The 57,671-nt window shown below is 43.1% G+C and carries 59 protein-coding genes, 1 pseudogene and 1 riboswitch (1 of these 61 running past the window's edge); of the genes and pseudogenes, 14 read left to right on the top strand and 46 right to left on the bottom strand.

The annotated features are described in order from the left end of the window. A protein-coding gene (locus tag BA70_RS10865) for a DUF1565 domain-containing protein (protein WP_034322077.1) crosses the window boundary here: on the bottom strand, window positions 1-1,396 show its 5' portion. It extends 32 nt beyond the left edge of the window; 1,396 of the gene's 1,428 nt are visible here — the first part of the coding sequence; the start codon lies at window positions 1,394-1,396; the stop codon falls past the left edge of the window. Window positions 1,397-1,765: 369 nt separating this feature from the next. On the opposite strand from BA70_RS10865, the gene BA70_RS10860 reads away from it, so the two are divergent. Beyond that, window positions 1,766-2,857, top strand: coding sequence for a branched-chain amino acid aminotransferase (locus tag BA70_RS10860; protein ID WP_034321895.1), 1,092 nt, complete (start codon window positions 1,766-1,768; stop codon window positions 2,855-2,857). Window positions 2,858-3,393: 536 nt separating this feature from the next. On the opposite strand, the gene BA70_RS10850 is transcribed toward BA70_RS10860, so the two are convergent. The 13 genes from BA70_RS10850 to sigY form a co-directional block, all read right to left on the bottom strand. After that, a complete protein-coding gene (locus tag BA70_RS10850; RefSeq protein ID WP_034322074.1) occupies window positions 3,394-3,792 on the bottom strand; it encodes a hypothetical protein in 399 nt (132 codons plus the stop codon). Window positions 3,793-3,908: 116 nt separating this feature from the next. Next, window positions 3,909-5,237, bottom strand: a complete 1,329-nt coding sequence (locus BA70_RS10845) for a 6-phospho-beta-glucosidase (protein WP_034321889.1) — start codon at window positions 5,235-5,237, stop codon at window positions 3,909-3,911. Next, window positions 5,234-5,560: a PTS lactose/cellobiose transporter subunit IIA gene (locus tag BA70_RS10840; protein ID WP_034321886.1), complete on the bottom strand. Its 327-nt coding sequence runs from the start codon at window positions 5,558-5,560 to the stop codon at window positions 5,234-5,236. The genes BA70_RS10845 and BA70_RS10840 overlap by 4 nt, the downstream gene beginning before the upstream one ends. A gap of 26 nt (window positions 5,561-5,586) precedes the next feature. Then, window positions 5,587-6,936 (bottom strand): PTS cellobiose transporter subunit IIC, encoded by a 1,350-nt coding sequence (gene celB / locus BA70_RS10835; RefSeq protein WP_034321883.1) that lies wholly within the window; start codon window positions 6,934-6,936, stop codon window positions 5,587-5,589. 14 nt (window positions 6,937-6,950) lie between these two features. Beyond that, window positions 6,951-7,256 carry a PTS sugar transporter subunit IIB gene (locus BA70_RS10830; RefSeq protein ID WP_008355465.1) on the bottom strand — a complete coding sequence of 102 codons (306 nt, stop codon included), beginning with the start codon at window positions 7,254-7,256 and terminating at the stop codon, window positions 6,951-6,953. Window positions 7,257-7,378: 122 nt separating this feature from the next. After that, window positions 7,379-9,322 (bottom strand): BglG family transcription antiterminator, encoded by a 1,944-nt coding sequence (locus BA70_RS10825; RefSeq protein ID WP_034321881.1) that lies wholly within the window; start codon window positions 9,320-9,322, stop codon window positions 7,379-7,381. 239 nt (window positions 9,323-9,561) lie between these two features. Next, window positions 9,562-10,176, bottom strand: coding sequence for a class F sortase (locus tag BA70_RS10820; protein WP_034321878.1), 615 nt, complete (start codon window positions 10,174-10,176; stop codon window positions 9,562-9,564). Between the two features lie 60 nt (window positions 10,177-10,236). Beyond that, a complete protein-coding gene (locus tag BA70_RS10815) occupies window positions 10,237-11,628 on the bottom strand; it encodes a hypothetical protein (protein WP_034321877.1) in 1,392 nt (463 codons plus the stop codon). A gap of 126 nt (window positions 11,629-11,754) precedes the next feature. Continuing rightward, the gene (locus BA70_RS20580) at window positions 11,755-11,868 is read right to left on the bottom strand and encodes a hypothetical protein (RefSeq protein WP_223251662.1); all 114 of its coding nucleotides are present in this window, start codon (window positions 11,866-11,868) and stop codon (window positions 11,755-11,757) included. Window positions 11,869-11,950: 82 nt separating this feature from the next. Further along, on the bottom strand, window positions 11,951-13,321 hold the full coding sequence (gdhA, locus tag BA70_RS10810; protein WP_034321874.1) for an NADP-specific glutamate dehydrogenase: 1,371 nt from the start codon (window positions 13,319-13,321) through the stop codon (window positions 11,951-11,953). 311 nt (window positions 13,322-13,632) lie between these two features. Next, window positions 13,633-13,845, bottom strand: a complete 213-nt coding sequence (locus BA70_RS10805) for a hypothetical protein (protein WP_034321872.1) — start codon at window positions 13,843-13,845, stop codon at window positions 13,633-13,635. Then, a complete protein-coding gene (locus BA70_RS10800; RefSeq protein ID WP_034321869.1) occupies window positions 13,842-14,153 on the bottom strand; it encodes a YxlC family protein in 312 nt (103 codons plus the stop codon). The genes BA70_RS10805 and BA70_RS10800 overlap by 4 nt, the downstream gene beginning before the upstream one ends. Continuing rightward, on the bottom strand, window positions 14,150-14,683 hold the full coding sequence (gene sigY / locus BA70_RS10795) for an RNA polymerase sigma factor SigY (protein ID WP_034321866.1): 534 nt from the start codon (window positions 14,681-14,683) through the stop codon (window positions 14,150-14,152). Before sigY ends, BA70_RS10800 begins: the two co-directional genes overlap by 4 nt. A 487-nt stretch (window positions 14,684-15,170) precedes the next feature. Here sigY and BA70_RS10790 point away from each other — a divergent pair, with 487 nt between their 5' ends. Further along, window positions 15,171-16,202 carry a pectate lyase family protein gene (locus tag BA70_RS10790; protein WP_239646661.1) on the top strand — a complete coding sequence of 344 codons (1,032 nt, stop codon included), beginning with the start codon at window positions 15,171-15,173 and terminating at the stop codon, window positions 16,200-16,202. Between the two features lie 57 nt (window positions 16,203-16,259). On the opposite strand, the gene cydC is transcribed toward BA70_RS10790, so the two are convergent. From cydC to BA70_RS10715, 15 genes are all read right to left on the bottom strand, one after another. Then, window positions 16,260-17,993: a thiol reductant ABC exporter subunit CydC gene (gene cydC / locus BA70_RS10785; protein WP_034321863.1), complete on the bottom strand. Its 1,734-nt coding sequence runs from the start codon at window positions 17,991-17,993 to the stop codon at window positions 16,260-16,262. After that, window positions 17,983-19,719, bottom strand: a complete 1,737-nt coding sequence (cydD, locus tag BA70_RS10780) for a thiol reductant ABC exporter subunit CydD (RefSeq protein ID WP_034321860.1) — start codon at window positions 19,717-19,719, stop codon at window positions 17,983-17,985. Before cydD ends, cydC begins: the two co-directional genes overlap by 11 nt. Next, complete coding sequence (cydB, locus tag BA70_RS10775; protein WP_034321858.1) at window positions 19,719-20,735, bottom strand: cytochrome d ubiquinol oxidase subunit II; 1,017 nt, start codon at window positions 20,733-20,735, stop codon at window positions 19,719-19,721. Before cydB ends, cydD begins: the two co-directional genes overlap by 1 nt. Beyond that, window positions 20,722-22,137: a cytochrome ubiquinol oxidase subunit I gene (locus BA70_RS10770; RefSeq protein WP_034321856.1), complete on the bottom strand. Its 1,416-nt coding sequence runs from the start codon at window positions 22,135-22,137 to the stop codon at window positions 20,722-20,724. The genes cydB and BA70_RS10770 overlap by 14 nt, the downstream gene beginning before the upstream one ends. A 330-nt stretch (window positions 22,138-22,467) precedes the next feature. Further along, window positions 22,468-23,589, bottom strand: coding sequence for a heme oxygenase (gene isdG / locus BA70_RS20820; RefSeq protein ID WP_034321854.1), 1,122 nt, complete (start codon window positions 23,587-23,589; stop codon window positions 22,468-22,470). A gap of 1 nt (window position 23,590) precedes the next feature. Beyond that, on the bottom strand, window positions 23,591-24,604 hold the full coding sequence (locus BA70_RS10760; protein WP_034321851.1) for a FecCD family ABC transporter permease: 1,014 nt from the start codon (window positions 24,602-24,604) through the stop codon (window positions 23,591-23,593). Beyond that, the gene (locus tag BA70_RS10755; protein WP_034321847.1) at window positions 24,601-25,539 is read right to left on the bottom strand and encodes an ABC transporter substrate-binding protein; all 939 of its coding nucleotides are present in this window, start codon (window positions 25,537-25,539) and stop codon (window positions 24,601-24,603) included. Before BA70_RS10755 ends, BA70_RS10760 begins: the two co-directional genes overlap by 4 nt. Before the next feature lie 18 nt (window positions 25,540-25,557). Then, complete coding sequence (gene srtB / locus BA70_RS10750; RefSeq protein WP_034321844.1) at window positions 25,558-26,310, bottom strand: class B sortase; 753 nt, start codon at window positions 26,308-26,310, stop codon at window positions 25,558-25,560. Window positions 26,311-26,336: 26 nt separating this feature from the next. Then, window positions 26,337-27,107: an ABC transporter ATP-binding protein gene (locus BA70_RS10745; protein ID WP_034321842.1), complete on the bottom strand. Its 771-nt coding sequence runs from the start codon at window positions 27,105-27,107 to the stop codon at window positions 26,337-26,339. Next, window positions 27,094-28,080: a FecCD family ABC transporter permease gene (locus BA70_RS10740; protein WP_034321839.1), complete on the bottom strand. Its 987-nt coding sequence runs from the start codon at window positions 28,078-28,080 to the stop codon at window positions 27,094-27,096. Before BA70_RS10740 ends, BA70_RS10745 begins: the two co-directional genes overlap by 14 nt. A gap of 33 nt (window positions 28,081-28,113) precedes the next feature. After that, window positions 28,114-29,001 (bottom strand): heme ABC transporter substrate-binding protein IsdE, encoded by an 888-nt coding sequence (isdE, locus tag BA70_RS10735; RefSeq protein ID WP_034321836.1) that lies wholly within the window; start codon window positions 28,999-29,001, stop codon window positions 28,114-28,116. Between the two features lie 75 nt (window positions 29,002-29,076). Continuing rightward, complete coding sequence (locus BA70_RS10730; RefSeq protein ID WP_078061705.1) at window positions 29,077-31,245, bottom strand: NEAT domain-containing protein; 2,169 nt, start codon at window positions 31,243-31,245, stop codon at window positions 29,077-29,079. A gap of 19 nt (window positions 31,246-31,264) precedes the next feature. Then, window positions 31,265-31,921: a heme uptake protein IsdC gene (gene isdC / locus BA70_RS10725; protein ID WP_034321834.1), complete on the bottom strand. Its 657-nt coding sequence runs from the start codon at window positions 31,919-31,921 to the stop codon at window positions 31,265-31,267. Between the two features lie 19 nt (window positions 31,922-31,940). Then, window positions 31,941-32,399: an NEAT domain-containing protein gene (locus BA70_RS10720; RefSeq protein ID WP_034321832.1), complete on the bottom strand. Its 459-nt coding sequence runs from the start codon at window positions 32,397-32,399 to the stop codon at window positions 31,941-31,943. Between the two features lie 371 nt (window positions 32,400-32,770). Continuing rightward, complete coding sequence (locus BA70_RS10715) at window positions 32,771-33,103, bottom strand: winged helix-turn-helix transcriptional regulator (RefSeq protein ID WP_034321829.1); 333 nt, start codon at window positions 33,101-33,103, stop codon at window positions 32,771-32,773. Window positions 33,104-33,280: 177 nt separating this feature from the next. Between BA70_RS10715 and BA70_RS10710 the strand changes: the two genes are divergently transcribed. Genes BA70_RS10710 through ribD form a run of 3 tightly spaced genes read left to right on the top strand, consistent with a single transcriptional unit; the run spans window position 33,281 to window position 35,991 of the window. Next, window positions 33,281-34,174 carry a VOC family protein gene (locus BA70_RS10710; protein ID WP_034321827.1) on the top strand — a complete coding sequence of 298 codons (894 nt, stop codon included), beginning with the start codon at window positions 33,281-33,283 and terminating at the stop codon, window positions 34,172-34,174. Then, window positions 34,152-34,913 carry a GTP cyclohydrolase II gene (locus BA70_RS10705; protein WP_034321824.1) on the top strand — a complete coding sequence of 254 codons (762 nt, stop codon included), beginning with the start codon at window positions 34,152-34,154 and terminating at the stop codon, window positions 34,911-34,913. Before BA70_RS10710 ends, BA70_RS10705 begins: the two co-directional genes overlap by 23 nt. Then, complete coding sequence (gene ribD / locus BA70_RS10700) at window positions 34,900-35,991, top strand: bifunctional diaminohydroxyphosphoribosylaminopyrimidine deaminase/5-amino-6-(5-phosphoribosylamino)uracil reductase RibD (protein ID WP_034321822.1); 1,092 nt, start codon at window positions 34,900-34,902, stop codon at window positions 35,989-35,991. The genes BA70_RS10705 and ribD overlap by 14 nt, the downstream gene beginning before the upstream one ends. A 79-nt stretch (window positions 35,992-36,070) precedes the next feature. On the opposite strand, the gene BA70_RS10695 is transcribed toward ribD, so the two are convergent. From BA70_RS10695 to BA70_RS10675, 5 genes and pseudogenes are all read right to left on the bottom strand, one after another. Continuing rightward, window positions 36,071-36,439, bottom strand: coding sequence for a VOC family protein (locus tag BA70_RS10695; protein WP_034321820.1), 369 nt, complete (start codon window positions 36,437-36,439; stop codon window positions 36,071-36,073). A gap of 172 nt (window positions 36,440-36,611) precedes the next feature. Next, a complete protein-coding gene (locus tag BA70_RS10690) occupies window positions 36,612-37,469 on the bottom strand; it encodes a polysaccharide deacetylase family protein (RefSeq protein ID WP_034321818.1) in 858 nt (285 codons plus the stop codon). Window positions 37,470-37,534: 65 nt separating this feature from the next. Beyond that, window positions 37,535-37,864 carry a PTS sugar transporter subunit IIA gene (locus BA70_RS10685; protein ID WP_034321816.1) on the bottom strand — a complete coding sequence of 110 codons (330 nt, stop codon included), beginning with the start codon at window positions 37,862-37,864 and terminating at the stop codon, window positions 37,535-37,537. Between the two features lie 19 nt (window positions 37,865-37,883). Next, window positions 37,884-38,126, bottom strand: a pseudogene (locus BA70_RS10680) (PTS sugar transporter subunit IIB); the annotation flags it as partial. A 77-nt stretch (window positions 38,127-38,203) separates the two neighbouring features. After that, window positions 38,204-38,434 carry an HTH domain-containing protein gene (locus BA70_RS10675; protein ID WP_034321814.1) on the bottom strand — a complete coding sequence of 77 codons (231 nt, stop codon included), beginning with the start codon at window positions 38,432-38,434 and terminating at the stop codon, window positions 38,204-38,206. A 136-nt stretch (window positions 38,435-38,570) separates the two neighbouring features. Between BA70_RS10675 and BA70_RS10670 the strand changes: the two genes are divergently transcribed. Continuing rightward, window positions 38,571-38,774, top strand: a complete 204-nt coding sequence (locus tag BA70_RS10670; protein ID WP_223251664.1) for a hypothetical protein — start codon at window positions 38,571-38,573, stop codon at window positions 38,772-38,774. A 44-nt stretch (window positions 38,775-38,818) separates the two neighbouring features. Here the strand turns inward: BA70_RS10670 and BA70_RS10665 are convergent, their stop codons facing one another. From BA70_RS10665 to BA70_RS10640, 6 genes are all read right to left on the bottom strand, one after another. Next, the gene (locus tag BA70_RS10665) at window positions 38,819-39,244 is read right to left on the bottom strand and encodes a YwqH-like family protein (RefSeq protein WP_034321811.1); all 426 of its coding nucleotides are present in this window, start codon (window positions 39,242-39,244) and stop codon (window positions 38,819-38,821) included. A 287-nt stretch (window positions 39,245-39,531) separates the two neighbouring features. Continuing rightward, on the bottom strand, window positions 39,532-39,795 hold the full coding sequence (locus tag BA70_RS10660) for a YwqI/YxiC family protein (protein WP_034321809.1): 264 nt from the start codon (window positions 39,793-39,795) through the stop codon (window positions 39,532-39,534). A gap of 38 nt (window positions 39,796-39,833) precedes the next feature. Continuing rightward, a complete protein-coding gene (locus tag BA70_RS10655; protein ID WP_034321806.1) occupies window positions 39,834-40,259 on the bottom strand; it encodes a YwqH-like family protein in 426 nt (141 codons plus the stop codon). A 296-nt stretch (window positions 40,260-40,555) separates the two neighbouring features. Beyond that, window positions 40,556-41,962 carry a Na+/H+ antiporter NhaC gene (gene nhaC, locus BA70_RS10650; protein ID WP_034321804.1) on the bottom strand — a complete coding sequence of 469 codons (1,407 nt, stop codon included), beginning with the start codon at window positions 41,960-41,962 and terminating at the stop codon, window positions 40,556-40,558. A 142-nt stretch (window positions 41,963-42,104) separates the two neighbouring features. After that, window positions 42,105-43,529, bottom strand: coding sequence for an aspartate ammonia-lyase (gene aspA / locus BA70_RS10645; protein WP_034321802.1), 1,425 nt, complete (start codon window positions 43,527-43,529; stop codon window positions 42,105-42,107). Window positions 43,530-43,557: 28 nt separating this feature from the next. Further along, window positions 43,558-44,547: an asparaginase gene (locus BA70_RS10640; protein WP_034321799.1), complete on the bottom strand. Its 990-nt coding sequence runs from the start codon at window positions 44,545-44,547 to the stop codon at window positions 43,558-43,560. A gap of 206 nt (window positions 44,548-44,753) precedes the next feature. Between BA70_RS10640 and BA70_RS10635 the strand changes: the two genes are divergently transcribed. Continuing rightward, window positions 44,754-45,101: a helix-turn-helix domain-containing protein gene (locus BA70_RS10635; RefSeq protein WP_034321796.1), complete on the top strand. Its 348-nt coding sequence runs from the start codon at window positions 44,754-44,756 to the stop codon at window positions 45,099-45,101. A 61-nt stretch (window positions 45,102-45,162) separates the two neighbouring features. On the opposite strand, the gene BA70_RS10630 is transcribed toward BA70_RS10635, so the two are convergent. The 5 genes from BA70_RS10630 to BA70_RS10610 form a co-directional block, all read right to left on the bottom strand. Next, window positions 45,163-45,630 (bottom strand): helix-turn-helix domain-containing protein, encoded by a 468-nt coding sequence (locus BA70_RS10630; RefSeq protein WP_034321793.1) that lies wholly within the window; start codon window positions 45,628-45,630, stop codon window positions 45,163-45,165. 97 nt (window positions 45,631-45,727) lie between these two features. Next, window positions 45,728-46,255: a YfjD family protein gene (locus BA70_RS10625; RefSeq protein WP_034321790.1), complete on the bottom strand. Its 528-nt coding sequence runs from the start codon at window positions 46,253-46,255 to the stop codon at window positions 45,728-45,730. A 21-nt stretch (window positions 46,256-46,276) separates the two neighbouring features. Beyond that, the gene (locus BA70_RS10620; protein ID WP_034321787.1) at window positions 46,277-47,035 is read right to left on the bottom strand and encodes a hypothetical protein; all 759 of its coding nucleotides are present in this window, start codon (window positions 47,033-47,035) and stop codon (window positions 46,277-46,279) included. A 12-nt stretch (window positions 47,036-47,047) separates the two neighbouring features. Then, complete coding sequence (locus BA70_RS10615; protein ID WP_034321785.1) at window positions 47,048-48,244, bottom strand: DUF6861 domain-containing protein; 1,197 nt, start codon at window positions 48,242-48,244, stop codon at window positions 47,048-47,050. A 4-nt stretch (window positions 48,245-48,248) separates the two neighbouring features. Then, window positions 48,249-48,572, bottom strand: a complete 324-nt coding sequence (locus BA70_RS10610; protein WP_034321782.1) for a WXG100 family type VII secretion target — start codon at window positions 48,570-48,572, stop codon at window positions 48,249-48,251. Window positions 48,573-48,798: 226 nt separating this feature from the next. Between BA70_RS10610 and pepT the strand changes: the two genes are divergently transcribed. Both pepT and BA70_RS10600 read left to right on the top strand, forming a co-directional pair. Further along, window positions 48,799-50,031 carry a peptidase T gene (gene pepT / locus BA70_RS10605; RefSeq protein ID WP_034321780.1) on the top strand — a complete coding sequence of 411 codons (1,233 nt, stop codon included), beginning with the start codon at window positions 48,799-48,801 and terminating at the stop codon, window positions 50,029-50,031. A 288-nt stretch (window positions 50,032-50,319) separates the two neighbouring features. Next, window positions 50,320-50,499, top strand: a complete 180-nt coding sequence (locus tag BA70_RS10600) for a hypothetical protein (RefSeq protein ID WP_008345664.1) — start codon at window positions 50,320-50,322, stop codon at window positions 50,497-50,499. A 99-nt stretch (window positions 50,500-50,598) separates the two neighbouring features. Here BA70_RS10600 and BA70_RS10595 read toward each other — a convergent pair whose 3' ends face one another. Next, window positions 50,599-51,276 carry a DUF3298 and DUF4163 domain-containing protein gene (locus BA70_RS10595; RefSeq protein ID WP_034321778.1) on the bottom strand — a complete coding sequence of 226 codons (678 nt, stop codon included), beginning with the start codon at window positions 51,274-51,276 and terminating at the stop codon, window positions 50,599-50,601. A 161-nt stretch (window positions 51,277-51,437) separates the two neighbouring features. On the opposite strand from BA70_RS10595, the gene BA70_RS10590 reads away from it, so the two are divergent. From BA70_RS10590 to BA70_RS10570, 5 genes are all read left to right on the top strand, one after another. Beyond that, entirely contained in the window at window positions 51,438-52,295 is an 858-nt protein-coding gene (locus BA70_RS10590) for a MurR/RpiR family transcriptional regulator (RefSeq protein ID WP_189318066.1), read from the top strand. Between the two features lie 199 nt (window positions 52,296-52,494). Continuing rightward, window positions 52,495-53,388, top strand: a complete 894-nt coding sequence (garR, locus tag BA70_RS10585) for a 2-hydroxy-3-oxopropionate reductase (protein WP_034321773.1) — start codon at window positions 52,495-52,497, stop codon at window positions 53,386-53,388. A gap of 7 nt (window positions 53,389-53,395) precedes the next feature. Continuing rightward, window positions 53,396-54,817, top strand: coding sequence for a four-carbon acid sugar kinase family protein (locus BA70_RS10580; RefSeq protein WP_034321770.1), 1,422 nt, complete (start codon window positions 53,396-53,398; stop codon window positions 54,815-54,817). A 50-nt stretch (window positions 54,818-54,867) separates the two neighbouring features. Next, window positions 54,868-56,187 carry a gluconate:H+ symporter gene (locus BA70_RS10575; RefSeq protein ID WP_034321768.1) on the top strand — a complete coding sequence of 440 codons (1,320 nt, stop codon included), beginning with the start codon at window positions 54,868-54,870 and terminating at the stop codon, window positions 56,185-56,187. A gap of 82 nt (window positions 56,188-56,269) precedes the next feature. Beyond that, a riboswitch (SAM riboswitch) is annotated at window positions 56,270-56,382 on the top strand. 87 nt (window positions 56,383-56,469) lie between these two features. Then, complete coding sequence (locus BA70_RS10570) at window positions 56,470-57,591, top strand: 5-methyltetrahydropteroyltriglutamate--homocysteine S-methyltransferase (RefSeq protein WP_034321766.1); 1,122 nt, start codon at window positions 56,470-56,472, stop codon at window positions 57,589-57,591. Window positions 57,592-57,671: the final 80 nt, after the last annotated feature.

Raw genomic sequence — 57,671 nt, 5'->3', positions numbered from 1 at the left:
ATTTCTTTAGACGAAAATCATATTTTTTCTCATTCACATATTGTGGATTGAGGTGTGCTGATCCTTTATCTTGACCGCTTTTAGAGCGATACGTTTTGTAGCCTTCCATCCATTTTCCGCGCCATACCCACTGTGATGCTTTCGCGCCTTTGCGGTCATCATAGACGTTCTTCTGGAATGTATTCTTTTGGTTGATTTGATACAAGTTCACGACTAAGTAATGCGATGCACTAGCTGTCATGATATTATTCGTGATCCGATTGTTCACCGATTGATATTGCATGAGCAATTGACCGCCTTCTAGGCCGGCTGTGTCATTTTTGTACAAAATATTATGTGAGATGGTCGTGTTTGTTGTTCCGCCCCTCTTCTTGTCATAGCCGCCAATTGAAATGCCTGTATAACGGTTCAAATACACTTGATTGTGCTCGATGCGAATGCGATCCGCCATTTTCCCTTTATGCTCACTTGTGACTTCAATCCCAAGGTCATTGTGATGTGTGATGTTATGATCGATCACAATGTCTTTCCCGCCATCAACATAAATTCCGCCAGCGGAGATGTCCTTGCCGTAGGCTGGATTCCCATAACTCGTAATCTCATATACTTTGTTTCTAGATACGACACCATTTCTGACCTGATCATATTTTTTAGAAGGTGCTACGTTCTCAAAACCAATTAAATCAATGCCAATATTATCAGTGTGCCTAACCGTGTTATGTGTCACGCGGAATTTTTTGACGTTCCCGTTTAACACAAGGGCTTCACTATAGCCTAGCTTCAATTTCTCCACGGTATTTCCTTTGATTTCGATGTCTTCAATCGCTGCTGGTGCTTTCGTTCCATAGACCGCAATGCCATGCGCATTCCCATTTTTATGTGTTGTCTGAATGTCGTGCACACGGTTGTTGAGCAGTTTGACTCCTTTGCCGCTGCCTGTGACGAAAATACCGACTGGCGTGACATCTTCTTTCTTCGTTTTGATATGTCCGACTGTCAGACCTTTAAGGGTGATATAGCTTTTTTGATCAATTTTGACAAGACCGCCGTCTGCTTGATTTCCTTTAAGGGATGCTCCGCTAATGACAGGCTTTTCTTTTCCATAAGCTTGAAAGACAACTGATGCTTTCTTTGTTCCTGAATGGCGGACAATCAACTTCTCTTTGTATGTACCGCCTCTCATGTTAATCGTTGCCCCAGCTTTAGCCATACTTGCCGCTTTCTTCAGTGTGCGGAAAGGTTTTTGCTTCGTTCCCGGGTTTTTGTCGTTTCCGTTTGTTGCCACGTAATAAGTTGTGCCTTGATTGGCGCCAGCCTCCTCTGTCATCGCTTGACAGCCAAAGCTGATCACAGTCATGAATAGAATCAGTAAGATACCTGGTATCATTCGTTTCATCTCGTTGTTTGCTCCTTTCACTTCTCTTCTTCCTTTATCGGTTAAAAAAAAGAGGAATTAAAATATGACGCTGCCCCTTGCAATGTACTGGTCAAAAGGTGTATGGTTGAAAGAATATCTTACAGGAAAACCACTCGTTTCTAAATTGTCAGATTAATCAGTTAATAACGAATTTGGATTTTATTTCTTCTTGAAAAAGGGGTGACATGAGCCAAACTGACGGCAGAGGGGAGGAAAGCGCTTTAACAGATTTTTCTTGTCTGAATTCCAGAAAACCTATTGCTAATATTTTGTGAAGGTATAGAATAGAATCATAATTATTTCATATTATTAGAATTTTCAAATAATCAAACAGCAAGGAGATTTACGATGCCAAAACAACCCATCCGCGTTGAACTTAGTTCAACCAAAAAACCAAAACCTCAATCTGATCAACTTGAATTCGGAAAGATCTTCACAGACCACATGTTTGTGATGGATTATTCAATTGATAAAGGCTGGTACGATCCAAGAATTATTCCTTATCAGGCGATTCCAATGGACCCAGCTTCTATGGTCTACCATTATGGTCAATCGGTTTTCGAAGGCCTAAAGGCTTATGTTTCCGAGGATCAAAAAATTCTCTTATTCCGTCCGGAAAAGAACATGGAACGCTTAAACAGATCCAATGACCGCCTGTGTATCCCACAAATTGATACAGAAACGGTTTTAGAGGGCTTAAATGAACTCATTCGTATTGATAAGGATTGGGTACCTGATGCAGAGGGCACTTCCTTGTATATTCGTCCATTCATTATTTCCACTGAGCCTTATTTAGGCGTTGCACCGTCAAGCACGTATAAGCTGCTCATTATCTTATCTCCAGTGGGATCATACTATAAAGAAGGCATTCATCCGGTGAAAATTGCCGTTGAAAACGAGTTTGTCCGTGCCGTTAAGGGTGGAACAGGAAATGCCAAAACCGCTGGAAACTATGCCTCAAGCCTGAAGGCACAGCAAGTCGCTGAAACCAAAGGGTTTTCGCAGGTTCTTTGGCTTGATGGGGTCGAGAAAAAGTACATTGAAGAAGTCGGCAGTATGAATATCTTCTTTAAAATCAATGGAGAAATCGTGACGCCTGAATTGAACGGCAGCATTTTAGAAGGCATTACACGTAACTCTGTACTTGAGCTATTAAAGCATTGGGAGATTCCAGTGACAGAACGCAAAATTTCAATTGATGAGTTAATTGAAGCACATCAATCAGGCGAACTTGAAGAAATCTTTGGAACTGGGACGGCGGCCGTGATCTCTCCTGTCGGTGAATTAATTTATCACGATCAGCCATATGTCATTCAAAATGGTCAAACAGGCGAGGTATCAAAGAAATTGTACGAAGCCATCACTGGCATTCAAAAAGGAACACAGCCAGACATCTTCGGCTGGACAGTAGAAGTCGATTCGGTCGTCAAGCAAGCTTAAGCATGTGAAAGAACCTTTCATTTCATGTAGGGTTCTCAGATTGTTGACAAAGGGCTAAAATGATCTTTATTTTAGCCCTTTGTCTTCTTTTCAGCGTGATTGAAAACCTTTGAAGTCTAGGAAGGACGAGCACTGGAGCGGAGCGAATTTGACATTCGTGAGCACCGGCGCGCAGGACTGACACCGAATGCGAGGGTTTGTCTACACGCTGAGAACCTTTCATTTCATGAAGGGTTCTTTTTTTGTTTATTTCCCCCTCTAACATACCTTATAATGGAAATTAGACGCTTATTCCACACATAAGGAGTGATGGTATGTTTTTTACTTACCTACTAGCTATATGTGGGATCATCATTGGATCATGTATAGTAGCTACAGGTTTCGAGGATTCGCCGTTCCTCACTCGGTTTGCATTTAAGTTTCTGGGGATTTCTACCATTGTCCTTTCCATTACTTTTGTAAAGTATCGACGAAAAAGATTACTCCATCAAAAGACGAAATAGACTCATTTGCACACTTGATCTGACAGCATTCCATCAAATCGTGCACCAAAACAAGATCGACACACACACAATCACCCCTGCATACACCCACTGTTTCCCTTTAATGACACGCTTTCTTTCGATCAGCAAAAAGATTTCTGGCAAAAAGATGGCGATGATTTCAAGTGTAAAGACAAGATTGTAAGCAAACGGCATCGACTGGAAATCAAAGTCTCTTTCATCTCCCCCAACCGTTGCAAGATACATCAACAAGTTGGTCACTGGGATGGTGAAACAAACGAGCAGGCGAAGTACATACATCCACACATAGGATTTATGTCGAATGAGACCAATAAATGAAGCGATGATGCCATACAAAAACAGCACCACTGTGCCATAACTCATAACAGGATGAACGACAAAACCGTAAAGCATTAAACCAATTGCAACCATATGCCAACAGTCCTTTCTTTGAAGCAGTACGTGCTGTTTTTCTATCATACACTTCTTTCTCCAGTTTCCATATGGTCAAATCATAAAAAACGACCCCATAAAGGGGCCATTTCATTTTACGCATTCACTGATTTGAAGAATTGCGGTAAATATTCACGATGCGCTTCAAGCATTTCATCTAACATTTGCTTTGCAATTTCGTCAGATGGGACAAGCGGATTGATCGTCATGGCGACAAGAGCCGTCTCGTAATCTCCTGTGACTGCCGCTTCTGCTGCCACACGCTCGAATGATTTGATTTGCTGAACGAGCCCTCTCACTGCCACAGGCAGATCACCAGTCGCGATTGGTTTTGGTCCGTCCTTCGTAATGATACAGTTCACTTCCACTGCTGATTCAGCTGGAATACTGGCAATCGCTCCTCTGTTCACTGTATTCACGGGTTGAATGTCATGCTTATCATTATAGATCGAGCTGATTAAGTTACATGCCGCATCACTGTAATACGCCCCGCCTCTTTTTTCGAGCTGCGGTGGTTTAATCGATAAATCAGGGTCTTTATATAGCTCAAATAATTCTTGCTCGACTTGCTGCACAACCTCTGCTCTTGTTCCTTTTTCTTGGGCCGCCTTTTGCTCTTCTTCCAGCATATCTTTCGTTTTATAGTAATAACGGTGATACGGACATGGGATAACCCCTAAGCCTTTGACAAAAGATGGCTCCCAGTTTTTCGCTTCGATATTTTTCATGGACCACTGGCTATTCGGATTTCCTAGTTCATCGAGCACCTGATCCATAATGCTGACCCCGTCTAAATACACGTCTAATCCATAGACCATGTGATTGAGGCCGGCGAACTGCACCTCGATCCGTTCAACATCCACATCTAGCGCCTTGGCAATCCCCATTTTGATCCCAATCGGCACATTGCATAGACCGACCACTTTTTTCAGATTTGTGTACCGTAAAACAGCTTCTGTGACCATGCCCGCTGGATTTGTAAAGTTCACAAGCCATGCATCTGGACAAAGCTCTTCCATGTCCTTCACGATCTCTAGAATGACTGGGATGGTGCGAAGTCCTTTAAATAAACCGCCTGGTCCGTTTGTTTCCTGTCCAATAACGCCGTATTTGAGCGGTATTCTCTCATCCTTTGCCCGTGCTTCCAGCAGTCCTACACGAAATTGTGTCGTGACAAAGTCTGCGTCCTTTAGGGCTGCCCGGCGGTCAAGAGTCAGGTGTACCTCAATCGGTAGACCGGCTTTTTCGACCATACGTTTTGCCAAAGCACCCACGATGTTTAACTTCTCCTGTCCTGCTTCAATATCCACAAGCCATAATTCCTTTACAGGCAATTCATGATACCGTTTAATAAAACCTTCAACCAGCTCAGGCGTATAGCTCGATCCACCGCCTATTGTGACAATTTTGATTCCATCTTTCATGAATTGACACCTCCGAGTTGCTTCATTTTTTCATGGAGCTCTATGATTTCCGCTGCAAGCTCCTTGACGGTCATGGCGTTCATAAGATGATCCTGTGCATGAATCATTAAGAGACTGATGTCCGTCTTTTCTCCTTTGATTTCTCCTTGGATCAGCTCTGTCTGTGCGTGATGCGCCTCATTTAACGCGTCTTGTGCTTCCTGCAATTTTTGCTTCGCCTCATCAAAGTTGCCTTGTTTTGCACATGTAATGGCCTCCATTGCTGAGCTTCTGCCATTTCCACCGTGTAAGATGAGTTGAAACACAATTTGTTCCATTTCCATCGGCCGCATCCCCCTTGTTCCCTCTATTACATGTTGACGACATTTTCATCAGTTGATGCTTTTGTTTCTAGCTCACTTTCTTCTTTCCATTTCTGCTTATCCCACATTCTAAAGAACGGGTAGTATAGAGCAAATGACAGCGCGAGGTTGATCAGTTGCATAACAGCGCCAGAGATTTTCCCGCCTGTTGCGAGATAGCCTGAAATGATTGGCGGCATTGTCCATGGGACAGCGATTCCTGCCGGTTTAGCCACAAGTCCTGTGCTCATTCCGATATATGTGGTGATGATCATCATGATTGGCGTGAGGATAAACGGAATGAGAAGCATTGGGTTCATCACAATCGGCATTCCAAAAATGATCGGTTCGTTGATGTTAAAGATGGCTGGCCCAATGGCAAGTCGGCCAAGCTGTTTCATTTGTTTACTTCTAGCACGTAAGATCATCGTCAGCACCAAAGCAAGTGTCGCGCCGCTTCCGCCGACATTGATGAAAATTTCAAAGAACTGCGCTGTGAAAATATTCGGCAGCACTTCTCCTGCTTGAAACGCAAGACGGTTCTCATCCATCGCACCGAGCCAAATCGGACCCATGACGCCGCCGACAATTGTTGCTCCATGAATACCGCATGCCCAAAGGAGCATTTGCACACCCACGGCGACGATACTCCCGCCTAAACTTCCACCAAGAATGGAAAGCGGTGTGCCAATTAAGACGGTGATGATATTATGAATACTCTCAAAAGGTGTCATCTCAATCACAAGTCTCGTGACCCAGATCAGCGTGATCACCACAAAACCTGGAATAAGTGCGATAAACGATTTACTGACTGCTGGCGGTACACCATCAGGCATTTTAATGACGATATTCCGCTGTACAATGAAGCGGTAAATTTCTGTTGAAAGCATGGCAATAATCATGGCGACGAATAACCCTTTACTGCCCATCAGTGTGACCGGAATTCCGCCATTCACTAGGATGGCTTCTGTTGAGCCTTCAGGTGTGAAAGGCACTTGATATGGCGTGGCCAAAAGGAAAGCCGCGACAGCGATCGCACCAGATGATAGTGCATCAACGGCATACTTTTCAGCAAGCCTGTAGGCAATCCCAAAGGTTGCAACAAGTGCCATAATGTCAAAGGTTGCATTAACAGGATAGGATAGTTTCGTGGCCCATTCGTCTCCAAAGATACTTGCCATAAAATCGCTGTATCCTGGAATCGGAAGGTTGGCCAAAATGAGAAACAGTGAACCGACAATAATGAGAGGCATGGTTAAAACAATTCCGTCACGCAATGCTTGTAAATGTCTTTGAGCGGCAATCTTCCCTGCAAACGGCATAACCTTCTCTTCTAGAAATCGGTTGAATCCATTCATCCCTTCCGCCCCCTTTATCCGTTCACTAGCTGTTCAGCAGATTTTAGAACCTCTGCGCCATTACACACGCCATAATGCACGGTATTAATGACGTCTACTGGAATCCCTTTTTCTTCCCCGAGCTTTTTCATTTGTGGTAATAAATATCGAACCTGAGGTCCTAATAAAAGCACATCGGCTTGATCAATATGACTTTTTGCAGCATCTCCAGAGACCGCCCAAATGCGATAGTCTTTTCCTTGTTCTTGTGCGCTTTTCTCCATTTTTGTGACAAGTAAGCTTGTTGACATACCTGCTGCGCAAACCAATAAGATGTTCATGTGTAAACGCCCCCTTTTAAAAGTGTGAAGCTTTTCTTTACACATTCATCATATTATGAAACCGCTTTCATAAACACCTATACTTTTTCCTTTAGGAAGCGGAAAAAGTTCATATCACACTGTTAGCTCTTGTACGAAGGGGCCTTTTTATACATGATATCGAGCATGTCTTCAAATGTATCACAGGCGATGAGATGCTGAATGAATTTCACATTATGCACAAGCTCTCCCAGCAGCCGGTACATCCCTTTTAAATCTTTGGCGTTCTCTTTTTCGACACAAAGCAAGCAGACAAATTGAACCTTTTTTTCTCCCCAAATGATGGGTTTTTCTAATGTACATATCGCCCAAAACGTTTCTTCTGTCAGTGGGGTCATAGGGTGCGGAATTGCTGTATAATGCCCGAAGGAGGTAGGTGCTGCCTCTTCTCTTTCCATCACAGATGGTGTGAGCTCTGCTGGTGCTAATCCCATGTCGATGACTTTTTGCGTGAGAAAGGTCATGACGTCTTCCTTTGTTTGAAAGGCACGTTTTGTAAAGACCAAATCCCTTTTCATATATTGAGAGGCCAATGTCACTCTTGTTTCATTCGTCAGGGCTTCTTCAATTTTTAAAAAGTCGCCGCCTCCTAAAATGGTGTTCACTTGAATGACTGGAATCGGTAAATCCATATGAATAGGAATCGTCGTAATAATCAAATCCAGTGCATGTAAAGAGACATGCGGAAGTGAATAAAGCTCTGCTGTTCCTAAAATGGTCAGCTTTGACCCAAATTTTGACCGCAAACGATCCTGCAATAGCCTTGCACTCCCTGCACCAGATGCACAGACAATGAGACATCGCTTCGGCGGAATCTCCATTTTCCTACGCTCTAAAGCAGCACCAAAATGGAGCGCCATATATCCGATTTCATTCTCATGAATCGATAGACCCGCCTCTTCTTCAATGACTCTGCTGGCAATAATCCCTGCTTCAAAGGCAAGTGGATACCCCGCTTTTATTTCATCAAGCATCGGATTTCTTAAGTTCATTCCATATTTACACCGGTTCATGGCCGGCTTTAAATGCAGACTGAGTCCAATCATTAATTCCGCATCATCAGCTAAATCAAGTTGCAATTTTTGATCAATGGCTTTCAGCATGAGCTGCACAAGATGGCTCGTGTCATCATCCACAATTTGTGTTTGACCGCTCGATGAAAAGGACTGTACCATTTTGGCTGTTCCTAGCAAATGAATGGCGATATAGACGATCTCCTCTTGTGGAAATGAGACAGCGAGCAGTCCTTCGAGACGTTCCACCATTTTTTTGGCTACCTTGTATTCCTTTGCCCTCGGAATTTCGTTGATTTCCTCTGGAAGAACAGATACATAGTTTCCGTGTCTAATCCGTTTACAGGCAATGGCGACATGGACAATTAAATTATTCACACAAATGTCTGATAGATTCATTCTTTCTTCATTGATATAATCAATCATTGTTTTATGAATCAATTCCAGTTCATGTTTTGGCAAAATGGTGGCAGCTGTGTTTAGCATCGTTTGATAGGAACGGCGCTCGTTGAATAAATATTCTGACATACAATACCGGATTTTCATCTCTGATCCTTTAATCCGGCAACCTTTGCTCGGCTTCGCTTCCAGCTTCAGATCAAAGGGTTCAAGCTTGCGTTTGACCCATTTCACATCGTTACTCATTGTCGACTTACTAATAAACAGCTGCTCCTGTAAATTTTCTAGCTTCACATACGCTTCTGCCAGAAGAAGCTTTTTTAAAATAAACCGAACACGCTCCTCCGGCAGAACGGCAAGCGGCTCTTCCTGTTCGACCTCCTCCTTCATAAAACGGCGAAAAGCATTCTCATCCTTGATCACCAGCTTATAGCCAGCTCCTCTAACAGCTGCTACTGCCGCTTGATAAGGGGCAAGACGGTCATTTAGTTCCTTGATGTCTGTACGAATGGTACGGCTTGTCACTTGTAAGCTGACAGAAAGTGCAGCGCTTGTGAGAGGGGTCTCAGCTGCCATCAGCTGACTTAAGATGTGCGCCAGTCTTTTACTCAGCATCATATCGGCCTCCTTATGTAAGGGTGGAGAATCTGCCTTGTCTGGACAGGTTGTATGCGCTTGCAGTTCTCTTCATCACTCATATTCTACTGAAAAGAAATAAAAATTGCCAATTCATTTATATGACAAATGCCCCTATTTATACGACTAACCATATCTAATGACCTACGAATCTTCTTTTTAGATGTTTCTTTGAAAACGACGAAAAAAGGCGTTACACCTTCGTGTATCCGCCTTTTTTATGAGGAGATGAGCTGTGTAAATACAACCAATCTTTTTTCATGTGTACCTGCTGCATGATCAAATGTCCCAGTACATGTGATTAAATTGAGATTCCGTGTAAAAGCGTACCCGAAAAAAGCATTTGGCTTCTCTTCACGCGGATAGCTTTGCACTTTGGTGACTTCAAAGGTTCGCTTTTTTCCTGACGAAGACATCACGATCACCTTGTCTCCCTTTTTCAGATCCTTTAGTCGATAAAAAACAGATGGCCCCCATTTGTTATCAACATGACCATTCATGACAGCATTCCCTTTATCCCCTGGCTTCGGACCATCTTCAAACCAAGCCGTGTTGTCAGTATGTTTGGGGACACCCATACTGCCATCCTTTGATAAAGCCGTTTTCTCCACTTTTGCTTTGACATCAATAGCGGGAATAGCAATTTCAGCTGGGACAATACCAGGCGGCTCGCCTTTTAACGTATCGTTTGAGTGGCTCTGTTTTTCAGCTTGATTTGTGGTCATTTTCTCAGGAGGTGATGTTGTTTCTGAGGATGACGATTCATCCATAGCATGTGATGCACAGCCTGTGATGATGAGAAGCGCGAGAATACCCACTAGCCATTTTTTCACACAAGTCGGCCTCCTTTTAAAGAAAGGAACGGCACGGTCGTGCACGCTCCCCTCTTGTCTTTATGATTTTGAATTTGATGTCTTGCGGCGAATGAAGAAGAACGCACCCGCTGCACCTACAGCTAAAATAAGACTAGCGATCATCCCAGCAAAAGCTTCATATGACATGCCTAAAGGACCGGCAGTACCTCCCATTCCTGTTTTCGGCATTTCATTTGGCATTTTGGATTTGAACAGTTCAGGATGCTGGTCGACAATAGCTGTTGCCACATCTTGACCAATCATGAACATATGGCCATACGCCTCTCTCACTGTCGGATAAAGCTGATCATATTCCCCCTGATGATAAGACGTATACGTTTTGATCAGCTCATCAATATGTGTTTTCAGACCAGCTTCTAAATCAGCCGCCTTCAAACGTCCATCTGTCGCTTGATCTAAAAACTTCGCTTGCTTCATCCGGTAAGCATCTAAATCTTTGACGGCCTTCTCCTTCGCTTTCTCGTCCCCTGATGCATCCGCTTTGACATAATCAACTAAGTAACCGATATGGCTTGACCAAATTGTTTTAAATTGTTTTCCTGCATCCTTTCCATAAACAGATGCAATGGCATCAGATAAATCATTTGTATTTTCATTTAAAGCAGCAGCTGCTTGGTCAAAGTCCTTGCTGCCATCATTTCCTTTTTGCATGGCAACAACCGCCAACGCCAAATGCTCTGAGAACAAGTAATTTAAATCCTCACGAAGATCTGCAGCTGGTGTATCCACTGATTTTTGATCAAATTTCCCAGGAAATTGATCTGTGATCGCCCATGACACGCCTTTTCCCACTTCAAACATATGATGAATGGATTTTCTAACCGTTTCGTAAGTCGTATCAAAATCCTTTTCAGTGTAGCTGTCAAAAGCTCTCAGCAGTTCATTGACATGCATCTTTAAGCCTTCCTCAAGCTCACTAGCTTTCAATCTACCGTCTGTGGCTTGATCGAGCATATCGGCTTGTTTCAACCGATATTGATCAAGCTGCTTCATTGCTTTCTTTTTACCTGCCTCATCATTTTTCGCTGTGGCTTGTACATAATCAACAAAGTAGCCGATATGGCTTGACCAAATGTCTTTGAATTGTTTCCCTGCTTTTTTACCGTACACAGAGGCGATCGCATCTGATAAATCATTCGTGTTTTCATTTAACGCCGCCGCTGCTTGATCGAAGTCTTTACTACCGTCAATTCCCTTTTGCATCGTGATCACTGCTAAATAGGCATGCTCTGAGAACAGCTGATCTAGTGCTGCTCGAAGATCCGTTGCTTTATTTGACACCTCTTGTGATGAAGACGTCTTCTTTGCATCACCATGCATATGTCCTTCGTGTGCACTTGCAATATGAGCCGCTGGGAATAGTAATGCTGTGCTAAGCGGGATGGTTAAAATAGCTTTTTTCATGATCATCTGTTATTGCCTCCTCTTTCCGTTTGTTATGTACTTAACGGAGAGTGGCCTGAATTGGATCATTCGAATCTATAATTTTTTCTTTCACCGCAGGTTCTGTATATGATTCCATAAAAAAAAGCCGGATTATCCGGCTGATACGTTACGAGCTTTTGATGCTTTTCGCTCTTTATATATTTTCCTCACCACTGGATAAATCACTGGTGCCCATTTGACAATTTGTTTCAGCCATTTTTTCATTTCTCCCGCGCCTCCTTATTGTCATTCTTACAAGACGATTCCCTATCTTGTCATGAAATAAACAGGTGCGGGAGAGCAGGAGTTAAATCACGCCTTGTGCTATCATGGCATCTGCCACTTTGCGAAATCCTGCAATATTTGCTCCTACGATTAAGTTCCCAGAGTGTCCATATTCGTCTGCTGTTTCCGTACACTGACGATAAATAGACTGCATCATTTGTTTCAGCTGATCATCTACTTCTTCAAATGTCCACGACATTCTTGCACTGTTTTGCGCCATTTCCAGTGCTGAAACACCTACCCCGCCAGCATTTGCGGCTTTTGCTGGTGCAAACAGAATACCATGCTGTTCAAATACTTTGACGGCTTTAAGAGTGGATGGCATATTGGCCCCTTCTCCTACAGCGATGACCCCGTTTGCCACGAGCTGCTGTGCTTGCGCCTCAGATATTTCATTTTGTGTCGCACATGGCAGTGCAATGTCACAAGGAAATGACCAAATTTGTTCACAATCTTCAATCAATTCAGCGTGTGGGTGAATGTCTATGTATGCCCCAATCCGCTGATTGTCGACTTCCTTCAGCTGCTTCACTGTCTCAAGTGAAATGCCTTGCGGGTCATAAATGGCTCCGCTTGAATCACTACAAGCAACAACCTTACCGCCTAGCTCTACTACCTTTTCCATCGCATAAATAGACACATTACCCGAGCCAGAAACGACAACCGAACGCCCTTCAAATTGCAGACCATGGGCTTTCAGCATTTCTTCCATAAAGTACACCAGTCCGTAGCCCGTTGCTTCTTTTCTCGCTAAGCTGCCGCCAAACCCAGGACTTTTCCCTGTGAGCACACCAGCCTCATAAGCACCGCGCATTTTTTTGTACTGGCCGAACATATAGCCAATTTCCCGTGCCCCTACGCCAATATCACCTGCTGGCACATCTTGATCAGGTCCAATATATCGGCCGAGTTCACTCATAAAGCTTTGAACAAAACGCATGATTTCTCCATCAGATTTCCCTTTTGGATCAAAATCTGATCCACCTTTCCCTCCGCCAATCGGCATACCAGTCAGTGCGTTTTTAAAGATTTGTTCAAACCCTAAAAACTTGATGATGCTGGCATTGACGGATGGATGGAAACGAATTCCTCCTTTATAAGGACCGATGGCACTATTGAATTGAACTCTAAACCCTCTATTGACTTGGACTTTGCCCTCATCGTCTACCCATGGTACGCGAAACATAACAAGGCGCTCAGGCTCAATTAACCGTTCTAAAATGCCCTGTTTTTCATACTCTGGGTGCTTTGCAAAAACCGGGACGAGTGATTCAAGAATTTCTTTTACCGCTTGCTGGAATTCCTCTTCGCCTGGATTTCGCTTTTCCACCTCCTCTAACACACGGTGGATGTAGCTTTGTGCTGTTTGTGCTGCTCGATCTAAGGTCAACATATCTCATCTGCCTCCTTGTAGATATCTTCACACATTTATTTGTTAGATTTTCTAACGCATATTGAGATTAATTTAACACCAATTGTAAAAACTGATCAATATTGATAACAGATGAAAACGATGCCGAATTGAGATGGATCAAGCAGCAGCAACTATTGTCTTTAAAAATAACCGCTCAAGGAATGACTATTGTGCTAGAAATGATCAATTGGACTTTCTGTATCCCGCCATCTTTGACATATTGATGAACCATCTATTATTTCTAGATGATTTCAAAACGAAAAAAGGGTCAAAAGTTTGATGGTACGCGATCAATCCTTTCGGAGATTCTCGCCTCTTTTTCGATCAGGTAATACGACACAAAGCCAATATAAAATTGAAGACGATGGGAAGTTAATTAAACCAACAATGCCCCAGAACCACTTATAACGCCCTCTTTTTTTGGCATCCATAAACAAAAGAAATCCCTGTGCAAATAATAACGGCAATGCGCACAATAAGATGATCATTTCCGTCTGACTCATAAGGAAGACCCTCCTTTAATGTGTTGATATTCCTTAATGCCTACTACTACACAAAGCGGGACGCTCACCACTTGGAGCAGAATTAAAATAATAGGCAAATGGGTGATAGCAGCCGCAAAAAGTGCCAGAATGGTGAGACTGATGAGAACGTACGCCAGCATTTCTTGTTTAAAACGTCTTTTTTCTTTTTCCTTTGCCTGCTTTAGCATCATCATGACAGCCTGCTCACTTGGCTTTTCCACTTCAATTTGTTCATCTAGCTGCTGTAACTCTTCTTTTAAACGTTCGGTAAAACGATCTTCCTTCATAAGAACCACTCCTTTCGAATTTTCTTTAATCCATGATGAACTCTCGACTTCACAGTGCCTTCTCTCATACCGAGCATTGAAGCGATTTCTGGGTAAGTAAAGCCATAATAATAATGTAGAATAATCGGTGCCCTCTCCTGAGCCTTCAATTCATTTAAAGCATCCCACATCTCATGCCATGTATGTCCCTTTTGCTGAACGTCCCATTTGAAGCGGCGTATGGCTTCTTGATTTGCCTTCCCTTCTCTCATTTGTTCACGTTTTCTTTTCTTTTGGTGATCTAAAAATTGTCTCGATGCAATGGAGATGAGCCATGTTGAAAATAAGGAATCTCCTCTAAATGAAGAAAGTTTCATGTACGCTTTCAGCATCGTCTCTTGCATGATTTCTTCTGCCAGCTCTTGTTGAAGGGTGAGCTTCATCATATACCGGTAAAGAAAGGAATAGTGTTGCCGATAAAGGGCTGTAAATGCGGCATCATCTCCCTGTTTTGCCCGCTGAATCAATAATGTCTCTTCTGTCTGCTCCAAACACGTCCCTCCTTCCTCTTCTTCTCTTATTCATGAGACGACATGGATGACGACATCGTTCAAAATAGGCTCTATTTTTTAAAATGTCTCCTTTTCTCCCTGTTGATCCGGTCATTGGTTCGTTTTACATCCATTTTTTTCTTATGTAATGATTATGACATTCCTTCGTCTCTAACAAAATGATGTTTTCGTAATCATCTTGATTTTCTATGAAACGGATAGCCTCTCCCCCATAATCATGATGTCATCCCAATACCTATCGTCAATGGTCCTTGTCTCATTTAGATGAAAATGAAATAATCATCGCCTTAGTTTCCTAGAAAATCATGGAATACACTGCGCCAATTCTTAGCCGATGATACCTTTTCGCGTGCTATGCTCTTCCTACATTCCGAATGAGGCGATGCCGGCGAAAGAAGGAGGAGCGTTTGAATCGCAGCTTATTTTGGAAACGTTTACATTAAATCAATATAGAATGGAGAGGTTGATTTTGAAGAAAAAAGTTCCAATGTTAGCTGGTGTGTTAGCGGTTGGTCTCGTGACTTCATTATTTGCACCAAATGGGGAGGCAAAAGCGGCAGCCAAATATCCAGAAAGTCCTTCTATTATGGCCAATTTTAATCAGCAAGGATTCTCCACGTTGAATGGCGGCACAACAGGCGGTGAAGGCGGTAAAACAGTGACAGTAAAAACCGGAAATGAACTATTAGCCGCCCTTAAAAGTAAAGGTACAAATGAAAAATTAAAAATCATTGTAGACGGGACGATTACCCCTTCTAATACATCTGCAAATAAAATTGATGTCAAAGATACAAACAATGTCTCCATCGTCGGTAAAGGCACGAAAGGCGAATTTAACGGAATTGGCATTAAGATATGGCGAGCCAATAACGTGATCATCCGCAACCTGAAAATCCATCACAGTAAAATCGGTGATAAGGATGCCATCGGAATCGAAGGCGCTTCTAAAAACGTATGGGTGGATCATAATGAACTGTACAACACGTTGAACTCTGGTAAGGATGATTATGATGGATTATTTGATGTGAAAAATGACGCTGATTACATTACATTCTCCTGGAACTATGTCCATGACAGCTGGAAGACAATGCTGATGGGCAGCTCCGATAACGATAACTACAACCGAAAAATCACTTTCCACAACAACCGGTTTGAAAACCTGAATTCTCGTGTACCGTCTATGCGCTTCGGGGAAGGCCATGTGTATAACAACTATTACAAAGGCATCCTTACAACTGCGATCAACTCTCGTATGGGCGCGAAAATGAGAATTGAGCACAACGTATTTGAAAACACCAAAAATGCGATCGGTAGCTGGGACAGCCGTCAAGTAGGTACATGGCATGTCATCAACAACTCTTATATTAACAGCACAGGCAATCTGCCAACGTCTTCAACAGGTACGTACAACCCTCCTTATAACTACTCTTTGCTTAACGTGAACAATGTCAAATCAGAAGTTGTATCAAATGCTGGTGTTGGAAAAGTAAACCCTTAAACCACAAAACGTTCGGGCAGAGATCACCTGTCCGAACGTTCTTGTCATTTCTTTTATTTATATTGTAGAAAACGGACGATCCATCTCATACAGCCTTTGATAACGTGGGTTTTCTCTCAGTAAATCCTGATGCTTCCCCTGCATCTCAATGCGGCCATCTTCAATAAACATGATGCGGTCACACGCCTCACAGCCAGTCAGGTGATGGGTAATCCAAATGACGGTTTTCCCTTTTAACACATGAAAGATTGTTTCAAGCAATTCACGCTCTGTCCGAGGATCAAGTCCGACGGTTGGCTCATCTAATACTACAACCGGTGTGTTTTGCAGCAAGATCCGAGCTAACGCCATTCGCTGTCTTTCTCCGCCTGAAAACCGAACTCCTGTCTCCTGTACACCTGTGTGATAGCCTTCTGGTAAAGATTCAATATAATCGTGCAGCTGCACCTGTCTCGCCGCTTCTTTCACCTGCTCTTCTGTCGCGCTTGGGGACCCTAAGCGAATATTGTTTAAAACAGACGTATCGAATAAATAAGGCTGTTGATTGAGGACAGACACATAAGCTGACACGTTCTCTTGAATGCTTTGTACCGGTTTCCCCTGAATGCTGACAGCACCTTGATTTGGCACGACCGCCCCTTCTAACAATTTTAAAATGGTTGATTTGCCTGCACCGCTTTTTCCTAATAGAGCGAGTGATTCTCCTTGTTTAAGCGAAAACGAAAGGTGCTTTAGCACGTGCTGATGCGCATCATATCCAAAGGACACTTGTTCAAAACAGATCGCTTGATCATGAGAAATGGTTGACTGACCAACTAACTCCTTCTCTGATTCTCCTTCATACGACTGCTTTTCATAATGATGTAATCTGCTAACAGCATGCTGATAAACAGGAATATCACCTGCCGCATCTGAAAGCGGAAGAAAGGCTTCTGTTAACGGAAACAGCACAAGCACAAAGGCCGCAATGAGCGTGTGTGACATAGAGCCTGACTGAACGACCGATCCGCTCCAGTACACCACAAGCATAACTGCTCCTCCAATGATCAGCTGCGCAAAAAATTGGCGCAGACGGGTAAACCGGTGCTTAGCAGCTTCAAGCGCTAACAGCTGCGCTTCTTTCTGTTCATAGCGATTAACAAAATCTTTCTGTCTGCCGCTAAACAGCCAGTCACTAACGCCCATGACCGCATCTGTTAAATGGCTGTACAGTTCATTTCTGCCTTTTTTCATTTGTATTTGTCTCGCCCTGTTTACAAGCACTGTGACGTATGGGAAAACAAATACGAGAAGTGCCATATAGAGCAGCATCAATCCGGCAAAAGGCCATGAGAAAAGGCCAAGTGCCCCAATAGATGCTGCATATAAAAGCAGCGCACCGATGGATGGAAAGATTGTTTTTAAATACGCATCCTGTAATCTCTCTACATCTTCTGACAAGAGCCCAAGCATTTCTCCTGTACCAAGCTTCGTTTGTTTGGCACTTCGTTCAGCCATGTCATACAGACGCACCCGCATTTTTTCAATCATCGTCAAAATGAGCTGATGGCTCGCCAGCCTTTCTGCATAACGAGCAGCAGAACGTGAAATACCAAAGGTGCGTACAGCCACGATTGGAACGTAGACCATCAATATATTCTCAGGTCTTGTTGCGGCTTTTGAAATCAGAAATCCCGACGTATACATCAACAGAGAAGCAGAAAACACCGCAATGGCCCCTAAAAAAAGCACCAAGGCAAACAGCTTTTGATTCTCCTTGATATAAGGTATAAACCAGCCTTTACTGACCATGTGTGACCGCCCCCATTTGCTCTTGTACCAATTGATAGTACACACCTTTTCTTTGCATTAATGATTCATGTGTGCCCATTTCTGCAATGGTTCCATGATCCATGACAATGATTTCATCCATCTCCGGCATCCAATGAAGCCTATGTGTCGCTAAAAACACGAGCTTATCTTCAAACAGCGGAAGCATCGTTTTCTTTAATTCATACTCTGTTTCAATGTCGAGATGCGCCGTTGGTTCATCTAACAGCATGATGGATCGCTGGCCCAGCATAGCCCGAGCAAGCGCAATTCTTTGCGCCTGTCCCCCGCTTAGCCCTCTGCCCTGTTCTCCAATGACCTCATCCAGTCCATTTGGCAGCTCTTCTACCAGCTGAGATAAGCCAGCCTCCTGCACAGCTCTTTCCACTTCTTCGTCTGTTGCATGTGGTTCATAAAAACGAATGTTTTCTCTTAATGTCATGTGAAACAAATAGGGGTGCTGCGGCATATAGACAACTTCCTTTTGCCATTCTTTCATCTGTAAATGAACAAGCGGCTGGCCGTTTAGCATGATTTGACCTGAAGACGGTTCAACAAAACCTCCGAGGACATCAGTTAACGTCGATTTCCCCGAACCACTTGCACCAATGATTCCGATTTTTTTCTTCCCTTTGACAGTGAGGTCTACATTCTGAATGGAATAAGGAGCATGTTCATCATGCAGGACACAAATATCTTGCAGCGTAAGCACAGCTTGTTCATTCCACTGCTTCAGCTGCACGGATTGTGTCTCCTGCGAGCGGAAGCCCTTTTCTTCTAAAATGACCTGAATGGCCTCATTCGCTTCTTTTCCATTTAACGTCGCATGATAATCATTTCCCACTTCACGTACTGGCAGGAAATATTCCGGAGCCAACATAAGCGCCGTCAAAGCTGGCAATAACAGAAGCTCTCCTTCAATTAATCGTAAGCCAAGAAAGACAGCAACGGTTGCAATCGATAGCATGGAAAAGAAATCGAGGGCAAACGATGAAAGAAATGCGACCTTCAGCGTGCTCATGGTCGCCTTTCGATATCGCTTTGACACCTCGGCGATATTACGAGAGTGCTTTTTGCTAATACCTAAGTAACGAAGCGTTTCAAGACCACGGAGGGAATCAGTAAAATGATTGGATAATTTCTCATACGATCTCCATTGTTTGGCCGCTTTCCGCTGAGCAACAAGACCTAACAAAATCATAAAAACAATTAAAATTGGCAGCGTCACAATCAAAATAACGGCAGATGTTCCATCTAATGTCCAAACATAAATGAGGACCATCACCGGAATAACAGCCATGTTCACCATTTTCGGCAAAAACAGCTGTAAATACTGACGATATTGGGCAATTCCCTCCATCGCTAATGTCACAAGCTTTCCTGTTCCTTTTTTCTTTGTGAAGGCTGGACCTAAACGAAAGAGTTGGTCTAACAGCTGCTTCCGTACGTCTGCTCCAATTCGGGAGGAGTAGGTGAACATCACTTTCTCTCGAATGAAGGTGAGACCGTGCCGCACCGCAAAGGCAGCAAGAAACAGCAAGACATATGGTGTTGCCTGCGAGAGGCTTTTCCCGTCAAACAGCGTTGTAATGGCATGTGCCAGCCACTGTGCTTGGAAAATAATACTTGCTCCTTGGATGAGTGACACAATACCTAAGAGGGCCAGAAGCCCTCTCATTCCTTTTAATTGAAGCAAACGTTTATCCATTAGTAGGTCATTGGCTCCTTACCACTTACACGTTTACGGAAGACATAATAGCTCCAAATTTGATACCCAAGCACAAAAGGCAGCAAAGAAATGGCGACAATCGTCATGACCGTCAGTGAATAAGAGCCTGATGCAGCGTTGTGAATGGTGAGGTCAAACGCATGGTTGATCGAACTAATCATCACACGCGGGAACAATGCCGTGAACAGCATTGTCACAGTCAGCATGATGCCCGCACCTGTGAATAAGAATGTCCAGCCATCACGCTCTTTTCTCATAAAGACAAGAGCCGCTACATAACAAACCACAATCAGCACGGTTAACGGAATGGTGATGATCGGGCGCACGGTATAAATGTCTGTTTCCATGATGGACACGCCGACAAATAGGACAAGCACTGGCAATGCAATGAGCAGGACACGCTGACCAAGCTTTCTTGCACGCTTTCTTAAATCACCCTCTGTACGAAGTGTGACGAAAATCAATCCGTGCAGGAGGCAAAGAACCGTCACTGCCACCCCGCCGATCACTGAATAAAGATTCACAAAGTCCGTGAAACCAGCGTACATGTTCATACTTTGATCAATTGGCATTCCGCGTAAAATACTGGTGAATAACACACCGAGCAAAAATGGCGGAAGCAGACTGCCAAAGAAGATGACCCAGTCCCATGTTTTGATCCAAGAGGCTTTCTCAACCTTCCCTCGGAATTCAAAGGCGACCCCCCGCCCAATGAGCGCTAATAGGAGAACCGTAAACGGAATATAGTATCCGCTGAACATCGTGGCATACCAATGAGGAAATGCAGCGAAAATAGCGCCACCAGCTGTAATCAGCCAGACCTCATTCGCATCCCAAAAAGGACCAATCGTATTGATTAAAATGCGGCGCTCATGCGCATCCTTTCCAAGCAGCTGCATGGACATCCCTACACCAAAATCAAATCCTTCTAAGAAGAAAAAACCAACAAACAATACTGCGACAAGAATAAACCAAATCTCGTTAAGATATGCCATGATATGCGCCTCCATCAAATGGATCTGTAGACAGGTCCGTTTCATCCTTTTGATCTGTATTCTCTTCAGAATGTGCACCTTTTTTAATTTCTCGAATGAATAAGTAGGCAAGCAAGATGGCAAGAATCAGATAAATGGTCGTAAAGCTAATGACTGAGAATAATAGCATGCCATAAGATACGTTTGGTGAAATTGATTGAGCCGTCGTCATCATGCCAAAGACGGTCCACGGCTGACGCCCGATTTCGGTCATAATCCAGCCGGCTGAGTTTGCAATAAACGGGAACGCAATCATCCCTACCATGAAGCGTAAATACCATTTGTTCGTTTCAAGTTTCTTTTTAAAGCTCAAGTACAAGCCAATCATACTAGCAAAAATCATGAGCATGCCGGCACCGACCATGATTCTAAAGCTCCAGAATGTTGTTTTCACTGGTGGAATGTAGTCTCCCGGGCCAAACTTGGCTTCATATTCTTTTTGAAGTGTCAGCATACCTGGAACATCTCCACTAAACTTCGAATAAGCCAAGTAACTTAAAGCAAACGGAATATTGATTTCCGCAGAGTTTTCTTTTTTATCTGTGTCTATGTTAGCAAATAGCGTCCAAGCCGCTGGATCTCCACTATCCTTCCAAAGGGCTTCACTTGCTGCCATCTTCATCGGCTGTGATTTCATTAAATGCTTCGCTTGATCATGTCCAGTGAATGCTACACCTAAACCAGCAATTAAACCAAGGATCATGGTAATCTGGAATGATTTTTTGAAAAAGGCGATTTCTTGTTTTTTGATCATTTTATAGGCACTAACACCTGCAATAAAGAAAGCACCTGTTGCCAATGCACCAAACAGAACGTGCGGGAACTCTACCCAGAGCTGTGGATTCGTGACAAGAGCGCCAAAATCATTCATTTCTGCACGGCCATTTTTCATGACAAATCCAACTGGCTCCTGCATAAATGAGTTGGCCAGTAAAATCCAAAACGCCGAAAAGATCGTACCAAGGGAAACAAGCCAAATACACAATAAATGAATCTTCTTCGGCAGACGATCCCAGCCGAATATCCAAAGGCCAATAAATGTAGATTCAAGGAAAAAGGCCAAAAGCGCTTCAATGGCAAGCGGTGCACCAAAGACATCACCGACAAACCTTGAATAATCTGACCAGTTCATCCCAAACTGGAATTCCTGCAGAATCCCTGTCACCACACCTACTGCAAAGTTGAGTAAGAACAGGTGCCCCCAAAACTTCGCCATCTTTTTATAGATGTCTTTTTTCTTGACGACATAAAGGGTCTGCATCAATGCGACGATAAACACCAAACCTATAGACATAGGAACAAATATAAAATGAAATAATGTCGTTGAGGCAAATTGAAATCTTGCTAAAAACAGCTCACTCACAGCCTTACATCCTCCCTTACTTTCACATGCCGAATAATTCGAGATCTTTATGCTCACCATTTCACAAAAACTTCATTACTTGTTCAATAATTCACAATCAATAGCCTGTTTGAAATGGTTCACTCGGTGAAAATTTACTCTTGAATTTCACTCGGTTAGTTATTTATACCTGTACTTTACACCCATACGCTTCAAAAATAAAGTAAATTTTACCTAAAATTTGGATGGTATTGTGTCAGTTGTTTGAATACTTTGTCAAAAAAATGTGACGGAAAGAAAAAAACTGCAAAAAAATAGCGCTGCACCTCGGCGGCAGCGCTGTAATGACATTTAGGCTTTTTTCTGTAAAGCAGGTCTTGTCACTTGAACTTCATAGTACGTAATTTTGTTTTTTAATAGCCCTTCAGGTTTTGCTTTTCCATGAGCGTGCGCATCACCAAACGCCTGAGATTTTGTCCAGTTCACAAAGTCTTCCTTTCGGTTCCAGCGGGTATGAATGGTCACTTCATCGTAATCTGTTGTCTGCTGTGTGACCCATACTTCCATACCTAAAAACCCTTCCATGAATTCAACTTGTCCCTGCTTGTTAAATCGTTTGACAAGATGCTCGGCACTGCCTTTTTCTACTCTTACTTGGTTGTTTACAATGATCATGTTCTTTTCATCTCCCTTTTGTTGTTGGATCGAAGCGATTGGGATGATGAGCGGATGCTCTCCATCCAAGTGAACCTCTGCATGAATCCCAAAGACCTCTTTGAAAAAGTCTTCTGTTAATACTTCTGTTGGTGACCCTATTTGGTGCACCTGACCACGCTTCATCGCAATGAGGCGGTCACAATATTTTGCTGCCTGCTGCAGATCATGAAGAACCATTAAAATGGTGATCCCATGCGTCTGATTCAGCTGTTTAAGCAGCTCTAATAATTCAAGCTGATGTGCAATATCTAAATAAGTTGTGGGCTCATCCAGAATAATGGTCTCTGTCTTCTGAGCAAGCGCCATCGCAATATACGCCTTTTGCCTTTCTCCGCCTGACAATGTATGCAGCATTCTGTTTTCATTACTGCGGGCATTCGTCACATCAAGCGCCCACTCAATCGCTTCATGATCTGTCTTCGAGCTCTTTTTCCAGATCGAGCGATGCGGACTGCGTCCAAGTGCGACCAGCTCACGTACTGTCATAGATGGGATGGCCGTTCTCGTCTGCATGAGAACAGCGATCTCCTTTGCAATCTCCTGCGCCGTCATCTCTTTTTGCGGTATATCGTGAATGTAAATCATGCCGCTTTCTATCGACGAGAGGCGTGCGGCCGCTTTGATAAAAGTCGACTTCCCTGACCCATTTGGTCCAATGATTCCGGTCACTCGTCCCTTAGGAACAGCTGCTGAAATAGAAGACAGCCGAAAACCCCCTTGACTGAGACTCACGTCATCCATTGCAATCACATCCAACTTAACCCCTCCCTTTCTTTTTTAATAAATAAAGGAAGAAAGGTGCACCGATGCAGGCTAGCAATATACCGACAGGCAATTCAACCGGTGTAAACCAGACCCGTGCCGCTGTATCTGCAAAAACCACAAGTACGCCCCCGCCCAGCATCGAAATCGGCAGCAGATACCGGTAGTCATCTCCAATTAAAAGACGGATAAAATGAGGGACGACAAGCCCGACAAACCCGATTAAGCCGCTCACGCTTACAGCCGCACCAGCTAAAAGTGCCGCCAGCACAATTAAGAAAAATCGGGTTCGCTCTACTCTCAGGCCCAATAGCTGAGCCGATTCATCGCCAAGCAGGAGAAGATTTGCCGGCTTGATTGCAAAAAAACAAAGACACAATCCTGCCAGCGCATATGGCGACACAAAGCTAAGATGATGCCAGCTCCGCCCATTTAATCCGCCCGATAAAAAAGGCAGAACGGCCTGCACCCGCTCACTATAAAGCACCATAAACCCGTTCATAACCGCACCAAGCAGAGCATTGACTGCCACTCCCGCCAAAATCAATTTAAGCGGCGAAACCCCTTGATCAAATGACAGCACATACACAACGAGTGCCGCTAATAAAGCGCCAAGAAAGGCTGCGGCTGGAAGCAAATACGTAAATTGCGGAAAAACAATCATGCTGAGTACAGCAGCCAAGCCGCCGCCAGCGGTGACACCAATAATGCCAGGATCAGCAAGTGGATTTCGGACGACTCCTTGTAAAATCGCCCCGGATGCTGCAAGACAGGCTCCGACGATGAAACCAATCAGGACACGCGGCAGCCGTAAATCCATCACGATTTTTTCATGAACAGGCTGTCCTGATCCCGTCAAAGCAGCGATCAGATCCGGCAGCGATAATTGAATAGAACCTAATGCAAGCCCTAGACATGCGCCCACACCTAAAGAGAGAAGCAGTCCCGGTATAAGCCACTTTCGTCTAGATTGTCTTTTTTGAAAATCTAACTCTGCATTCATTTTCATGATGACAATCGCTTCAATCTCTTCTCTAGTTCATCAATCGCTCTTATCACTTCTGCGCCTGGATTCGTACCAAATAGGTCACTAGGCAAAATCTCAACGTGTCCATTTTTGACAGCTGACACATCGTGCCATGCCGCATTCTGTTTCATTTCGCTCATAAAGCCCGCTTTCACATCTTCTGGTTTGCTGTGTGTCATCAGCAGAATGAGATCAGGATCGGCTTCGATGACCTTTTCTGCATTGATTTGAGCGTATTGAGGGAATTTTTCGAGCGCCGGTTCATTCTCAGCGATGTTCGCCCCCCCAGCGATGTGTAGCAAATCCCCGCTTAAGGAATGGGGAAGTGCTGCCATATATGTGCCGGGTGCACCGTACACAACGAGTGTTTTCACTTTTTTCTTAGGCGGCTTGACCTGCTTTTTCCGCTGATCGATTTGATCATTGAGTGCTTTTGCCTTTTGCTGCTTCCCGAGCAAATCACCAAATAACGAAATTTGACGCTGGATATCCTTCACTGAATTGGCGCTTGTCAAAAGAAGCTGTGACCCAATTCCTTCTATCGTAGAGATGTCCTTACTGTTTAATTGTTCATTCCCAAGCACAACATCGGGCTTTAAACTCGTGATCAGCTCTACATCATATTGATGCGTTGTGCCAATCGTTTGTACGGACTTTGCCTTTTGTAAATTGTCTGGTAAATCGGTCGTTGGACGGCCGACAACCTCACCGCCTAAAGCATAAATAATGCTCATGTCTCCAGTCGACAACGAGACGATACGTTGAGGTGATTCATCAAACGACAACGTTCTGTCGGCAAAATCCTTTATCTTCAGCGCTCCTTGCGTGCTCCCTTTCTCTACCGGTGCTGCTTGACTGCATCCTCCGAGGAGAAGCATCAAGACGATTCCCGCCACGATCACATGTGAAAATTTCAACCGTCTGTCTCTCCTTTTCTAGTAAACTTTCTTTAGCTTCGCCTGTACCACGAGACGCCCGTTTTTAGGTGCAAGCACATGATCACAGGTCGATAAGGTGAGGATAAGGTCATCTGTGGACACGTCTGTTCTCGTTTGATAGATTGACTTCTTACGCACGGCTTGCAAGTATTGCGCATATTCGCCAAGATCCTGAAAATCGGTTTGAATATAATCGAAGTCGACCGTCGTTTCATACACAGCAAAAATTTCCGCTTCGTAGCTTTGATACAGCGTATCGTACTGAAATGTCCGGTGGTCGTTGAAAAAATCCTTTTTTAAATAGTTTGTGAGTCCAGCAAACATTGATCCATCCCTCATCCGATGACCATACACGACTGTATTTGGACTTTCATGTAGGACGTCGTTTCGATAATCCATAAAGATACTGCCTGCCCGGGTGTCGTTCTTTAAATAATTACGAGTTAAGTAGAATGCATTATCGCGTGATTGAACAATCGGGTATTGAATCATCGTGTCCTTCATATTGATCCAGCCGACAATGTCGTCATTCACCTTTCGCAGCTCATCAAATGACGTACGGATCTTTCCCGGTTCCCGTTTTCCATTCATTTCTTCCTCTTGTCCATACATCGTCTGGGCCTTTGCAAGCACCTGACGATTTTGATAATAGCCGAAGAGCTCTAAGCCGATGGCTGTACCGCTATAAATGAATACACCTAAACAGACGATTGTCAGCATCCGTTGCCAAAGCCGTTTTCCTCGTTTCACACTGTCTCACCTGCTTTTTGCACAGCTTATATACCAACAGGCACAATGTACATCCCTGTTTCTGCATCCTGTCTAATCGTGACGGACACATGATAAATGTGCCGCACCATCTCTTCAGTTAACACATCGTTTGGCTGTCCTTCACTAATGATCTGTCCATCCTTCATCGCAATGATGACATCGCTGTAGCGAACAGCCTGATTCATATCGTGCAGCACCATAACAATCGTTAACCCATGCACAACATTGAGCTCTCGAATCAGCTCAAGAATGTCAAATTGATAGTAGATATCCAAATAGGTTGTCGGTTCATCTAGGAAAAGGATCGGTGTTTTTTGCGCAAGTGCCATCGCAATCCATACTCGCTGCCGTTCTCCACCTGATAGTGAGGCGAGTGGCACCTTTCGTTTTTCCGTTAGCTTTGTACTGGATAGCGCCCACTCAATCGCTCTCTCATCCTCTTCCTTGTCACCCCCGCGCATCGTCTGGTAAGGCGTTCTCCCAAATGCCACGACCCGTTCGATCGTTAAATCAAGCGGCGCCTCATTTTGCTGATGAACGACAGCTAGCTTTTTTGCTAGTTCCTTTGGCTTGAACGCACTCAGCTCTTGCCCATCTAAGTGAATCTGTCCTTTATTGGGACAATGATTATTCGCCATTAAGGAAAGCAGCGTGGATTTTCCCGAGCCATTTGGACCGATAATGGTTGTGATTTTCCCCTGTTCAATCTGTGTTGTGACCGATTGAACGATGTTCTTCTGCTGGTCATAGGAGAATGACACCTCACGAATGTCCATGGAGACGGTCCCCCCTTCTTAATAAAAAGATAAGAAACGGCCCGCCAATGACGGCCATGATCGTAGAAGCAGGGATTTCATTTGGCGCTACAAGCGTTCTGCCAAGCGTATCAGCCGTCAAAATGAGCAAAGCCCCACTTAACGCAGAAAATGGAATCAGTACCCGGTGATCCGAGCCGACAAGCCTTCTTGAAATGTGCGGAATGAGCAAGCCGACGAAGGCAATCACGCCCGCTACCGCAGCTGTCACCGCTGCTAGTAAAACCGCAGTAATTGAAATGAAAAGGCGCATTCTGGTCACACGCAATCCTAAATTTTTCGCCGTCTTATCTTGAAGAGCCAATAGGTTACACCATCTGCTAAAGAAAAGTGCAACGACAAGGCCAACGATGCCATAGACGCCGATTAAACGGACATCTCCCCACGTTTTCATCGTGAGATTCGACTGCCCTGACTGATTAATCGTGATATTGAAATAGCTGCAAATGGTGACAAATGCTTCTGCCATCCCTGTAAACATGGCATTGATGGCGATCCCAACCAAAATCATACGGATTGGGCTCAAACCGCCCTTCCAAGACAGGACGTATACAAGGAAACATGCAATGGCCCCACCTAATACCGAAAATAAAGGAGAGTAGAAATAAAATTGAGGAAGCGCTGTAATCGCCATTAAAGAAAAGAAGCTGGCTCCTGATGAAATGCCAATGACGCCGGCATCAGCTAATGGATTCCTCATGACCGACTGCAATAGTACACCGGAGACAGATAAGGCTGCCCCTGTAAACATTGCGATGAGCATGCGGGGGATTCTCAAATCTTTAATGATTTCTACCTGTGCATGTTGACCGGTGATGAGCCCTTCCAATAATTCAATCGGAGTGACATGAATACTCCCAGTGATGGCGGAATAAATAAAAACACCAACCAGTAAGAGACTGACTATCAGAAATAAAATCCCTGTTTTTTTCATCTTGAACGTCCTTTTATCATTAAGATTCGCCGCTTATGACGGATACAACATACGTGTCAATTCCTCTAATGCCTCTGCGGCCTTTAAATTGCCTGTTGTCCCGAATAAGCTTTCTTCTAGATCGTACACCCGGTCTTGTTTTACCGCGTTAAAATGCTTCCAGATGTCATTTGTTTTGAATTCTTGATCAAACATGCGGACGACTTCATCTGGCATCCCATGTGCGGCCCGGAGAATAATATCTGGATTGGCTTTTTGTAAATACTCTGTATTGGATGCCAAATACTCCATTTTTTCACCTTTGACAATGTTCTCTCCTCCTGCGATATGCACAAGATCACCGATATATGAATTCTCTGTCGCCACCAAATAACTGCCTGGTACACCAAGCAAAATCAGAACGGACGGTTTGCGCTTTCCCTTCGTCCTCTCTTGTATGTCTTTCTTTTTTTGTTCAAAGTCAGACACAATGCGTTCGGCTTGTTTCTTTCTGTCATACTGATCTCCAAGCTTCGTGATGGCCTTCTCCATGTTGTCCAGGCTTTCAAGATTTAAGTATGTGGCAGGGACACCTGCTTGTTGGAAGGGTGTCTCTAAATCATATTGAAGGGTCGTGACAGACAGGACATCTGTCGGTTGAAGTGATTGGATGATTTCCATGTCCGGGCTCATTGGGTTGCCGACTTCTGGCAGTCCTTTGTAACGAGCTGGCAAGGATTTTTGACTTGTTGGCACCCCGACAAGATCCACCTCTAAAGCATCCATGATCTCCACAGCAGCTACAGTCGTTGCCACAATGCGCGCACTTGATTCCGCGCTTTTCTTGCCTTTCGCTGAGCTTTCAGCCGACTGTGAGCACCCTGACAAGATCACGCACACACTTAAAGCAGCGATCAGGGAACGTAACATTCGATGCTTCAAAAACAGAAGCCTCCTTTCGAAAAAAGAGAGTGGATGCGCCGAGTTGAATGGCGCATCTCACTTAAAATAAACAATCTATCTTGCCCTAGTTTGATACTTTCTCACGAGCACGAATAACGACCCGCCGAATAAAAGAATATACACCCAGAGAAGAGAGGTATCTCCTGTTTTCGGATTCAGCTGGCCTGTCTCAGACTTTGTTTGGTCATCTGACGGAGTAAATGTCAGCTGCTCTGCGCCCGTTTCCTCTGGTGCCAGATTCACAAGCTGATTTGTTTGAGAATCGTGATCATTTGGATTTTTGATAAAGCCGATACTCTCATCGTCTCCGATAACCGTCGCAATTCCGCTTCCTTCACCAAGTGCGATGCCTTTTGTGTCATAAACAAGTTTGACATCGTACTGCTCATGGTAATTCGCAGCTGGAATGTCAATTTTCACGCGTGCTGCCTGGTCATTGCTTAAACTTTTTGCTTCATATTGAATCACTCTTGTATCTGCTTTTTGATCTGTTTTTGCGACAAGAGTCTCTTCATATTTCCCGCCTGTCCCTACTTGGAAGGATGTGATGGCTGAGCTGTTCTTCACTGTATATGAAACGAAATGGCGGCCATTTTTCACCACCAATGTCGCAGGGCTCACGACGTAATCATTCATTCGAGAAGGCTCATCCTTGTCCGCTTTCTTCATTGAAAAAGGAAGCTTGTATACACCATCTTTTAGCTGAGCTGTCTCTTGATCAGCTCCACCGTTATTTGTTTCTGGTGCTGGTGTATTTGGTTTTGGTGTTTCTGGAGTGGCTGGTGTTTCTTCCTCTACCTGACCGTCCTTAAGTGGAGAGATACTCTTTGAATCAAATTGAAAACGAATATCGTAGGTTTGGTCATAGTGAGCAGCTGCCACCACAATGTGTACTTTTCCTTTGACAGCTTTTTTCAAATCAGCCACATCAAATGAGACGACTCTTGTGTTCTTTGCTTGATCTGTGCTGACGGTCTTCACTTCTTGATAAGAGCCGTTTTTCTCTGTTTTCAAAGAAGCAACAGACGTATTGTCCTTCACCGTAAAGGAAATAGTTTGCTTTCCGTTTTTGACGGTTAAGGATGCAGGATGTGAGAAGTATTGGTTCATCCGAGATGCCTCGTCCTCATCCCCTTTTAGCACACTGTAATTGACACGATACACACCATCTTTTAATTGATTTTGCGCAGAATCATCTGGCTTTGTACCATTTTGGTCATCTGGTTTTGTTTCGTTATCGTCTGGCTTTGTGCCGTTTTGTTCATCTGGTTTTTTTTCGCTATCGTCTGGCTTTGTGCCGTTTTGTTCATCTGGTTTTGTTTCGCTATCGTCTGGCTTTGTGCCGTTTTGTTCATCTGGTTTTGTTTCGCTATCGTCTGGCTTTGTGCCGTTTTCATCATCTGGTTTTGTTTCGCTATCGTCTGGCTTCGTGCCGTTTTGATCATCTGGTTTTTTTTCGCTATCGTCTGGCTTTGTGCCGTTTTGATCATCTGGTTTTGTTTCGCTATCGTCTGGCTTTGTGCCGTTTTGTTCATCTGGTTTTTTTTCGCTATCGTCTGGCTTTTTGCCGTTTTGATCATCTGGTTTTTTTTCGCTATCGTCTGGCTTTGTGCCGTTTTGTTCATCTGGTTTTTTTTCGCTATCGTCTGGCTTTGTGCAGTTTTGATCATCTGGTTTTGTTTCGCTATCGTCTGGCTTTGTGCAGTTTTGATCATCTGGTTTTGTTTCGCTATCGTCTGGCTTTGCAGGCGTGACGAGTGTTAGACTGCTTTGATCGAATGCGAGCTGTACGTCATACGCTTCGTCATAAATAAAACCGCCTAAATCCCAGTAAATTTTGACCCAACCGTTTACTTTTGATGATAAGTCGGCTACATCAAATTTGATGACACGTGTATTGGCTGTTTCATCCTCACTGACCGTTTCAGTGGTGACGAGAGCGCCTTTTTGTTCGACCTTGAAATCTGTGATTTCTTTGCTTTGCTTCAGTGTGACATAGGCTGTCGTCTTGCCATTTTCCACAATCAGCTTAGCTGGCTTTTCTGTATAGGTATCCATCATGGACGCTTCTGTGCTGCCATTTTTTAAAATAGTGAATCCGACTGTGTATTCACCATCCACGAATGATGCCGCTTGAGCCGTTCCTTGAGGAATCTGAAATGCTGTCAACAAACTGAATAAAACAAGCAGAATGGCTGCCTTTAGATGAAAAAGACGTTTCAAAAGGTGACACTTCCTTCCGTTAATGCTTGATGATCCACTTTCTTGCTAAAAACCCGCCTGAACATAAGACAAGCACAAGGAGCCAACCTGTCTGGCTTGTATCACCAGTTTGAGGATTCTCTTCTTGTTTCGTATGAGTGGATGAATCAGATTTTTTGGTTGATTCCTTTGATGATTGATGATTTTCTGCTGCACCCGCTGTTTTGTTTGAGCTGTTAGAAGAAAGTGACTTGATGCTGCTTTCATCAAATTTCAGCTGAATTGTATAATCATGATCATAGTCAGCAGATTTTACAGTGACATGAATTTTTGACTTGATTGGTTTAGACAAGCTCTGTGCTTGGAACTGAACGAGCCTTGTATTGGCTTTTTTATTCGTTGAAAGAACCGTTGTGTCGACATAGCCGCCATTTCCAGGAACTTTAAATTCCGTCACCCAGCTGCTATTTTTAATGGTCATTTGCACTGTCGGCTTTCCATTTTTCACGATCACTTTAGCCGGCTTCAGCCAGTAATCATTTGCCATAGAGACCGCATTTCCTTCAGCCTTCAACACAGTATAGTTGACGGAGTATGTACCATCATTTAAAGAGGCAGCCTGTGCATTTGAAAAAGGCAGTATGAGTGCCAATAAAAAAGCGGCCATAAAGGCTGGCAGCCTTATCCATTTTTTCATCAAGCGAATTTCCTCCTTTTTATTGAACAGTTGCTGCATCAAACTTGAGGCGAATATCGTAATTGCCTGTATATCCGATGACCGGCACAGTCACACTCACTTTTGCTGGTACGACTTCTGTCAGGCTGTTCACATTAAATTCTACCGTTCTCTTATTGGCAGCTGTGTTTGTACTGATCACCTGCGCATCTTTGTAGACACCTTGATCCAGTGTTTTAAAGCTTGTGATCCAAGTGCTATTGGTTAACGTGACTTGTGCTTTGATTTTGCCATTTTTCACGACAAGCTTGGCTGGTTTTTCAAAATACGTATTCGCTGTTGAAGTCGAATCGCTATCTGCCTTCCATACCACATATTGCGCTGAATATTGACCGTCTGCTAAGCCTGCTGCTGAGGCAGAGCTAACCGGAGCTAAAGCAAATAATAGAACAAAGCTAAAGAATAATAATACGTGTGACGTTGAACGAAGTGCTTTCATGTGAACCCTCCTAAATGATATTGATAATTATTCTCAATAGACAATAAAAAAAATAACCTTCATAAGTGTTTAACTCACACTTATAGATGATTATGATAATCATTATCAATTGAGTTGAAAAAATAAATCTTTGCTTCCAAAAAGTCAAAGATGTCTGTTTCTAAATGATGGATCGATACGTGTTTTAGGCAATCTGTCCCATTCATAATACCATGGCATAACCTCCATTCCATTACAGGGAAAAGAACCCTCTTCTCCTTGATATTATATGATGGATGAATTTATTGTCAACATCATTTTTCATACTATTGTCTTAGATTTCTGGAAAACCACACAAAAAAATTTCGATCAGGTACACTGATCGAAATCCATTAGGAAGGGACATGCTCCCCTTTTTTGCTGTTTTTACGCTCTAAAGACCATGCGTACATTTCACGAATAATCGGTTCGATTTTCTTCCCTTGTGCTGTTAATTTATATTCAATCCGCACCGGAATGTCGGGGTATACTTTTTTCTCAACGAGTCCTTCAGCTTCTAAATTCTTCAGCCTTTCTGATAATAATCTTCCGCTGATATTCATTTCATTTTCCAGCTGACAAAAACGCTTGGGCCCTGTTAGAAGCTGATTGATGATGAGAATCACCCACTTCTTGCCTAGAATCTCCATGGCATCTGTAATTGGGCAGCCGTTTACTTGAGCCATACCTTACTCCCTCCTGCTTTTCTCTCTTTTTTTTCATTATAACACAATTAATTACTTGAAATAAGTCACTAACTATTATATAGTTTAGTTACTAAAAGTAACAAGCTATACATTTTTATAGATTTTCAAAAACATTTGAACATGCCGATGCATATATCATGAAGGAGCTGACCGAGCTTGAAGACAATTGAGCAACTAAGATTAGGTGTAACAGAATTACATGTATCCAACTTTGAGCGTTCTTTACCTTTTTATACAGACATTTTAGGATTTACTATATTAGAACAGACGGAATCCGCCGTCACTCTTGGCAGCAATGCAAAGGAACCGATCCTTTTGCTAAAAGAAGATGCACAGCTGAAGGAGAAGCCTGATCATGAGCCAGGACTTTATCATTTTGCTGTTTTATTACCTACCAGAAAAAACCTGGGCACATGGCTGGCACATGTGATCAAAAAAGGCTATCCTTTAATTGGAGCAAGCGATCACTTTTTCAGTGAAGCCATTTATTTAAGTGATCCTGACGGCATTGGCGTAGAGATTTATGCTGATCGCCCTGAGGATCTTTGGGTAGGTGAGCATGGAGAACTGAAAGGTGGCGGAAATGCACCTCTTGATGGAGATGGTCTCCTGCAAGAAGCCGCTGATTCCACCTGGGAAGGACTCCCTGCTGGTACAGTCATGGGACACTTACATTTCCATCTCAACCCAGAAGAAGCTGATCCCTTTTATGTGAACACGCTCGGTTTTCATATCCGAATGGCTCCACCAGCAAGCATATTTATCGCCGCTGGTGTGTACCATCATCACCTTGCCTTTAATGCATGGGGACGCGGGAGAAAAGGAGCCATTGATCCACGATTTTCAGGAATTAGAAGCTATACACTGGTTTTCCCTGAAGAAGCAGACAGACAATCCGTCGTCGAACGTCTGACAAAAGCAGGCGTTGATGTCAAAACGACAGGAAAAAGTAACGAATTTGTTGATCCATTTGGCGTTCTCGTTCGTTTACAGATTGAAGAAACAGACAAAAAAGAAGGTGCAGAATATGGACAAACACACAGATCTTAAAACAGCCATTTTAAAAGATAAAATTAAACGAGTACAGCAAGAAGACGGGTATATATATATCACTGGACCCATTAAACTACCAGTGAATTTAGACGGCAGAACCGTGATGTTCAACTGGTATTCATGGTTAAAAGACGATGGGTTAGAGCCATTGTCAGATGAAGCTTTAATTGAAAGCCTCTCATCCCGCCAGCTTGCCGATCATCAGCAATCAAGCGTTCTTGTGTATGGGGATTTCGAGCACGCTGATGATGCATTTATCCGCATGCATTCCATTTGCCACACTGGCGATATTTTCGGAAGCAAGCGCTGCGACTGCGGTTTCCAATTGAAGCAGTCCATGCGAATGATTGAGGACAATGGAGCAGGTGCCCTGTTTTACTTAGCCAACCATGAAGGACGCGGCATCGGTCTTTTCAGCAAAGCCATGGCTTACATTCTTCAAGAGAACGGCTATGATACAGTGGAAGCAAATGAAGCGCTTGGTTTTGAAGATGATACGCGTCAATATGAAGAAGCCATTGCCGTTCTTCAAACCCTTCGTACAAAGCCAGTAAGACTCATTACCAATAATCCGAAAAAGACAGATGCCATCAGTCATGCAGGTCTTTCTCTTTCTGGACGCATTCCGCTTTGGGGTGACGTCTCTGAATTCAACGAAAAATACTTACAGACAAAAATCAACCGCTCAGGCCACATGAAGGCGGATCAAGAGGTGCGTACGATTGCCACATCATGAGCGATATATGAATCTAGCCCTAGAAAATGCGCGTGCAATGAAAGGACAGACATCACCGAACCCGCTCGTCGGGGCTGTGATTGTGCGCGATAATGAAATTGTTGGAGTCGGTGCTCATATGAAGGCCGGCGAACCACATGCTGAAATTCATGCACTCAAAATGGCTGGAGACAAGGCAAAAGAAGCCACGATTTATGTGACCCTAGAGCCTTGTTCCCACCATGGGCGCACAGGCCCTTGCGCTGAAGCACTTGTCAGAGCCGGTGTCGAAACCGTTGTCGTAGCAGCACTTGATCCGAACCCGCTTGTCGCAGGTCGTGGGATTGCCATTTTACAAGATGCAGGTATCCAAGTCATCACGGGCGTACTTGAACAGGAATCCATTCTCATGAATGAAGTGTTTAACCACTTTATTACGAAAAAAACGCCTTTCGTGACGCTCAAAGCGGGCATCACCCTAGATGGGAAAATTGCTTCTGTTACGTCTGACAGCAAGTGGATTACGTCAGAAACTTCCCGTTATGACGCTCACCACATCCGCAGTATCAATGATGCGATTTTGGTCGGTGCTCAAACCGTGATTCATGACGATCCTTCATTAACCACGCGGATTCCAAATGGTCATCATCCAATTCGAATTGTCTTAGATTCTAAGCTTTCGACACCGCTGACGGCAAAGATCGTCACTGATCAGCTGGCACCTACATGGATTTTTACAACAAAGCACGCAGATGAGAATAAACGGACCGCTTTAGAAGCAGCTGGCGTCAGCGTCTTTATGACAGCTGGCGACACGCGAGTGCCGTTACAAGAAGTACTTCAAGTGCTTGGAGAAAAAAATGTCTCCTCCCTTATGATTGAGGGCGGCGGCCAAGTCAACGCCTCATTTTTAGAGCAGCAGCTTGTGGATAAATTGGTCATCTACATGGCACCTAAGCTCATTGGCGGACGACTCTCTCCTTCCTTTTTCGGAGGCGAAGGCATACGCCTCATGAGTGATGCAATTGAACTGGATCAACTCGCCGTTGAACAGCTGGGGAAAGATATCAAAATAACGGGCTATCCCGTTTATCAATAACGGATTTTCTAAAACAATAAGGCTGTCGAGAATATCTCGACAGCCTTATTGTTTTTTTGAGAATTTGTAGGTGTGTTTTCTACTCTATTCTCTCTAAAAATTCAATTCGATTTCCAAATGGATCATCTACATAGAACCTGATTGCTCCATCTAAGGGCTGATCTTCTCTTATACGAATATGATGTTTCACTAAAATCTCTTTTAATTTTGATAAACTCTTTACACGAAAAGCTGGATGGGCTTTTTTGGAAGCTTGAAAATGATCTTCAATGCCAATATGAAGCTGATGATTGCCGCATTGAAACCAAACACCACCACGTTTAACTAGATGACTAGGCTTAGGTATTTCCCTCATTCCTAAAATTTCCCCAAAAAACAAACGCGCTTTCTCTTCACTACCCTTTGGGGCAGCTAATTGGACATGATCGATTCCAAAGAAATTTGACATCGTTTATTCTTCCTTTCTTTTCTCAATATCCAAAAAAACATTCTTTTTTTTAATATCATGTTCGAGACCAAGCCTAGTATAAGCCATAAAGCCATATGTTGTTATCGGTTCACTGATCTGACCGTGAAATTTGTCGTAAAATGTTTCATGTGAAACATCTGTCATCTGACATCTATGAGTTCCCCTCCACCAGCCTGCCAAAACTTTCTGGTGAAAGACCCGGTGAAATGCGGAGGCGGTGTAAGGACATCATGCCTTGCTCCTTCTTCGCATGTCCTGGTTCAGTCGTCACAGCCATCTGATATCCCGCTTCCTTCGCCAGCTTCAGCGTGTCTTCGTTATAACGCCCAACCGGATAGCTAACCATTCTCGTACGCTGAGAAAATCGCTGGTCAAAGAATGCCTTTGACCCTTTTAATTCCTCTTCTTGCTGCTTCTTTGATAGACGATGAAGCTCTAAATGATGAATTGTATGACTCTCAATTGATAGACCATGCGCCATCATTTCATCCATTTGATCATCTGTTAAGTGATGCGGACGACCAATGGATTGCTCAATCATAAAAATCGTTGCTTTCATCCCGTACTGCTTTAAAATCGGAAATGCCTTTGTGTAGTTGTCCGTATATCCATCGTCAAATGTAATGAGGACACACTTTTCACTTGGCTTCGTATTTGTTGTGAAGACGAGGTACGCCTCTTCCGGCGACAGTGTGACATAGTCGTTGTCCTTCAGCCATTTCATATGCGCCGCAAACTCGCTCTTTGGCACACGTAATGAGTTACCGCTGGAAATGCTGTGATACATCAAGATCGGAAGCTCAACCGGCTCCTTTTGCTCAATCCAGTTTTGTGTATCTATCACTGTCGCTTCTTTCTGCTGAATCTCTTTTGTTTCTTTTGCTTGTAATTGACCCTTTTCCTCTTTGACTACTGGCTGGTTTCCTTCCGTTTGCTCCTTCTTTCCCATACAGCCCGAAATGAACAGCACCACAAGGCCAACCGCAATCAACATACATGTTTTTTTCATTCACCAATCCTGCTTTCTCTCTATCTACCGAATGATTATAACAGAAATTGGTTAATAGCTGACATCTATTTTGACAGGGTGTTCATTTTTTTACACATTTCTATCATCTCAATGGCGAGCAGATGAATGGTCTCTGTTGTGAGCATTTGATCTTCTGCATGTATCAGCAGTAAAGAAAAGGGAAGCTGTTCACCTGCCGCCTCTTTTTGAATGAGCGACAAGTGCAGGTGGTGGATGCTTCGAAACGCTTCCTCCCCTTTTTTGATCAGCTGCTGTGCTTTTTCAAAATCATCAGCTCTTGCGAGACGAATTGCTTCTACATAGTGGCTTCTCGCCTCACCTGCATGGGCAATGATTTGAAAGGCTGCTCCCTGCATTTCCTCTAATACCGTCATCTGCTTCTCCTCCAATTGCTCAAGATTCATTTGCTAGTTTCAGTGCATGCTCTAGAATTTTTTCTCCATTCGCTGTTCCGTATAATCTCACATTGACGACATCAACAGGTATTTGATAGGGTGCCGCTGTTTTTTCTGCTGCTTTTTTCATAAAGCTTACTTGCGGTCCAAGCAAAATCACCTGTACATCTTCTCCATGCTCTTCTAATTCATCAGCAATGGCCCCTTCAGATATGGCATAAATATAGTAATCTAGCCCTTTTGCTTCTGCGGCTGCCTAGGGCGATGTATTGGGAATGACCTGTTCGTTTTTCTCAAGTCTTTCTCTCATCGACTTTTTCAAAAATGTACGAAAAATGCCCCATAGTCCTCGACGTTCAATGTATACCCTGCCCCGCGTTTCATATGAAGTGCTGCTCCATTTTCTTCTAACATTGATTTAAGCGCTTTCATATTTGTTCGAATTGTTCTTGATGTGACCCCAATCACGCGGGCAATTTCTTCACTTGTCAGTTCCTGCTCCGCTTGCATCAATCGTTTCAGGAGCTCCTCCTGACGTAGAGATAGCATGGATTCCCCTCCCCCGGCAATTACTTTTGCCTATCATCATAAACGAAAATAGAACTCTTTGCCCAGTTTTTCTTTCGAATCGGGAACCTTGATATGGCTCAAACGTATGAATATGAAACAAGAGGAGGGATGCATCATGGGTTCTTTTATGTTTGTTGTCATCATCATATTGGCTTCTTTAGGAGCATTCACTGCACATATTCTCTCACCAAAGAATAAGCGTGCATCATCTAAGCATTCTGTACATCACAGTTCAACGACAAGTAACTATACTGATTCCTATACTCATCACGCTTCAGATGCCTCCTGCGGGAGTGATTCAGGTGGAGGGTGTGATTAAACAAAAAAACAGCCGCCCTATGAGCGGCTGTTTCGTTTATTGTATTAAAGAGCTTTCCAGCCCCGTTCAATCAAATGCTTGACATCCTTTGCAAAATCCTCGCCCTTTTCCATCACGTCCTGGGCTCTTCCTGCAAAATTACTGGCAACAGCCAACTCCATTTTTTTTAATTCAAAGTGCAAGATTTTTTGATCAATCTCTGTTATATATTTTTCATACTCATTGTTCACGATGTCGTGCATCACACCGTAGGCTTCTTTCCGATGGCGATGAAAGTCTGTTCCTCTCTCACCTTTCCATGACGAATCAAGAGCAGGCTTTTTGATTTCCTTTAAGTCTGACTGCGCAAGATCTTGTTCTGTTCGAATGTTACTTTTGGCTGTCTTTAACCGAGAGATCATTTCGTCAAATTCTGCACGTTTGTTTTCAATTCCCATATGCAGATGGTGCAGCATCTCGGATAAACTCATGTCATCCACCTCTATCGGACCTCATACGAAAGCACGGCGTCAGAGCTTTTGGAAGCTATCGAATCACTTGATTTTTCCAGTCCTGACATTTCTATCGTTCGCTTTCATTAAGTATAGTATAAGGTGAAAAGCCTTAGGCTTAAATAGGAAAAAGGTGTCCTTTTAACGTAGTGATTGGAAGAAAAACGGAATAATCAAAGGTCATAAATCCCGAATTATATATGAGTCTTTGTAACTATATTTCATATCATGTCAATGTCATCCATAAATAAAACGATTGTGCTGATTTATTTTGCAGCAATCGCTTCATCCTGTTCTTTTAACGTCTTCACATTAGAGCGCGTATCCTGAACATTTTTGATCAAGGCTTCTTTAAAGCTTGAGACCATTTCGCTCACCTCTGCTTCACGTGCTGTCCACTTGGTCACAAATTCAAGGCTATTTTCACCCGCTTTATCTGCTGCTTTTTTCATTGTTAAAGCTTCGACTGCTTGGGAGACTTCATCTAGTTTATCCATGACTGTTTGGTAGTTTAACTTAATTTGTCCCATTGTAATATCCTCCAGATTTGTTCAGCGTGAAAGCAGCTTTACAAGCTGCTCCATGCTTTTGAGATCAAGCGTTTTGCGTCCTCTACTGCGTCTTCTCCTTTTTCAGCAAGACGTGCGGCGTCTCCAGCTAAGGAACTGGCAAAGGATAAGGCAGCTTGTTCAGCTTCTAATGTACTGATTTTGAATTCGATGCGGCTCACGTAGCGTGGGTATTTGTCGTTCACGATCGTTTGCAGCGCATCATGTGCTTCATTTCGCTCTGATTTGAAATCCTGGCTTCTCTCACCTTTCCAAGAGGTCCCAAGCTTTGGCTGCTTGATTTGCTTTAGGTCTGTTTCTGCCGCATCTTGTTCACGTTCAACCTTGCTTTTCGCTTTTTTGAGTCGAGCGATCTTCTCTTCAATCTCTGCTTTTTTATTTGAAATGCCTCCGTTAAGGGCAGACAGCATATCCGATAAGCTCATATGGGTTCCTCCTCCTGTCAAAAAATAAAAACGCTGCTTAGATTCCCTCTAAACGAGCGTAATGGTGAATAGCACTTTTTCCAATATTGTTATTATAAGGTTCAAAGACTCACGTTTGAATAGGGATTTGTGCCCTTTTTATGGTATATATATGCTTTCATTCTACTTCTAACTACACCTTAAGACCTCTTTTATAGGGGGCCTAAAATCACAATCACCAGCTATTTATTATATATAGCCCCTCGGTCCTAGGACAAACAAAAGCCGCCCCGTGGGGAGCGGCTTTTGCAAACGGCTTATGATGCCGATTCTTCTTTTTCTTGTTGATCTTTGACGTACCAAATGAATTTCCCAGTATACCCATAAATAATCGCAAGACCAATGGAGACAAAGCTCAACCACATAAATGGTAAATACGAGAATGTCGACACACCGAGAATCCCCGCCATGTATATTCCGTTATCTGACCATGGAACCATACCAGACGTCATCGTTCCACCAACCTCAGCGTTTCTAGATAACACACGTCTGTCTATTTTTAATTTATCATAGCTTTTTTCCATAATTTTTGGTGTAAGAATGATGGATACATACATTGCACATCCAAAAATGTTGGTAAAGAATGCAACAAGAATTGTGGAGAGTGTAACATTTCCCGCATTATACAGCTTTTTCTCAAATGTTGAGACAATGACTTTCAATACACCCAGATGTTCTAATACTCCGCCAAAACCAAGCCCAAGGATAATTACTACCAAAGAGCCGAGCATATTGACCATTCCACCACGATTTAATAATTGGTTAAGGAAGTCTACATCTGATTGAATTGAAAATCCATTGTATGCTGCACCGATTGCATCACTAGGATCCGTACCCTGAAAAGCAAAGGCCCAGATCGCCCCAAACAAAGCACCAATTGCAATAACCGGTAGAGCAGGCTTCTTCATCACAAGTAAAACAACAACAATTAGAGCTGGAATGAGCATCCACACATTAATATTAAATGTATCAAGTAAGGCATTCTTTAAAAATTCCACCTTCTCTTGATCAATATTGCGCCCTCCATAGATAAACCCAGTCACCGTAAACATGATCGCTGTAATAACAAAGGCAGGTATGGATAATACCATCATCGCTCTTACATGCGCTAGAACTTCAACCTTTGATAAGGACGAGGCGAGAACTGTACTGTCTGACAGTGGAGAAAGCTTGTCTCCAAAATAAGCACCTGACAACACCGCACCTGCAACGATTGGAAGTGGAATTCCTAAACCTTCACCAATGGCAATCATGGCAATACCGGCAGTACCAACTGTTCCCCAAGAAGTACCTGTTGCAACAGACATAATAGCGCAAATAATTAATGTTGCTAGTAAGAATATATTAGGATGAATAAATTCTAGTCCATAATAAATCAGTGTCGGGACAACGCCCCCTGCAATCCACGTTCCAATTAAAGCACCAACAGCAAGTAAAATTAAAACAGCATCAAGCCCATTTGATATCCCTCTAGTGATGGCGTTTTGTAAATCTTTATAAGAGTGTCCTAAATGAAGACCAAGCCCAATTGCTAGAAACCATGAAATAAATAAAGCCAGTTGAATATCCAAGTTAAAATAAATAGTAAATGATAAGACAATCGCTAAAAATAAACCTAGTACAGCGATGATCTCCACCATAGATGGCAAGCGAATCGATTTCAATGTTTGTTTCCTCCCTTTGCGCGTACGTTAAGCGTTTTCAAAGTATTGTGAAAAAAGTTTGTCAATTCGAAAGAAAGTGAATTGCCTGTTTTTCTCTCTTTCACAGGCAATTCATCATACTAATAAAATAAATTTTTTGATATTATTGTCGCTCTAGCAGCTCTTGACCCGCAATACCAGGCTTTGTCATCTCGTAAGGATTTAAGATAATATCAAGTTCTTCTTCCGTTAGAACATCATACTGCAAGCAAAGATCTCTGATCGATTGTCCCTTCAAAATAGCTTCTCTTGCAATTCTAGCGGCTGCTTCGTAGCCTAAGTGAGGGTTCACGGCAGTGATCACGCCTGCACTTTTTTCTACATATTCTTTCAAACGTTTTTCATTTGCTTCAATGTCCACTAAACAATGATCTGTGAATGAGCGGAATCCGTTATTCATTATACTAATAGATTGAAGCAAGTTAAAGACCAGAACAGGCTCCATCACATTTAACTCAAGCTGACCCGCTTCAGAAGCAAGACAGATGGTGTGGTCGTTCCCTATGACCTGGAATGCGATTTGGTTAATGAGCTCTGCCATGACTGGATTGACTTTCCCAGGCATAATGGATGATCCAGGCTGACGGGCTGGCAATGCAATTTCAGCAAGACCTGCACGCGGACCAGATGCCATTAAACGAAGGTCATTGGCAATCTTAGACATGTTCATCATGCATACTTTTAAGGCTGCGGATACTTCTGTGTATGCATCTGTATTTTGCGTGGCATCTACGAGATGCTCTGCGCCTACAAGCGGAAGACCTGAAATATCAGCCAGCTTTTTCACCACGATTTCAATATAGCGTGGATCTGCGTTTAAGCCTGTCCCAACAGCTGTCGCACCCATGTTTACTTCATATAAATGCTGCTTCGATTGGTTAATCCGTTTAATATCACGGCTTAGAACGCGGCTATATGCTTCAAATTCCTGTCCCAAACGGATCGGAACAGCATCCTGTAAATGCGTACGACCCATTTTGATCACATGATCGAATTCTTTCGCTTTCTTTTGGAATACGTCCTGCATCGCTTGCATCGTCTCAAGCAGAATGTCTAACTGCTTGAGCACAGCAATATGGATAGCCGTTGGGAATGAATCATTCGTCGATTGCGACATGTTCACATGTGTGTTTGGACTTAAATGAATGTATTCACCCTTTTGATGTCCCATGATCTCTAGGGCTCTGTTACCAATGACCTCATTGGCATTCATATTCATCGAAGTTCCTGCGCCACCTTGAATTGGGTCTACAATAAAGTACTCATGCAGCTTGCCTTCAATGACTTCATCAGACGCTTGAACGATGGCATTGCCAATTCCTTCATATAAACGTCCAACTTCCATATTGGCTTGAGCTGCTGCTTTTTTGACGATAGCAAAGGCTCTGATGAGTTCCTCATGCATGCGGTACCCTGTAATCGGGAAATTTTCTTTTGCACGAAGGGTTTGAACACCATAATACACGTCTGCCGGAATTTCTTTTTCACCAAGAAAATCCTTCTCGTAGCGATAAGTTGCTTGAACCATCTGATATGACCTGCTTTCTATAGAATAGTTAAATCACTAAATCTTCTGCGATTGGCGTTTCCATAATCTTTTTCACTTCTCTTGGATCTGTTGTTTTGCCCAATGCCCACATGAGTTTCGGCACGATGGCTTCTGTGTTCATGTTTCGTGAACGCGCCACCATTTCTTGATTGATCTTGCGTCCTACTTCATACACACTCATGTCTTCTCCTTCTTCGAGACACTGAGTTGTGATGACAACAGAAATGCCTTCTTCCAGCAATTCGTTGATCTTTTCTAAAAGGTTTCTTCCTTCGAAAGGAATTCCGCCACTGCCGTAGCTTTCGATGACGACCCCTTTGTACAAACCTTTGATCGCATCTAAAAACTCAGGCTTAAGTCCTGGGTGCAGTTTTAATAGACAAACATCAGTGTTCAAGGATGCATCTAATTTAAGCGGTTTCATAGACGTTCTTTTTACTTTGCTATTGTATTCAATTTGATGATTTTCAATCGATGCAATATATGGGTAGTTAATACTTTCAAATGCATCGTAGCTTTTCGTTCTTAGTTTGATTGCGCGTGTTCCTTGAATCACTCTGCCATCAAACACGACATATACGCCGCCTACACCGTCACATGCAAAACGAATCGCATCTGTGATGTTTTTCTTCGCATCTGTTTTCTTAAACGTAATCGGGATTTGTGAACCTGTAATAACGATCGGCTTATCAGGATTTTGCAGCATATAAGATAGAGCTGCTGATGTATAGGCCATTGTATCGGTTCCATGAGTGACGACAAAGCCGTCGTATTGATCATAATTCTCATAAATGGCTGTTGCGATATCCACCCAGTATTCAGGCTGCATATTGGTACTATCTATACTCATCAGGGACTTTGTGTCCATTGTGTACTCTGCATTAATTTCGTTTAAATAGCTTAAAAGGTCCTCAGCTTTAACACCTGGAGCTAAACCATTTTCACTCTCTACAGATGCAATCGTCCCACCAGTGGTTAAAAGCAATAATTTCTTCAACAGGTCCACCTCTTTCAGTAAAATTACTTCGTTTGTCACACATATTATAAGCCAGCTTGTGCTATTCTATAATATACGCTTTACGCGTACCTTCATTGCCATTATAGTCACATAACGCGAATTAATCAAGAAATTATTACGCATAACGCGTACACTCTATGTCAAAATATGATATACTGATGTTGTATATAAAGGAGCGTTCATGTATGATACTCGATCGTTTAACCACCCTTAGAAAAAAGAAAAAATGGTCTCTCCAGCATACGGCAGATCGCCTAGGTATCGCCAAAAGCACCTATGCCGGTTACGAATCTGGGTACCGACGACCTTCGCTTGAAGCAGTGAAGCTGCTCGCTGATTTGTATGATACGTCCATTGATTTTTTACTTGGTAGAACGGACGAGCCAGAGATACAACGCAAAATCTCTGATATCAAAATTGAACTGACGGAAGCAAAAGAAGGAACCATCCTCGTAGATGGCGTTCCACTAACCGATGAAGAAATCAAACAGCTTGTTGCCTTTATTCGGGCGAAAAACACTCTGAAAGTATAAACAACGAAAAGAGAGGCCCCTATCATACGGGTGCCTCTCTTTTCTTTTGGATATCAGCTGCTTATGAGTAAGGAGAAGACAGCTGGCTTAATTCCTCTAACCGCCGTTTCGCTTCTTCTTTATTAAAGGAACTATAATAGCGATAATTCTCATCATCTAAGATGCGGTAATGCTGACTCAGCACATTTTGCTGGAGACGAAATGTGCCTTTTTTTATAGAGGTCCGCCACCAAACCTTTCCACCAATTGTACGTTCAACAGATAGATGCAATTCATCATGTGCCACGACTTCCAAAATTTCAAGTGGGTCATCCCCAAGTGTCCCTTTTAAAACGTCACTATCCCTGAATAATGCACATACGGCCGCAGATTGCGTCCAGTTGAGGCGCAGTCTGTTTTTTTCAACCTGCTGCAAATGCCGTTTCGATAAACCAAGTACCTCAGCCATGCGGTCCTGCGTATAATTCTTTTCTTTCCGAATCCGTGCCATTTGTTCTGTGACGAGGTCGATTACCATCTCTTTGTCCATCTCTCATCACCTCTTGAGTGTTCAGTCTTTACTGACATCATACACGATTTTTTCGAAAAAGTGGCGCACTATCCTATGGAATCATGGCGTAAACAACCTAGTCAATCTGCTCTTCGCCCTGACCATGCTGCTGTCTCCAGTTCTCTTGGGCTGCCCGATTTAAATATGGATAGATGTCTTGTTTGACGGTTTGCTCAAATACTTCTTCATCTAAAATACTGTACGCCGGAATCTTAACCAATTTCCCATCTATTTTCCGAATGAGCACATCCATGAAGAGAAATCCCCCGATACTGTAACGGTGCCGGCGCATGTCAATTGATTGAATGTCTTGAAAAGGGATCGTGTGCTCCCGATGCAAAATAGCACCATTCTCTCCGCGCTGAATTCGAAAAATCACATTTCCTCTTTTCGTAAAAGCCGGTAGAATCATCAAAAAGGAGATCCAGCCATAGACAATACCTAATAACCCACCTAAAAATAAAAATAATGTATAATTCGATTCAAATGTAAGAGCTTCTGAAAATAGCCAAATACCGATGATACCAAAGCCGCCCGTTGCTAAGAATGCCCATACTCTTAGAAAGGGTCTGCTCCTCACTTCTATTACTTCACTTGGATTCAAGCGTCATTCTCCTTTTCTCCATTAGAATATAGAACGTAACCCATCTCTATGAGCCGTCTCAATGCGAAATTCGTTTTCCTGTATTCCCGACACAAGCCAGGAATGTTTCTCACCTGGTATAACAAATATCATGGACTCTACATCCGGCGTATTGTTTTTGTCATAGGCTACCTTCATAAGGGAATCCATCTTTCCTTTTCTTGCCTGCACATCGGAAACAAATGCCCTCACCAGTTCTTGATTCTCTGCTTTATTAAGGAAGGAAAACCACTCATCTTTCGCTTCGCTTGCTTGCTCTAATAGCATTTCAAATTCCTCTGCTTGTAGGTTGATAACAGGTGTGCGGTGATCACTCATGTGTATGTTCAAAAAGATTGTCACTTGCTCCTCTGCCTGCTGATCGCCTTTCAGTTTGTGAATCTGATGCACTTGTTGATCATAAAGCGTATGATGTGCATATACGCCCGCCTGCGTCGTATGAAAGGAGGTACTGACTTCTTCATCTAACTCTCCAAATCTTGAAGCCTTGACAGTGTGCGATGCATCATTCATGGCCTGGATGAAATGGCGGTATTCTGCTTTATAACGGTATTGTCTGTTTCGAAATTCCAGCACGCCTTTCGCCAGCAAAGAGCGACACGCAATTTCAAATAAAAAACCAAGACGTTCATCCTCTACATCAGGATAATAGGCCTCCTTTAAGGACATGCCTTGTTCAAAATAGCCTTCACTATAAAAACTAAAGATGAGTTCCTCGATACTTAGACTTAGCTGATCCAACTTGATCTCTCCTTATCCAAAAGAAAATGCGCCCTTAAAGAAATCACCTGCACCCTTTATTAGCGAGTCTGCGGTTTCTTTTGTTTTTTCTATCCCTTTATGTATCACCTGATTTGCTTGATCAATGGTGTCATTGACTGCTTTCACACCTTGCCCCGCCAGCTCAAATGCTTTTTTCCCTTTATCCACGACTGCATGAATCGGATCCTTTAATTTCACTGCGACCTGTTCAGCAAAACCGGATGTCAGCTTGGCGACTTTTTCTCCAATAAATCCACCTACTGCTGATCCAATGGCGCCACCGACAACTGTTCCAATCGGACCCGCAAAGCTTCCGAGAGCGCCGCCGACAACGGCACCTGCGACGGACCCGCCAGCGATAAAGACCGTATTATTTACTGCATTTCCAACAGCCTTTGCATTTTCACGCTTCAGAACTTCCGGCTGATCACCGAATTCTGCATAATTCTCAGCAATTTTCAAACCACAGCCAACCGTTTCCGTTGCACCAGTGACAACCGTTGCAATGATGGCATTTCCTTTAGCAAATCTTGCCCCATTTTTCAGAACAGACTTGATTCCAGCCGTGTCCTTCCAATTGATACTCCCTTTTGTAAAATCGCGGACGCTGTTCGTAAACGCAACCGTATCGTCAGGATAAAATTTCGTGAATTTCTTATGGACCAAATCAGCCATCGACCAGTTGGATCGTTTTAATAATTCTTTTTTACTCAGCCAAATCCTTGCTAGCCGGTCAAATCTCGTTCCTTCTACCCGGCTGGTCAAATCAAGCAGCAGCTTGGAATGCTGCGCTGCATAACGGCCGTTTTCTTTCATAAAGGTTGTCATCCCAAGCCCGTAGTATTTCGCCTGCATCATCACGATTCCAGCTAAGCTCGTGAGCGTGCCATATTGATCATAGATGCTGTACATTTTCCTTAGAATATCATCCGCTTCGACCATTTGATCTGTTGCATGACGAATGGCGATATCATCACTGCTCAATTTGCTTATTAATGCTTGTCCAGCACTCCATGCATCCCCAACACCGGAAAAACAGCTTCTATACCGAGGATCACAGCCTAAAATCAAATGATCCAGTTCACTATGTAAATCGTGATGCTTTGTTTCAATGGCGGAAAGCTCTCCTACAAAATCATTCGCCAGCCCTGTCAGCTGATCTGGATCAACCACAATGTCACGTGCCATCACATCATCTCCCTTCTCGGTTTCTTTCTCTCCGTTCTTCTCGTCTTTTTCGCTCAAGCTCTTCCATTCTGGCAATTTCGGCTTTACGCTCCTCGATCTTGACCGCTGCATCCCGCAGTTCCTGGCTCGTTTCCAGCAAGTCCTTTTCAAATTGATCATAGCGTGCCGTTGTTTCCTCAAAGCTTTGATCAAATTTATTCCTTGCTTCTCCTTGCCAGCCTGATCCTACTGCCTTCAGCCGATTCTCAAGCAGCTGCTTCGACTGCCGAATCTCATCAGCCGCTTCCTGAAACTTTTGAGCGAGTGCCAGCGTTTGACTAGAATCCAACTTTCGCACCCCTTTCTCCCAATTTAACGTACAAATGGATGATTTTATATGCACTCATTATAAATAAAAAGACACCCAAAAAAATCACCCTAAAGAACCATTCAGCACATTACCTAACGAAAGTAGGCCTTTTTCCTCTCTAATTGCCAGAGAAAACCTTTCTTGTTATGAAGCGCATTCAAGACGTGATAAAATGAACATATTCTACAAAAGGAGTGACGTATAGATGAAAGAGGAAATGATCCAGCGTTTCACAAGTTATGTGAAAGTAGATACTCAGTCTGATGCAGAAAAAGAAAGCTGCCCATCTACTGCAGGACAGCTGAACCTAGCGAGGCAGCTTGTTGAAGAGATGAAATCCATCGGGATTCAAGAAGTGACAATGGATGAAAACGGCTATGTTATGGGAACGATCCCATCTAACACCGACAAAGAAGTGACAACGATTGGCTTCCTGGCGCATATTGACACAGCTACTGACTTCACTGGCAAGAATGTGAAACCGCAGATTCATGAGGACTATCAAGGCGGTGACATCACGTTAAATGATGATCTACATATCGTGTTATCTCCAGCACAGTTTCCAAATTTGCAAAAGTACCAAGGACATACGCTCATCACCACTGATGGCACAACCCTACTTGGTGCAGATAACAAAGCAGGTATTGCAGAAATTATGACCGCCATGCATTACCTCATTCAGCATCCAGAAATCAAGCACGGAAAGATCCGAGTCGCCTTTACTCCAGATGAAGAGATTGGCAGAGGGCCGCACAAATTTGATGTCGATGCCTTTGGCGCTTCTTATGCATATACCATTGACGGCGGACCACTTGGAGAGCTTCAATATGAAAGCTTCAACGCAGCAGGTGCGAAAGTATCGATTAAAGGAAACAACGTCCATCCAGGTACAGCGAAAGACAAAATGGTCAGTGCTGCGAAGATCGGGATGCTCTTTCACAACAAGCTCCCTTCAGATGAATCTCCGGAGTATACAGAAGGCTATGAAGGCTTTTTCCACCTGACAAAGTTCGTAGGAGAAGTTGAAGAAGCAGAGCTGCAATATATTATCCGTGATTTTGATAAAGAGAAGTTCAACAATCGCAAAGCACTATTTGAAAAGATTGCAAATGACTTAAAAGCGGTCTACGGCGAAAACAGTATCACCCTCAGCATTCAGGATCAATATTATAATATGAGAGAAAAAATTAAGCCTGTTAAACATATTGTGGACATTGCCCATGAAGCAATGGAAAACCGCTCAGTGACACCTGTGATCGAACCTATACGCGGCGGCACAGATGGCTCTCAGCTTTCATATAAAGGTCTCCCAACACCAAACATCTTTACTGGCGGGGAAAACTTCCACGGTAAATATGAATTTATTTCAGTTGATAACATGATGAAAGCAACAGAAGTCATCGTGGAAATCGCACGTTTATTTGAAGAAAAAGCATAGACATGTTTACAGCCGTTCCTGTTCGGGAACGGTTTTTTAATAAAAGTTTACAATTTTCTGAAACTTTTATGACACTTAATCGTACTAATATAGACAACCCCAGAAAAATTCTTCTTGACGAGTGCAATAACTGGAAATATAATAGTTAAAAACAACCAGTATTTTAGACCTAAAATAGCAGATCATCTAAACCTTAAGAACTAAACCGATTCTGCTGCTTATTTTCAGTTATAAACATCACTCACCCTGTCTACACTGAAAGAATAGGATGAATTGGAGGAATGTCATATGATGATTTTATTGATTATCGCTTCACTTTGCTGCTACTTACTTTTCTCTTTCAAAAAAGATAACCGCACCCAAAAACGAAAAAGCGCAGAGCTTTCGGAGTTTGAAATCTTTCGTATGCGCCGCCACTACAACGGCAAACGCCGCCATCCACTAAACGATGCACCCAAACAAGTATAAATTCAAAGAAAGAGCCTCATCAGGGGCTCTTTTTGTATGTGTAAGAACGTGTTTTAGACACATTAAAAAAACGACCACATCCAGTGGCCGGTTCTCTTTTTATTTATACACCTTTGCAGGTACTTGAATCATAGGAATTCCTTGATAGTATGGTGCGATTTCATATGGCTGGAAGACAACAGCAATCCCCTTTTTCGTGAAGTAATACTGCGTGTCGTAGTTGATTTGAATATCACTTTTCTTCAGGTTCGAATAGAACTTACTTTTATGCTTCTTTGTATAGTTATAGATATAATCTCTTACTTTTGTGCGCTTTTTCTTTGTTTTCACAACGTCAGTAAAGAAAAGCTGCTTTGTCTTTTTCTTCGTTAACACATAGTTCATGCTGGTGACCATCGTATCCCCATGCATTCTACCGTCATTCATATAATCATAGTTTAAGATACTTAGTTTCTTTCCATTGTTAAATTTCGTTTTAAAAGATCTCTCGTACGTGATCTTCCCAATCCCCTCTTTTTTCGCTTCGTCCTTTAAGTACAAGTATGTAGAATAAGAGAATGCGATATCTTCTTTTAAATCATGGTTAATGGTCTTCATATGCGGTTTGCTTAGGTTTTTTACCTGTGCATATTTGAACGTTTTCTTCTTTTTATAATAGTGTGTGCTTACTTTTGCTTTTTTTGCTTGTTTGGCATCTACAGAACCAACTGGAGCAAATAACGAAACAATCAGCGAAAAAATAAGCAGGCTGATCGTTAGGCCTTTTTTCATTGTCATAGTAAAAACCCCCATTTTTGTCTATTACCAATTGAGTATACCATGACAAAAGAACCAAAAAAAGCATTATTTCCATATTATTCTTTCTTTTTCCACATCGGGTTTGTTTACCGTTTTCATAAGTTCCTGTATGCTTAATGGAGAATGTTAGATGAAGTGTGGTGTTTATCATAGAAGAGAATATTTTTAGTCATATTCGGACAACGTTTCATAGTTTGTCCCCAACCCAGAAAAAGATTGCCAATTACATTTTACAAAACCCTCAGAAAGTTGTGCTTCATTCCATTAGTGCACTCGCCGCTGAATGCAACACAAGTGAAACGACGATCTTTCGGTTTTTACGAAAAATTGGCTATGATTCGTATCAAGTGTTTCGTGTCCATGTCGCACAGGATATTGCGACCAATACGCCTCAATCCATATACGGCGAGATCGAGGCATCTGATAGTGTAGCTGACATTAAACATAAGGTCATAGAGTTAACAACAAACTCGATTCAGGATATGAAGCATATTTTAGAAGATCAAGCCGTGACACAATTTATCGAACAAATGAAACAGGCACATAAAACCGTCTTCTTTGGAGCAGGTGCGTCCAGTTTTATTGCTGGAGATGCTTATCATAAGTTTCTCCAGCTTGGTTTTGAAGTGAGTCTATGCAGTGATCCACATATGATGAATATGATTGCAACACACGCCACGGAACACGATTTTATCGTCGCGATCTCACATTCAGGAGAGAGCAGAGAAATTCTTGATGCCGTGCAATTTGCTAAAGAAAAGGGGGCAACGATTGCCTCTATCACGAGCTATCCGAAATCAGAGCTCGCAAAGCGCTCTGACTTTCACCTGCTCAGTTCATCAAGGGAAACAACATATCGATCCGACTCAATGATCTCCCGTATTAACCAGCTTGTAATCATTGATGTTCTTTATGTCGCAGCTGTTTTAGAGCTAGGATCTAATGCCATTGAAAACGTGAAACGATCTCGATTAGCCGTGGCTAAAAATAAAACATGAACGCATAAGACCGGAGCTGATTCCGGTCTTTTTTTTGTGACTTTTCTCATATTTTCCGTTGACACGTTCCTATCACGTCATGTACATTAAATGAGCAATAGTTTATTTCCTACTATTAATTAAATAAGATAGTATATATACTAACACGAAGAAAAGAAAACGCTTTTTGTAAGGGTTTTCTATATGGGAGGCGGACAAAGTGACAAAACAGATTGGATTCATTGGACTAGGTATTATGGGAAAACCTATGGCACTCAATCTATTAAAAGCCGGTCATACTGTGACTGTGTTTGATCTGAATGAGGATGCCATTCGAGCATTACAAGAAGCTGGAGCAAAGGGCGCTTTTTCAGCAGCTGAGGCAGCTTCTGAAAGCGATGTCATCATCACAATGCTTCCTAAAGGCGAGCATGTAGAAGCAGTCGTATCAGGTGAGCATGGCATTTTAACTACAGCTAAACCTGGCACAGTCATCGTAGATATGAGCTCTATTTCACCAGTTACCTCTAGAGCATTAGCTGCCCTGGCAAAACAGCACCAGGTAGAATTTATCGACGCACCTGTCAGTGGCGGAGAACCAAAGGCGATAGACGGGACACTTGCTATTATGGCTGGCGGCGAAGAAGCCATCTTCGAACAAGTAAAGGATGTCCTACTCGCAATGGGTACAGAAGTCGTATTAGTTGGGACAAACGGAAGCGGGACAACAGCTAAACTTGCCAATCAAATCATCGTCAATTTAAATATTGCTGCTATGTCTGAGGCGCTCGTTCTTGCCGCTAAATCAGGCATTGCGATTGATAAAATGTACGAAGCGATCCGTGGCGGACTGGCAGGAAGCGCCGTTCTCGATGCAAAGGTCCCACTGATTTTGGAACGAAACTTTGAACCTGGCGGACGCATCGACATTAACTTAAAGGATTTAACCAACGTGATGGAAACTGCCCATGATATCGGCGTTCCTCTCCCTCTTTCTAGTCAGCTGCTTGAAATTTTCCATGCCCTCAAAGCGGACGGAAAGTCTGGACTTGATCATGGCGGCATTGTTCAATATTACGAAAAAATGGCTCATGTCGAAGTGAAGAAAGGATGAGATGTTCATGAAGCAAAGCACTGACATACTGAATGCCCTTCCGAAAGCGGATTCAAAGAGCATTCAAACGGCATACGAGCAAGCACTAACCCATTTTCAGCATAAAATCATTGTATTAGACGATGATCCAACAGGTATTCAAACTGTACATGGCGTCTCTGTTTTCACTGATTGGTCAGAGGAAAGCATTGAAGCTGGCTTTCTTGAAGACAGCCGTATGTTCTTTATTCTAACCAATTCTCGCAGTATGACTGAAAAGGAAACTGCCGCTGCGCACGAAACGATTGCTTCAACGATTGTGAAAGTAGCTGAACGGCTTCATCAAGATTTCACCATTGTCAGTCGAGGAGATTCTACCCTGCGTGGACACTTCCCTCTGGAAACTGAAGTACTCAGAACAACCATTGAACAGCGAGGCTCCCTCCAATTTGACGGAGAAATCATTCTTCCTTTTTTCCAAGAAGGTGGACGCTTTACGATCAACAATATTCATTACGTACAGGAAGGACACGACTTAATTCCTGCTGGCGACACAGAATTTGCACTAGACCGTACATTCGGCTTTCAGTCGTCTCATCTCGGAGAGTGGATTGAAGAAAAGTCAGGCGGAACGTTCACAAAAGAGAACACCACCTACATTTCGTTAGAAGATATACGGGCTTTACGCATTGATCAAATCAAGGATCAGCTGCTAGATGTAAAGGATTTTCAAAAGGTGGTTGTGAACGCTGTAGACTATGACGATATCAAAGTCTTTGTCACCGCCCTCATCGAAGCGATTCAAGCAGGAAAGCAATTTATTTTCAGAAGTGCAGCGGCTCTCACAAAAATACTTGGCGGCATTCTTGATCAAGCCTTATTAACAAGAGATGACTTGATACAAGAAGAGAGCCAGCACGGTGGTCTCATCATGATCGGTTCTCATGTCAAGAAGACAACGGAACAATTACGAGCGCTTCGGCAAAATGAAAACATGGCTTTTATTGAATTTAACACACACCTCGTGCTAGAACCTGAAGCATTTCAAGAGGAAATTGACCGGGTGATTCAGCAGACTGAAAGGCTGTTAGCATCTGGTCAATCTGTTGCTGTTTATACAAGAAGAGAACGGCTTGACCTTGGGGACAATCGTCAAGAGGAGGAATTGAAGCTTTCCGTTCAAATTAGTGATGCTGTGACAAGCATTGTCCAGCGCCTCACAATTCGCCCTAAATATCTCATTGCCAAAGGTGGAATTACCTCAAGTGATATTGGAACAAGGGGGCTTAGCGTCAAACGTGCGACCGTTGCGGGTCAAATTAAACCAGGCATTCCCGTTTGGCAAACAGGAGAAGAAAGTAAATTCCCATTCATGTCTTACGTGATTTTCCCGGGAAATGTTGGCTCAAAGGATACGCTAAAAGAAGCTGTAGAAATACTTGAAGGATAAAGCATAGGGAGTGCTCTCACTCCCTTATGCAACACAAAGGAGGAAAGATCATGTCGTTAGTTTTTATTGGACTTGGTGTTTTGTTATTGCTTTTACTCATGGTTGTCTTAAAGTTAAACGCTTTCATTTCGTTGATTATTGTCTCTTTAATTGTTGCTGTTTTAGAAGGTATGTCACCACTTGAAGCGATTGCTTCCGTGGAAAAAGGACTTGGTAGTACACTCGGGCACCTAGCACTGGTTCTCGGTTTTGGAGCGATGCTCGGTAAATTGATGGCTGATTCTGGTGGTGCCCAGCGCATTGCGATGACGCTCATTGACCGATTCGGCATTGGGAAAATCCAATGGGCAACGATGCTGACTGGATTTGTTATTGGAATTGCTCTGTTTTATGAAACCGGATTCATTATCTTAATTCCATTAGTCTTTACCATTGCTCAAGCCGCAAGACTTCCTGTGTTATATGTTGGAATGCCGCTCGTCGCTGCACTCATCACAACACATGGATTCCTCCCTCCTCACCCAGGACCGACTGCCATTGCCAATGTCTTTCAAGCAAATATGGGACAAACCTTGTTAGTTGGGATTATTTTAGCGATTCCTGCTGTGTTAGTAGGCGGACTACTGTTTACGAAACTATTTAAAAAAGATCAATTGCACGCACATATACCAAAAAACTTATTTAATCCAAAGGAATTTACAGAAGAGGAAATGCCAAGCTTCGGGATTAGCATTTTTACCGCTGTGTTGCCTGTATTGCTCATGACATTCAGAGCATTTTTAGAAATTTTCTTCCCATCCTCTCCATTGTTGCCGACAGCTGAGTTTTTAGGTGAACCGGCGATTGCGCTATTACTCTCAGTCCTGCTTGCCATCTATACATTTGGACTTGGCAGAGGAAAAAGCATGCAGGAAGTCATGAAGTCGATCACCGATTCGATTGGCTCCATTGCAATGATTCTATTAATTATTGCAGGTGGCGGCGCCTTTAAACAGGTGCTCATTGATAGCGGCGTTGATCAATACATTGCGGGGATCATGCAAGGAAGCACTCTTTCTCCCCTGCTCCTTACCTGGCTAATTGCTGCTGTCCTTCGTGTATCTTTAGGATCAGCAACAGTCGCCGGTCTCACAGCGGCTGGCATTTCTGCACCACTTATTGGATTGACTGGTGTCAGCCCGGAATTAATGGTGATCGCAACAGGTGCCGGCAGTATTACGTTCTCTCACGTAAATGATGCGGGTTTCTGGATTTATAAAGAATACTTTAACCTGTCGATGGCCCAAACCTTTAAAACTTGGACATTGATGGTCACTGTTCTTTCACTTGTCGGACTAGCTGGTGTTCTCGTCGCTGATTTGTTCATTTAGGAAAATAATTTGTAAAAACCATTGACTTTTTCTCGAAAAGATTGAATAATTGTGTTTATTAAGAAAATTTAATCAAAAGGTAACCTTATTAAGAGTGGTGGAGGGACTGGCCCTGTGAAACCCGGCAACCGCTGTTCCTAGGAACAGAATGGTGCTAATTCCTTAAGCAAGCAGACGCTTGTTTGAAGATAAGGCAGAGATCTCACAGTATATGATGCTCTTCCTTATCCAAGGAAGAGCTTTTTTATTTGATTTTCAACCTGTAGAAAGAAGGGATTCAGCATGACACAAGTACAAACCATTGGAAAGAAAACAACAAAGCCGCCATTTCGCGCAGATCAAGTAGGAAGTTTGCTTCGTTCAGATCGCATCAAAGAAGCACGTAAGCAAAAAGCAGACGGTACGCTAACAGCAGACCAACTCCGACAAATTGAAAATGCAGAAATCACACGTATTGTGGAAAAGCAAAAGGAGATTGGATTAGAGGTTGTCACAGACGGAGAATTCAGACGTGCATGGTGGCATTTTGATTTTCTAGAAGGACTTGATGGAGTCGAAGGATTTGAAGCAGATCAGGGCATTCAATTCCACAACACAACGACAAAAGCACGAGGCATCAAGGTAACGGGTAAAATCGATTTTACAGATCACCCAATGCTAGAGGATTACCGCTTCCTTCACAGCATCGCTGGTGAGCATACGGCTAAAATGACGATCCCAAGTCCGAATATGCTCTTTTTCCGTGGAAAGCTTGATGAAGGTGTGTATGACAGCTTAGATGATTTTCATCATGATGTGGCACAGGCGTATAAGAAAGCCATCCGAGCTTTTTATGATGCAGGCTGTCGCTACTTGCAGCTAGATGATACCGCATGGGCAGTGTTCTTTTCTGAAAAAGGTCAGGAACAAATCAAAGCCTTTGGCCGCGACGAAGATGAACTTCGTGAGTCGTTTGCAAAAACAATCAATGAAGCCGTTGCCGATCGTCCAGAGGATTTAGTCATCACAATGCACATTTGCCGTGGTAACTTTAAATCAACATGGGCAGCTGAAGGTGGTTATGAAGCAGCGGCAGAAACGATTTTTGCTGGTTTAGATCTTGATGGTCTCTTTTTAGAATTTGACGATGATCGTTCTGGCGGATTTGAGCCCCTTCGATATGTGAAGAACCCAAATCTTCAAATCGTACTTGGTCTTGTGACTTCAAAGTACGGTGAGCTTGAGCCGGTTGAACAGATCAAAAAACGAATCGAGGAAGCGGCTCAATATGTAGACATCAACCAAATTTGTTTGAGTCCACAATGCGGATTCGCATCCACGGAGGAAGGCAATCTGTTAACAGAAGAGCAGCAATGGGAAAAGCTGCGTCACGTGATTGAGATTGCGGACCAAGTGTGGAAATAAAACATCTAGTCCTAAGCTCTCAGGGCTTAGGGCATTTTATTAAAAAAAGAACTGCCCTTAGGCAGTTCTCAGCTTGTAGA

The sequence above is a fragment of the Bacillus zhangzhouensis genome (assembly GCF_000715205.1).
Taxonomy (GTDB): domain Bacteria; phylum Bacillota; class Bacilli; order Bacillales; family Bacillaceae; genus Bacillus; species Bacillus zhangzhouensis.
This window is presented reverse-complemented; position numbering and strand designations above follow the sequence as displayed.

What these genes read in the sequence shown, in the direction of transcription:
- BA70_RS20580 (WP_223251662.1), bottom strand. Translation starts at nt 11,868, where the DNA reads ATGAAAAAATGGCTGAAACAAATTGTCAAATGGGCACCAGTGATTTAT.
- BA70_RS10635 (WP_034321796.1), top strand. Translation starts at nt 44,754, where the DNA reads ATGATACTCGATCGTTTAACCACCCTTAGAAAAAAGAAAAAATGGTCT.
- BA70_RS10570 (WP_034321766.1), top strand. Translation starts at nt 56,470, where the DNA reads ATGACACAAGTACAAACCATTGGAAAGAAAACAACAAAGCCGCCATTT.
- BA70_RS10840 (WP_034321886.1), bottom strand. Translation starts at nt 5,560, where the DNA reads ATGGAAATGGAACAAATTGTGTTTCAACTCATCTTACACGGTGGAAAT.
- BA70_RS10675 (WP_034321814.1), bottom strand. Translation starts at nt 38,434, where the DNA reads ATGCTATCTCTACGTCAGGAGGAGCTCCTGAAACGATTGATGCAAGCG.
- BA70_RS10850 (WP_034322074.1), bottom strand. Translation starts at nt 3,792, where the DNA reads ATGGTTGCAATTGGTTTAATGCTTTACGGTTTTGTCGTTCATCCTGTT.
- BA70_RS10690 (WP_034321818.1), bottom strand. Translation starts at nt 37,469, where the DNA reads ATGAAAAAAACATGTATGTTGATTGCGGTTGGCCTTGTGGTGCTGTTC.
- BA70_RS10745 (WP_034321842.1), bottom strand. Translation starts at nt 27,107, where the DNA reads ATGGACATTCGTGAGGTGTCATTCTCCTATGACCAGCAGAAGAACATC.
- BA70_RS10695 (WP_034321820.1), bottom strand. Translation starts at nt 36,439, where the DNA reads ATGTCAAATTTCTTTGGAATCGATCATGTCCAATTAGCTGCCCCAAAG.
- BA70_RS10740 (WP_034321839.1), bottom strand. Translation starts at nt 28,080, where the DNA reads ATGAAAAAAACAGGGATTTTATTTCTGATAGTCAGTCTCTTACTGGTT.
- BA70_RS10685 (WP_034321816.1), bottom strand. Translation starts at nt 37,864, where the DNA reads ATGACGGTATTAGAGGAAATGCAGGGAGCAGCCTTTCAAATCATTGCC.
- BA70_RS10670 (WP_223251664.1), top strand. Translation starts at nt 38,571, where the DNA reads ATGGGTTCTTTTATGTTTGTTGTCATCATCATATTGGCTTCTTTAGGA.
- BA70_RS10655 (WP_034321806.1), bottom strand. Translation starts at nt 40,259, where the DNA reads ATGAGCTTATCGGATATGCTGTCTGCCCTTAACGGAGGCATTTCAAAT.
- BA70_RS10720 (WP_034321832.1), bottom strand. Translation starts at nt 32,399, where the DNA reads ATGAAAGCACTTCGTTCAACGTCACACGTATTATTATTCTTTAGCTTT.
- celB (WP_034321883.1), bottom strand. Translation starts at nt 6,936, where the DNA reads ATGAATGGATTCAACCGATTTCTAGAAGAGAAGGTTATGCCGTTTGCA.
- BA70_RS10615 (WP_034321785.1), bottom strand. Translation starts at nt 48,244, where the DNA reads ATGGCACGTGACATTGTGGTTGATCCAGATCAGCTGACAGGGCTGGCG.
- BA70_RS10630 (WP_034321793.1), bottom strand. Translation starts at nt 45,630, where the DNA reads ATGGACAAAGAGATGGTAATCGACCTCGTCACAGAACAAATGGCACGG.
- BA70_RS10705 (WP_034321824.1), top strand. Translation starts at nt 34,152, where the DNA reads ATGGACAAACACACAGATCTTAAAACAGCCATTTTAAAAGATAAAATT.
- BA70_RS10580 (WP_034321770.1), top strand. Translation starts at nt 53,396, where the DNA reads ATGAAGCAAAGCACTGACATACTGAATGCCCTTCCGAAAGCGGATTCA.
- BA70_RS10665 (WP_034321811.1), bottom strand. Translation starts at nt 39,244, where the DNA reads ATGAGTTTATCCGAGATGCTGCACCATCTGCATATGGGAATTGAAAAC.
- BA70_RS10815 (WP_034321877.1), bottom strand. Translation starts at nt 11,628, where the DNA reads ATGATCATGAAAAAAGCTATTTTAACCATCCCGCTTAGCACAGCATTA.
- BA70_RS10860 (WP_034321895.1), top strand. Translation starts at nt 1,766, where the DNA reads ATGCCAAAACAACCCATCCGCGTTGAACTTAGTTCAACCAAAAAACCA.
- BA70_RS10595 (WP_034321778.1), bottom strand. Translation starts at nt 51,276, where the DNA reads ATGACAATGAAAAAAGGCCTAACGATCAGCCTGCTTATTTTTTCGCTG.
- BA70_RS10825 (WP_034321881.1), bottom strand. Translation starts at nt 9,322, where the DNA reads ATGCTGAGTAAAAGACTGGCGCACATCTTAAGTCAGCTGATGGCAGCT.
- BA70_RS10600 (WP_008345664.1), top strand. Translation starts at nt 50,320, where the DNA reads ATGATGATTTTATTGATTATCGCTTCACTTTGCTGCTACTTACTTTTC.
- BA70_RS10660 (WP_034321809.1), bottom strand. Translation starts at nt 39,795, where the DNA reads ATGGGACAAATTAAGTTAAACTACCAAACAGTCATGGATAAACTAGAT.
- pepT (WP_034321780.1), top strand. Translation starts at nt 48,799, where the DNA reads ATGAAAGAGGAAATGATCCAGCGTTTCACAAGTTATGTGAAAGTAGAT.
- BA70_RS10715 (WP_034321829.1), bottom strand. Translation starts at nt 33,103, where the DNA reads ATGGCTCAAGTAAACGGCTGCCCAATTACAGATGCCATGGAGATTCTA.
- BA70_RS10845 (WP_034321889.1), bottom strand. Translation starts at nt 5,237, where the DNA reads ATGAAAGATGGAATCAAAATTGTCACAATAGGCGGTGGATCGAGCTAT.
- BA70_RS10575 (WP_034321768.1), top strand. Translation starts at nt 54,868, where the DNA reads ATGTCGTTAGTTTTTATTGGACTTGGTGTTTTGTTATTGCTTTTACTC.
- BA70_RS10805 (WP_034321872.1), bottom strand. Translation starts at nt 13,845, where the DNA reads ATGAGTCAGACGGAAATGATCATCTTATTGTGCGCATTGCCGTTATTA.
- cydD (WP_034321860.1), bottom strand. Translation starts at nt 19,719, where the DNA reads ATGGATAAACGTTTGCTTCAATTAAAAGGAATGAGAGGGCTTCTGGCC.
- cydC (WP_034321863.1), bottom strand. Translation starts at nt 17,993, where the DNA reads ATGGTCAGTAAAGGCTGGTTTATACCTTATATCAAGGAGAATCAAAAG.
- cydB (WP_034321858.1), bottom strand. Translation starts at nt 20,735, where the DNA reads ATGGCATATCTTAACGAGATTTGGTTTATTCTTGTCGCAGTATTGTTT.
- gdhA (WP_034321874.1), bottom strand. Translation starts at nt 13,321, where the DNA reads ATGTTGACCTTAGATCGAGCAGCACAAACAGCACAAAGCTACATCCAC.
- BA70_RS10760 (WP_034321851.1), bottom strand. Translation starts at nt 24,604, where the DNA reads ATGAAAATGAATGCAGAGTTAGATTTTCAAAAAAGACAATCTAGACGA.
- BA70_RS10800 (WP_034321869.1), bottom strand. Translation starts at nt 14,153, where the DNA reads ATGAAGGAAGATCGTTTTACCGAACGTTTAAAAGAAGAGTTACAGCAG.
- isdC (WP_034321834.1), bottom strand. Translation starts at nt 31,921, where the DNA reads ATGAAAAAATGGATAAGGCTGCCAGCCTTTATGGCCGCTTTTTTATTG.
- BA70_RS10830 (WP_008355465.1), bottom strand. Translation starts at nt 7,256, where the DNA reads ATGAACATCTTATTGGTTTGCGCAGCAGGTATGTCAACAAGCTTACTT.
- aspA (WP_034321802.1), bottom strand. Translation starts at nt 43,529, where the DNA reads ATGGTTCAAGCAACTTATCGCTACGAGAAGGATTTTCTTGGTGAAAAA.